Raw genomic sequence first — 56749 nt, 5'->3', positions numbered from 1 at the left:
TCGGCTTCCGCCCAAGCCCGGCGCCCTGGTTCGAGCAGTTCACCATCAGCACCGACAGCCAGGGCCGTGTCGTGGCCCCGGAACAGGCGCAGTACAAGCACCAGACCAGCAACCCGAAAATCTTCGCCGGTGGCGACATGGTGCGCGGCTCCGACCTGGTGGTGACCGCTATCTTCGAAGGCCGTAATGCGGCTGAAGGGATTCTGGATTACCTGGGCGTCTGAGCCTTGTGTTGCCAGAGCGCGCCGTTACCGAGGCGCGCTCTGACAACGGGTGTCTACCCATCGCGGGTAATTTACCGACTTTTCTGACATCCCTTATCCCCACTCCTTCCTAAGCTCGGTGTAACTCGCTCAAGACGAGCGTTTTATCAACCAGGGAAGGACGTCATGAACAATCAGTTTGGTTTCTGCCTTGCGCTCTCGATAGCGCCCTTTACATTTGCCAGCCAGGCGCACGCCGACTTCGATGGCCCCGTGTTCGGTTCGATCATCGAAAACAAGGCCGTTTACTTTGAATCCAGTGTCGAGCTCCAGCGACGCATGAGCGCGGGCAGCCTGACCTCTGCCGGGCTGGTGACAGACCTGCTCCAGCGCATCGAAGCGCTGAACAAAAATGGCCCGGCGCTTAACGCGGTCATTGAAATCAACCCCGACGCGCTGCAGCTAGCCGCGCAAATGGACGAGGAGCGTTCTCGCGGTGAGGAACGTGGGCCGCTGCACGGCATTCCCGTACTGGTGAAAGACAATCTCGATACGGGCGACCAGATGCAGACCACTGCGGGCTCTCTCTCGATGGTCGGCTTGCCTGCGCAACGCGATGCTTTTGTGGTGCAGCGGCTTCGCGAGGCCGGCGCGATCATTATCGGCAAGGCCAATCTCAGCGAATGGGCGTATTTCCGTGGATACGAGGTGCCGAGCGGGTGGAGTGGCCGCGGCGGGCAGACGCGTCATCCCTATGACCTGAGCGCTGATCCGCTCGGCTCCAGCTCCGGTTCGGCAGTAGGCCTTGCAGCTGGATTTTCACCCCTGGCGGTGGGCACCGAGACCAATGGGTCGATCATCCAGCCTGCCGCCACGAGTGGTGTGATAGGGCTGAGGCCTACGCTGGGTCTGCTCAGCCGTACCGGCATGATTCCGCTCTCCAGTCGTCAGGACACCCCCGGACCCATGGCGCGAACGGTCACGGATACCGCCATCCTGCTGACGGCGATGAGCGGCACCGACCCTCTCGACGACGCCACCGCCCAAGCCACCGCTAACACCGTGAACTATGTCGATCAGCTCAGAACGGACGCGTTGAATGGCAAGCGCCTGGGCTATTCGAGCCGCACCCATGACGGCATGCTGATGGACGACGATCCTGAATTCCAAAAGGTGAAGAGTCGTTTGAGTTCGGCCGGGGCGATACTGGTTCCAGTTGACGTTCCTTCGATTGACAGCACCCCGGAGTATCTAGTGCTGCTGCATGACTTCAAGCGTGAGCTTAACGCTTACTTGAGCACACGCACCGGGCTGGGTGTCAGCACGCTGGATGACATCATCGCATTCAATACCGCGGCGGATGGGGCGCAAGCCTATGACCAGGATTTAATGATCGACTCCTCGGGCGCGACTCTCGATCAGGAGGATTACCTGTCCATTGCAACCGGTTTGCGCACTGCCCATCGGCAATTGATCGATGGGCTTTTGCAACAACACGCGCTTGACGCGCTGATTGACTGGTCAGAGGTTTCGTTCAAAGCGGTTGGCGCAATCGCGGGATATCCGGGAATAACCGTGCCTGTCGGGCTCGAAGAGAATGGCCTGCCACGAGGGCTGTATTTTCTTTCCACGGCCTGGGACGAAGCTGATTTGCTGAGCTATGCCTACGCACTTGAACAGTCGCTTGCAGCGTCTGCAGCTTCGGGTATCAGCCAGGCTAATTGATTCCATATTCCATATTCCAGCCTGGCCAAGGCCAGGTCTGGATGGCCGGGACGGGGCTCGGAAAACGGTTTTGTGACGTTTTGAAATAACCCTGTCCTGGTATTACAACGCGCTTTTCATCGCGTTGCGCCGCCCTGCCAGGGGCGGTGTACCAAGCTTTCAACCCCTTCTGCGAATCCCGAGCAAAGCCTGTTGCGGCGTAAGCGACAGGTGATTGTTTACAGCTGTTTTCCGCCCCCTGTGCCTGCTTCTGAAAAAGATTACGCTCCTGACCCTCATCGGGAGCTCATCGCCTTCGATGCTCCCGCCATCCATGTCGCTATAAGGAAATAGCCATGTTGAAAGCAGCACCCATGGGCAAGCTTGCGCGCTCCACTGAACAGCAATCTCTCGGTCCGGACAGGTTCACGCCCAGTAGCGTTGCCGTCCGCGAACACCGCAACCGGGAACGGGCCGACCGCATCATCGACCAGTTCGTCGAGCGCTTCACAGAGAAAGATTTTTTTCCGGATGACGGCGATGACGCCTTGTTTGCCTTGCTGGTTCAGTTGCCTGAATGGCCAGCAGAGCTGTCGATCAGGATTCACAACGAAAACGACGAAGTGCTCGCGGTTTTTCTGAAGGGCAGCGATGACAGCGTCGTTCAGAACAGCATTGTCCTGATGCAAAACGGTGACGCTTATGTCGCGCCGGAGGATGTTCCGATCTCCGCTGAGGAGCCGCTGCTGCACTTGGTGTTCAGCCAGTTGCCTGCGGGTTCTGGCCTCGGGATGGGAGGTGACTTTCCGGGCAGCCACAGTGTCGCTGGACGAATAGTGACCCTGCGTGAGCAGATCGCCGGCTTGGCGAAAGACCAGAGACCGCTGTTGTTCGATGCCCTGGTGGCGGCGAATGAGGGCGTTTCGAAAAGCCAGCTGGATACTCGCACACGTAACCCTCTCCTGCCGTTGTGGGTTCGTCAGCAGATTTTGCTGACTCCGGCGCTGGGCGTGCTGTGTGCCTTATGCCCCGAGGTTCCGGTCGCACGTCTTGAGGAGTTGCTGGAGCAGATGCCGTTGACGGAGCAGGAGGAAGCCGACTTGCTGGAGAAAACGCTATTGCCGGATGCCCTTGGCGAAGCGCTGAACATTTCTCTGGATGAGTGGAGCAGCAGTCTGGCTATCGATGGTCTGGCGCGAACGCGCAGTTTCAATATCCATACGGATGAACTGGCCCGCGACCTTGCCAGTCAGGTGCTGGCTGACACGCTGGGGCGAGAGCTGGTGATCATCGACTACGGCATGACCCGGTATGTCACGCCAGGCCCTGACGATACACGCATCGTTTTGCTGCATGACAACTACGGCAATTACCGTGCACAGGACATCGGCAACGGTGAAATCACTTCATTCAAGGAGGGCACCGACAGCTTTTATCTGGCGATCAGTGCGCAGTTGAAGGCCGAAGAACGAGCACTGCTCGGCGTGCAGTTCGAACAGGACGTTAAGCGTTTTCGCGACTTCCTGACCCGTCTGGCCATCAAGGACAATCGCGGCTGGTTTGACCCCGGAAAGCCGACTGAAATCGAAAGCGGGTTTCTACCCGAATGGTTCGCGAATGCGGCCGATGTCGAAAAGCAACGCTGGAAAGCGGCAGTGCAGGATTACACTCAGGCACTGCTCGAAGCTCAGGCGCCGGACCTGCTCGATCCTTCCGGGTACGGAGAGCCTGATCTGTTGCGCAAATATGCGCGCGAGAAACTCCAGGAGCGAATCCTGCTCGACCACGGGGTGGCAGTGGACCCGGACGCTATCACTGTCCACACCGCGAGCATCAAGATTGACCCAGCCATTATCATTGATACGGATTACACCTACGTCGGTCCTTCAGAGGTCGAGCCGAATGTTGAAACGCAGCAGCGCAGCCTGACGGCGCTGTCGCTGGAAAACATTGCCGTTACCGATATCAACTTTCTGCTCACCGGTCGCGCGTTTGACGATCAGGAGCAACTGCTCAGCTTTTTGAGCGCCGGTTATCTGTTCAGTCTGATTCGTGATCTGAACGTCGGCGAAAACTATGTCCGATTCCTCAACACTGAATTATTGACCTCGACAGCCGGGCAATGGCACCGCGAACGTTTCGCGAGCGTCATGCGCGCACAGATGCGTCTGGACGCCCTCGAAGCAAAAATGGCCGGAGACTTTCTTGGCGATGGCGGGCTTCCTCCCGAGTTGGCGAACAGAGGTTACAAATGGCTCGCCGCCGTGCTGGATCACCCGGCTGAAGGTAATGATCGTGCGGCGGTGGAGGGGCACCGTATTCAGGTCAGTCAGTTGTCGATCAATGATGTGACATTGAGCGGCATACTGCTGGTCGGCGTGGAGTCTCTCTCCAGCGTGGCCAGCCTGGTGGTGTTCACCCCTCAGGCGCCCGACGGCAGATGCTTCCGGGAAGTGAGCGATGCGCAGGCTCTTCAGCAACACGTGCTGCTTGAACCTGAACTGCTGGACTATCTGGTGAGCAGGGCACCTCTGGCGTCCCAGGCCCATGTCAGGCACGCCCTGACCTCTGGCCGTGACACGCTGTTCATGGAGCTGCAGCCCTGCACCGGCAGTTTTCTCGATGCGGTTTACGCGTCTGAAGTCGCGCGGGTGATTTCTGCTGTCGATGAACAGACCAATACCACTTGGGAAACCAATTGGGAGAGCGCCTGGGAAATCACCAAACTCGTTGGCGACATCGTGCTCACCTTCGCACCTTTCAAGGTGAGGCTGCCGATTGCCGCGCTGCGCAGTTTTTATGCCATATGGCAGGGCGTCGCAACGACTGTTGATGACAAGGCAAGTGCTCCGCTGTATTTCGTTCAGGCGGCGCTGCTACTGGCCGATGGATTGGCGCTGCCCAAGGGGCGACGGGTCAAGACGCCCGCGGCGACGTCTATCGGCCGCTCTGTCCTCGATCCGAAAACAGCCGTGGCAAGAATCCCCGGCGGGTTGAAATTACGCGATGACGGCTTTTACAAAGGCGTTTTTGAAAAGACTCGGGAAGGCGCGCCAAGCCGTTTTTATGCCGTGCAACACGACAAGGCCCACGCCGTCAGGTACGACGCTGATTCCGCAGTCTGGCGGGTGATCGATCCGCGCCGGCCGGATGCGTATTACCAATTGCCGATTCAGCTCGACAGGCAAAATGTGTGGGTACACGCCTCGGCAGGATTGCGCGGTGGCAAGAAGCATTCAAAACCCAAGTCCTCCAGTGGCTCGGGCAGCGACAGCGGATCGCCGGACAACGGTCACCGCGTAAAGAGGTACAAGGTTGATCTGGAAGGGTTCTTTGAAAGTCGCAGCTTCAAGAACGCTCAGAAAGACATCGAGGATGACCTTGTCGTCGCGGTCAAGAAGGCAAAAGAGCGCTTCGAACTGGACGGCAATGGCAGTCTGCATAAACACGGCAAAACAGGTTTTTCGCTTGATCTTCCGGGTGTCGGCAGAAGTACCGGGAGAGGAGCCTGGCGCTTGATACTCGAACCCAGTGAAAAGGGCATCATCAGGGCTGTCGACGTCAAGGATCCCCACAAATAATTCAGACTGGCGGCCGCTGAATCAGCCTGACAAATCGCCTCGATAGACAAAAGGCACGGCTCTCGCCGTGCCTTTTGCGTCGAGCTCTGAGAAAATGCCGGCACTTTTATTGCGGATGCCGACATGACTGCCCTGAAGAACGACCGTTTCCTTCGCGCTTTGCTCAAGCAACCCGTAGACGTCACGCCGGTGTGGATGATGCGTCAGGCAGGCCGTTACCTGCCGGAATACCGCGCCAGCCGCGCCAGTGCCGGGGACTTCATGAGCCTGTGCAAGAACCCGCAGTTCGCCTGTGAAGTCACCTTGCAGCCGCTGGATCGCTACCCGCTGGATGCGGCAATTCTGTTCTCCGACATCCTGACCATTCCCGATGCGATGGGCCAGGGGCTGTACTTCGAAACCGGCGAAGGCCCGCGTTTCAAGAAAACCGTCAGCACGCTGGCCGACATCGAAGCGTTGCCGATCCCTGATGCACAGCAGGATCTGGGCTACGTGATGGATGCGGTCAGCACCATTCGCCGCGAACTCAACGGTCGTGTACCGCTGATCGGTTTCGCTGGCAGCCCGTGGACGCTGGCGACCTACATGGTCGAGGGCGGTTCGTCGAAAGACTTCCGCAAGTCCAAGGCCATGCTCTACGACAACCCGCAAGCCATGCACCTGCTGCTCGACAAGCTGGCGCAGTCAGTGACCTCCTACCTCAATGGCCAGATTCTGGCCGGTGCGCAGGCCGTGCAGATCTTCGACAGCTGGGGCGGTAGTCTTTCTTCGGCGGCGTATCAGGAGTTCTCGCTGGCCTACATGCGCAAGATCGTCAACGGCCTGATTCGCGAAAACGACGGGCGCAAGGTGCCGGTGATCGTGTTCACCAAAGGCGGCGGTCTGTGGCTGGAAAGCATTGCCGACATCGGTGCAGACACCCTCGGGCTGGACTGGACCTGCGACATCGGCGAAGCGCGTCAGCGCGTCGGCAGCAAGGTTTCGCTGCAAGGCAACATGGACCCGACCGTGCTGTACGCGCGCCCGGAAGCCATCCGCCAGGAAGTCGCACGCATCCTTGCCAGCTACGGCAGCGGCACCGGCCACGTCTTCAACCTCGGCCACGGCATCACCCCTGAAGTCGACCCGGCCAATGCCGGCGCGTTCATCAACGCGGTGCACGAGTTGTCGGCGCAGTATCACCAGTAGTTGCTGGGCCAACGAGGCATCGATACCTCAAGACGCACCGTTTGATTCAAGCGCCGACGACTACGTCGGCGCTTTCGCATCCGCAAAGCCCTCCCGCAGCGAACCGCTGCGTGGCAGGAATCTGCCCTGTCGCTCGCCTTGCGGTTTGCCGTTGGCATAGCTCAAGCGGCCGTTGACCCAGACACCGTCGATGCCCTGCGCCGCTCGCTGAGGGTCTTTGAAATCTGCAACATCGCGTACGGTTTGCGGGTTGAACAGCACCAGATCCGCCCAGTAACCCTCGCGAATAAGGCCGCGTTCGTGCAAGGCGAAGCGCGCGGCCGACAGCCCGGTCATTTTGTGTACGGCGGTGTGCAACGCAAACAGCCCCTTGTCGCGGCTGAAATGCCCGAGCACCCTCGGGAACGCGCCCCACAGGCGCGGATGGGGAAACGGGTCTTCCGGAAGGCCATCGGAGCCGATCATCGTCAGCGGGTGAGACATGATGCGCTCGACATCGCCCTCATCCATGCCGTAGTACACCGCGCCTGCAGGTTGCAACTTGCGTGCGGCGTCGAGCAATGACAGCCCCCAGTCGGCGGCAATCTCCTGCAGATCCCTGCCGCCCTGATCCGCGTGCGGCGTAGACCAGGTGATGGTGATGCGGAACGCGTCCGTGACCTGTTTGAGGTCCAGCGTCGAAGAGCTGGCCGCATAGGGATAGCAGTCGCAGCCTACCGGATGGTCCTGCGCGGCTTTTTCCAGGGCCGCCAGCAGTTGCGGGCTGCGTCCCCAGTTGCCTGCACCGGCGCATTTCATGTGCGAGATGATGACCGGTGAGCGCGCATGGCGACCTATATCGAATGCTTCCGCCATGGCCTCCAGCACTGGCTCGAATTCGCTGCGCAGGTGGGTGGTGTAAATCGCGCCGAATGCGCTGAGCTCTTCCGCCAGTTGCTTGACCTCGCTGGTTTCGGCCGAGAACGCCGAGGCGTAGGCAAGGCCGGTCGATAACCCCAGCGCGCCCGCTTCCAGGCTGTCACGCAACTGCACGCGCATGGCGGCAATTTCTTCCGGACTGGCGCTGCGTAACAAGTCATCCATGTGGTTGCTGCGCAAGGCGGTATGGCCGATCAGGGCCGCCACGTTGACGGCGGGGCGGGCGTTGTCGACGGCCGCGCGGTAGTCGGTAAAACGTGGATAGACGAACGCCGCAGCGTCGCCCAGCAGGTTCATCGGGTCGGGAGGATTGCCGCTCAGCGAGACCGGCGACGCGCTGATCCCGCAGTTGCCGACGATGACGGTCGTCACGCCCTGGCTGATTTTCGGCAGCATCTCGGGTTTGCGGATGACCACTGTATCGTCGTGGGTGTGCACATCGATAAACCCTGGCGCCAGCACGCGACCGGCTGCATCGATTTCTTCACGGGCACTGGCATCGCTCAGACTGCCGATGCGCTGGATGCGTCCCTCGCTGATCGCCACATCGGCGCGTATCCCCGGTGTGTCACTGCCGTCGATGACCAGTGCGTCGCGAATGATCAGGTCATAAAACATGGTTCAGTCTCCCAGCGGCAGGCCATCTTCGCCGCCACGGTATTCATCCAGCGCAAGCTTGATCCGGCGCAGCCGCTCCTGATTGTCTTCAGGGCTCGCCAACGCCAGTTCAGTGGCCAGCACGTCGATGGTCAGCAGCATGCCGTAACGCGCTGCGGTGGGTTTATAGATGAAATTGGTTTCAGCAATCTGTAGCGGCAGCACGACCTCGGCCAGCTGTGCCAGCGGTGAATCAGGCAGCGTGATGGCCAGCACGCGGGCACCGTAGCTGCGCGCCAGGGTCACGGCGTCGAGCAGTTCCGGTGTGCGTCCGCTGAGCGAGCAGACAATCAGGCTGTGTTGCGGGCCAAGCGTGGCGGCGACCATGCGCATCATCACCGGGTCGCGGCAGGCGGCCACCGGGTAACCCAGGCGCACCAGCCGGGTTTGCAGTTCCTCGCTGCACAGGCTGGAGCAACCGCCCATGCCGAATGTGTGAATCATGCGCGCATCGGCGACACAGGCGATGGCGGCGGCAAAGCGCGTTGCTTCAAAGCCGGCCAGGTGCTGGCGCAGGGTCGCTTCGATGTCGTCGACGATCCGGGTGAAAAAAACCGACTGCTCCGGCGCCGGTTCCGGATGCAGAAAGCGGCTGCCGACGCCGCTGGCCTGGGCCAGTTGCAGGCGTAAGTCGCGCAGATCCCGGCAACCGATACTGCGCGCGAAGCGTGACAGCGTCGCACTGCTGACCTCGGCGCGGCTGGCCAGCTCATCCAGACTGGCACTGGCCGCAAAGGCGATATCGCTGAGCAACAGCCTGGCGATTCGTCCTTCTCCTGCGCTGAAGGAATCCTGACGGGCACGTATCTGGTACAGAATGTCCACTCAAAGCACCTGCGCCAGGCCCAGCGTCAGGGCAAAAGCGACGACAGAAATCAGCGTCTCCAATACCGTCCAGGTCTTGAACGTTTGCGCGACGGTCATGTTGAAATACTCCTTGATAAGCCAGAAACCACCGTCGTTGACGTGGGAAAAGATCACCGAGCCTGCGCCCGTTGCCAGCACCAGCAATTCGGGGTGCGGGTAACCCAGCCCCAGCGCGACAGGTGCGACGATGCCCGATGCCGTGGTCATAGCCACCGTCGCCGAACCGGTCGCAACCCGCATCAGTGCCGCGAACAACCAGCCCATCAGCAGGGGCGACAGATGAAAGTCCTGCGCCAGACCCACGATCTCATTGGTCACGCCGCTGTCGATCAGAATGCGGTTCAAGCCGCCACCGGCACCTACCAGCAACGTGATGCTCGCGGTCGGTGCCAGGCACTCGTTGGTGAATTTCAGGATCGAGTCGCGGTTGAAGCCCTGCGCGATGCCCAGTGTCCAGAAACTCAGCAGGGTGGCCAGCAGCAGGGCAATCACCGAGTTGCCGATGAACAGCAGAAAGCTGTTGAACGCGCTGCCCGGTGTACTGATCAGGTTGGCCCAGCCACCCAGCAGCATCAGCACCACCGGCAGCAGAATCGTGGCCATGGTCAGGCCGAAGCTGGGCAGCTTCTGGCGTGGCTCGCGGTCGAGAAACTGCTTGGCCAGCGGGTTTTCAGCTGGCAAGTGGATGCGCGGCACAATGAATTTGGCATACACCGGACCGGCGATGATCGCCGTCGGGATGCCGATCAGGATGGCGTAGAACAGCGTTTGCCCTACCGACGCCTGATAAGCCTGCACCGCGAGCATCGCAGCAGGGTGCGGCGGCACCAGCGCATGCACCACCGACAGACCGGCGACCATCGGCAGGCCGACCATCAGAATCGACACCCCGACGCGTCGGGCCACAGTGAAGGCAATCGGTACCAGCAGAACGAACCCCACTTCGAAAAACAGTGGCAAGCCCACCAGAAACGCAATGCAGACCATGGCCCAGTGCGCGTTACGCTCGCCAAAGCGATCGATCAGGGTGCGCGCCACCTGCTCGGCACCGCCAGACTCGGCCATCATCTTGCCCAGCATGGTGCCCAGCGCCACGACCAGCGCGATATGTCCCAGCGTTTTGCCAACCCCCGCTTCATAAGAGGCGACCACGCCACTGGCCGGCATTCCCGCGACCAGGGCCAGACCGACCGAAACAAGCGTAATGACGATAAACGGATTGAGGCGGTAACGCGCGATCAACACGATCAAGGCGATGATGGCGACAGCGGCGTAGACCAATAGCGAAAGACCGGGTGACGGCGACATAGCGACGATTCCTTGCAAAGTGGGTAGGCGAGGGCGCAACACCAACAGCTGAAGCTGTCAGCCTGAAGGCGACTCGGGAGTACTCGGCAGGGACGACGCAATAAGATGGAGCAGGGGCGTTTCAGGGCGATCACAGGTATTCATTATTTTTATCTCTGTTTTCGTGATGAAAATAAATTACACGAAAATGAAATATAAACAAATATATGAAAATAAATTTCTTGTTTGGGTCGTGCGTCGCTTATGTGAGAGAGGTGCTGGCGCGGCCTACCCTTGCGTCAGCAATTGCTCCGCATAGCGTGCAACGACATGGCCGAAAGCAATAGAGGTATTAGCGGTGCCCGAGCGCAGGCTGTCTACGAGGTTAGCGAGCTCCGCATCACTGGCGCTGGATATGAATTGCTCATCGAACACACCCGTGATGGCCTCCTGGCGTCTTTTGGTCAAATACGCGATATCGAGTGCGAGCTTTTCGATCATCGTCGTGGCGGGAAGGTCGGTGTGGGACGTGCTCTGGATTTTCCCTGTCAGCAAGTAACGGAAGCGCTGTTCGCAATCGTCCTCTGTTGGAGAAATGTGCAGGTCTTCATCGAACCAGTTGCCTTTATAGTGGCCGCAGTGCAACACACCGCCTGCTTTCCTATCACGCAGACAGGACGCGTGGAGATTGCTGTATTCAAGTGCAAGTGGCAGGTAGTGCTCCTGCGGCCTGAAATGCTCTATATGGCTGCTACAAAGATCTATCGCTCCGCCGCAATAGCAGCATGAGAAGTTCTGCTCTCGCAACAGCTCGTCATGAAGATCGCATTTTTGCGGATTCGGCAAGGCTGGATAGGTGGGCGTCCAGTCTTCGTTTGCGCTGGCTTTCCATTCGGTGAATGACGCAGGCTCAGTTCCTTTGATGATGCGTCTCATCGTCCAATGATCTCCTTGCGTTTGAGTAGCGCCTCGGCACCCGCGAACTCTGGTAGATCGGGCGCCTTCTTCTTCAGTGCATCAAGCTGCGACCTGGCTTTTTCAAGCTCGTTGTTTTCCAGAGTGCTGAATAGCTGATCGAGCAACTCTTCAATTTCAGGCTCACGCTGAGGCACGCCCATGACTTCTTCCAGAATGCTGCTGGAGTCCAGGCCGTAGGTTGCTCTTGGGTGAGAGCCGTCATGGTTATTCAGCAGGATGACCTCGCCCGGCTGTAAGCTGCCGATGACCTGTGGCGAGTGGCTTGTGGCGATGAACTGGACGCTGGGAAATGCTTTTTTCAGCGCGGGTGCAATGGTGCGTTGCCAGCCGGGGTGCAGGTGGATGTCCAGTTCATCGATCACGATGATGCCGTTTGTCTTGCTTAGAACATCCTTCCCCATGTGCGGATTTAGCAGGCAGATACGGCGGGCAATATCGGCGAAGAGGGCGACCATTCCGCGTTGCCCGTCGCTCAGGTCGTTGAAGGGGATTTTTCGGTCATCAATGTCCACCATCAGCCCCCGCATTTCCATGTCGTACTCTATGCCCTTGGACTCCGGCAGTGCGCACTGGATAGCTGAATTGATCCGGGTGAGTTCGTCGGTGAGAACGCCAGAGAAACCCGTTCTGGACAGTCTTTGAAAGCGCTCCAGTGTCTTGCCGATGAGCCAGGTCTCAAAACTCTTTAAGTTGGAGGAGGCGTCGAACCAGTTGGCATAGGCGTCCAGTCTTGATGGTTTGCTCTGTGCAGCTTGCTCGGCGGCTACATTCATGGTCAGCCAGCCCCGATTGGCTCTGTAGACGGCGAATACAGGCATATCAATTTCGAGCGATTCCGAGAGGTGTGGGTTCTCTGGAGATGTAACGCTTTCAAAGTTGCTGGAATTACTGTTATTGCCATCCCGCTTAAGTGATACGTGCCAATCTTTGAACCCAAACGCATCACCTCGGGCAGCCAACCTGACGGGGAAGATACGTTCAAAGTGAACGCTGTTTTCAGATTTTACTAAGGTGAACCTGGCATCTGATTCAGTGATGAGTGAGTTACCCGATCCCATGTTCGCGAGGAATTTCCCGAAACAACAAGCCACCCCTTGCAACAACGACGTCTTCCCACTGCCATTAACCCCCACCACCAGATTGAATCCTGGCTGGAAGTCGAAATGAGCATCTTCGTAGCAACGAAAATTCTGCAGGTGGAGGTGGTCGAGGCGCATGTCGGTTTCCTTTACCAGAACTGGCGGATGCGTCAGTGTACCTTGGCTAACCCTATGCGCCATCGCCCTATGTGTGACTAAACCTGCGCCCCCAGCGGCTGCAACCTTGCCAGCCTCAACGCCACACCAAGGGCAATCAGCAGCAACACGCCGATAAACAGCCCGATACCGTTCCAGCCCGCGTAGTGCCAGAACACGCCGCCGCCGGTTCCGGCCACGCTCGAGCCTGCGTAGTAACAGAACAGGTACAGGGACGCGGCCTGGCCTCTGGCGGTGGTGGCCCTGCGTCCGACCCAGCTGCTGGCCACTGAATGTGCGCCAAAGAAGCCGAAGGTGAAGATCAGTAAGCCGACGATCACCAGCGGCAGTGGGGTGAACAGTGTCAGCAGCAGGCCGGCCAGCATCATCACGATCACCGCCCACAGCACCTGTCGGCGGCCGAGGCGGTCAGCCAGCGAGCCGATCTTTGCCGAGCTGTAGATGCCTGACAGGTACACCACAGAAAACACCCCGACCACGGCCTGGCTCAGGTTGTAGGGTGCGCTCAGAAAGCGGTAGGCGATGTAGTTGAACAGCGTGACGAATGCGCCCATCAGCAGGAAGCCGGTCAGAAACAGCAGCGGCAAGCCTGCATCGCGAAACTGCACCACAAACCCGTCGAGCAGACTGCGAGGGTGCAGCGAGCGCGGGCGGAAGTTGCGCGACGCCGGCAGGATCCTCCAGAACACCGCTGCGGCGATCAGCGCCAGCCCGCCGACCACCAGCATCGCCGCGTGCCAGCTGACGTAGTCGATCATCACCCCGACGATCAGCCTTCCGCTCATGCCACCGACGGCGTTGCCGCCGATATACAGCCCCATCGCCAGGCCCAGATGGGTGGGGTGGATCTCCTCGCTCAGGTAGGTCATCGCCACTGCCGCCAGGCCGCTCAGTGACAGGCCTACCAGGGCACGGGTAATCAGCACGCCCTCCCAGCTGGGCATCAAGGCGCTGGCGATGGTGAACAGCGAGGCACAGAACAGCGCCATGACCATCACCGGCTTGCGCCCCAGCCGATCGGATATCGGCCCGGTGATCAGCAGGCCGATGGCGAGCATTGCCGTGGCCACGGACAGGATCAGGCTGCTTTGTGCCGCCGTCAGGGAGAACTCGCTCGATAGCGTCGGCATCATCGGCTGTACGCAGTACAGCAGGGTAAAGGTCGAAAACCCGCCAGCGAACAGCGCCAGAGCCGTGCGTTTGAAAAGGGGCGTGTTCTTTTCGATGTAGGTATCGCCGGGCAGTGTCGACGACTGTACGGACGAGGTGTTCAAGTCGGGGGTGGGCGGGGCAACGGCAGGGTTCACAAAGACCTCAGGGCACGGTTGAGCAGGCAATGAAAAAATCATATAGCTCGCTAATCATTCCATCCAATATATTGTTCGACCTGTTTGATAGGTAAAACGACTTAATGGAGGCCACATGGAATTGCGTCATCTGCGTTATTTCATCGCGGTTGCCGAAGAGCTGCATTTTGGCCGCGCCGCGCAGGCGCTGGGGATTTCTCAGCCGCCGCTCAGCCAGCAGATTCAGACGCTGGAGCAGGAACTGGGCACGCGTCTTTTCGAGCGCACCAACCGGCGCGTCGAGTTGAGCGAATCCGGGCGGCTGTTTCTCGACGAGGCACGGCTGGTGCTGGCGCAGGTCGACAAAGCCACCGACGTGGCCCGGCGCGCGCAACTGGGCGAAATCGGCGAGCTGAAGATCGGCTTCACTTCGTCTGCGCCGTTTACGTCGAGTATCCCGCAGGCGATTTTCGCCTTCCGCCAGGCCTACCCGGACGTGCACCTGACCCTGACCGAGATCACCAGTCAGGAAGTGGCGGCAGGTCTTGAGGACAAAAGCATTCAGGTCGGCATCATGCGCCCGCTGGCATTGCCCGATTCACTGGTGGTGTTCGAATTGCTGAGTGAGCCGCTGGTGGCGATCATGCGGGCCGACCATCCGCTGGCGGCAGAAAGCGAGGAGGGAATCTACATGGCGGCGCTGGCCGCCGAGCCGTTCGTGTTCTTCCCGCGCACTTATGGCAGCGGCATCTACGCGCAAGTCCTGAGCCTGGCGCGCGCCGCAGGGTTCAGCCCGCTGATCACCCAGGAAGCGGGCGAAGTGATGACCATCATCGGCCTGGTTGCAGCAGGCTTGGGCGTCACTGTACTGCCTGCGTCCTACCGGCGAATGCGCATCGACGGCGTGGTCTACCGCAACGTCCTCGACCCCGGCGCAACCAGTGCGGTGTGGCTGGTGCAACGCAAGGACGAACAATCGCCCATGGCCAAGGCGTTCACCGAGCTGTTGACGCGTAACGTCGGGTGAATGCCTGGCGTATATCCGGTACTCACTATCACTTTTGACAGTAGGCAGATCAGTGTTTTTTGCGTTGAATCTCATGTGCACCTGATGCTCCAGGACGGAATGACAGGAACAGGGAGAGAAGCATGCGCAAACAAATATGGATGATGGCTTTATTGAGCCTGTCGCTGACAGTGGCGGCGGACGAGAAAATTATCGGTGGTACGCCCGCACCCTCAGGTGCTTATCCGTTTTTCACTTCATTGACCAAGGAGGATGGCCAGCACCTCTGCGGGGGCGCGTTGATCGCTGCGCAATGGGTGCTTACTGCGGCACACTGCATACGTGGTCAGTCGCCTGCGTTTGTCCAGGTTGCTATAGAGAAGTACGGGCCTCCGGTCGTCAGCCGTGACAAGATCAGGATCGCTGAAGCGTTTATTCCTGCGGATTTCAAAGGCTGGCAGGCTTACTCTAAAACAGGCGACGAAAAGGGATCGGGGCTTTACGACATTGCGCTATTGAAGCTTGAGCGTCCAACCGAAAGTAAAGACATCCTCAAGCTGGACGGCATTGATCAGGTGGTTGCGCACGAAGTCGGGATGCCCGTCACGCTGGCAGGCTTCGGAATGAGAGAAACCGGCACCATGCCGAACGAGCTTTATCATGTTGACGGCTCGATTCTGGAAGATCGCAAATGCATAGACGTGCCGCCGGGCTATCCACCTACCTACTTTGATCCTCTCTTGAATGTGTGTTCGAGCAAGATTTCTGGCGGCGGCGATTCAGGCGGGCCGTTGCTTTTCAAAACGCAGAGCGGCTACGTCGGCGTTGCGCTGGTAAGTCGTGGTTTGCTCGACGCTAGTCAGATGACTCGAATTTCGTTCTACAAGGACTGGATCACGGACATCATTGCAAATGACAAGTGCGGCCAGCAGGAGAAGCCTGAGGGTACTGTTTCTGTGCGTTCTGTCAGCTCGTCTGGCTGTTGACCACTGAGCGCCAGGACTCAGCCGTCACTGACGTCGCACTCTGCGTCGTCAGTGCCACTGTGAGAAAAAAGCGCTTTTATGTGCAGTGACTACAGGCAAAGCATGACTTTGCGCTGCTGCGTAGGCAACGATAGGTGCTCGGGAAGGCGCCGCTCAACCCCAGCGTCTGAAGATCAGCGAGGTGTTCACGCCGCCAAATGCGAAGTTGTTGTTCATCACGTATTCGTTGCTCATGTGCCTTGGTTCGCCGACGATGTAGTCCAGTTCGCCGCACTGTGGGTCGATGTCGACCAGGTTGAGCGTATGGATATAGCGGTCGCTGTTGAGCATTTCGATGCTGAACCATGACTCGAGCGCGCCGCACGCTCCCAGCGTGTGGCCGAGGAAGCTTTTCTGCGAGCTGAGCGGCATGCGCGGGCCGAACAGGCTGCTGGTGGCCAGGGTCTCGGCGATGTCGCCCTGTTCGGTGGCGGTGCCGTGACCGTTGACGTAACCGATGGCGTCAGGCGACAGGTTGGCGTCTTCGAGGGCCAGCTCCATCGCGCGGCGCATGGTGGCCTGCTCGGGACGAGTGCTGTGCGCGCCGTCGGCGTTGCTGCCGAAGCCGACGATTTCGGCGTAGATGTGCGCGCCACGTGCCTGGGCATGCTCAAGCTCTTCAAGCACCAGCATGCCGCCACCTTCACCGATCACCAGGCCATCGCGTCCGCTGTCGTAGGGGCGTGGCGTGGTGTGTGGCGCGTCATTCTTGAGGCTGGTGGCGTACAGCGCGTCGAAGACCATGGCCTCGGTCGGGCACAGCTCTTCGGCCCCGCCCGCCAGCATCAGCGGCAGACGACCGAACTTGATCGCCTCGTAGGCATAGCCGATGCCCTGACTGCCACTGGTGCAGGCGCTGGAGGTCGGAATCAGGCGTCCGGTCAGGCCGAAGAAGATGCTGATGTTGGCGGCGGTGGTATGCGGCATCATGCGCACGTAGGAGTTGGCGTTCAGGCCCACGGCCACCGAGTTGATCAGCATGTTGCCGAAGGCCTTGATCTCGTCGGTGCTGCCGGTGGACGAGCCGCAGGCCGTGCCCATGCGGCCATCGCGAATGATCGGGTCATTCAGCAGCCCGGCGTCGATCAGGGCCTGCTCCGCAGCCGCCACGGCCAGACGTGACACGCGGCCCATGCTGCGCAGTTGTTTGCGCGTCCAGTGCCCCGGCACGGCGAAATCGTCGATGGGGCCAGCGAGGCGGGTATTGAGCTCGGCAAACCGGTTCCACTCGTCCATTCGGCGAATGCCGCTGCGATTGGCCGTGAAGCGTGCATCGATAGTCGGCCAGTCGCTGCCCACCGAGGTGATGCCGGACATGCCGGTCACTACCACACGCTTCATCAGCACAGTCCCCCGTTGACGGCCAGAACCTGACGAGTGATGTAGCTCGCTTCGGGAGACATCAGAAAATTCACCGCACCCGCCACTTCCTCGGGCGTGCCCATGCGTTGGGCCGGGATCATTTTCATCAGTTCGTCCACGGGCACGTTCTCGTCCAGCATGGCCGTATCGATCAGCCCCGGCGCGACGCAGTTGACGGTGATCTTGCGCTTGCCCAGTTCGATGGCCAGCGCCTTGGCGGCACCGATCAGCCCTGCCTTGGAAGCGCTGTAATTGACCTGGCCGCGGTTGCCGATCAGCCCGGAAACCGAGGTGATGCAGACGATGCGCCCTGCTGCACGACGGCGAATCATCGGCATCGTCAACGGGTGCAGGACGTTATAGAAGCCGTCCAGGTTGGTGCGCAGCACCTGATCCCAGTCATCGTCGCTGAGTGCCGGAAACGCGCCGTCGCGGGTCAGCCCGGCGTTGAGTACCACGCCGTAATAGGCGCCGTGCGTCTCCACGTCCTCTTCCAGAATGGCCTTGCAGGCGGCCCGGTCCGAGACATCGAATTGCAGCACGCGTGCCTGGCGGCCCAGCGCAACGACTTCGGCCTGCACCGCTTCGGCTTCGCTGCGGCCGGTGCGGCAATGCAGGATCAGGTCGTATCCGGCCTGCGCCAGACGCAGGGCGATGGCGCGGCCGATGCCACGGCTGGAGCCGGTGACCAGTATCGATTCAGTCATGCCGGGGCTCCTTCAGCCAGGTAGTCAGCAGTGTTGGGCGGGCAATATACATTGAGTCGGGCAAAAGCCTCGATACCCGGGCCGGTGAGGGTGCATTCGAACATGCCCATGCCGTTGTCGTCCTGCAGGGAGCGCACAGCATGGATGTGCAGTTCACTGCCCAGCGGGAAGCGCGTCACGTTGCAGTCGAACTTGCGACTGCCAAGCAGAAAACCCAGCTTGACCGCTTCGCCCTTGTTGCGCGCCTTGCAACCGGCATAGGCCGCGACGCTCTGCGCCATCAGCTCTATGCCCAGCCATGCCGGCAGGCTGCCGTCGGCTTGATTGAACAGGCCGCCGGCGCGTACGGTCAGGCAGGTTCGAATCTGTTCTTCGTCAACGCTCAGCACCTGATCAATGAGAATCATGTCGCCGGCATGGGGGATGAGTTCGGCGAGCGGCCACTCGGTCATGGGGCATCTCCGATAATCAGGCTGATGTTGTTGCCACCGAAGGCAAACGAATTGCTCATCATGTAACGAGCGTTTTCAGGTGTCAGGCGCGAGCCTGCGTGTGTCCATTGCAGCGCAGGCAAGAGCGGATCGGCCTCGCCGTCCCACAGGTGCGGGGGCAGGGCCTGTTCGGTATTCTGCGGGGCCAGGCTCAGCCAGCAAAACGCCGCTTCCAGCGCGCCCGCCGCGCCCAGGGTGTGGCCGCTGAGCGGTTTGGTCGACGAGCAGGGCACGCCGTTCGGAAATACGCCCTGCACGGCCAGGCTCTCCATCGCATCGTTGTGCTGCGTGGCGGTGCCATGCAGGTTCAGATAACCGATCTGCTCCGCCTCGAGTCGGGCATTGCGCAACGCTTGCAGCATGGCATCGCGCGCGCCACGCCCGGTGGGTTCGGGGGCCGAGATGTGGTGAGCGTCGCAGCTGGCACCTGCGCCCAGCAGGGCAATCGAGTGCCTGCTGTCGGCTTCACGAGTCATCAGGAACAGTGCGGCCGCCTCGCCGATATTGATCCCGTTGCGGTTGCTGGAGAACGGGTTGCAGAGCTGCGGCGACATGGCCTCGAGTGCCGAGAACCCCTGCAGGGTCAGCTTGCACAGGCTGTCGACGCCGCCGCACAGCACGGCATCGCACAGGCCCATGTCCAGCGCCCGACGCGCACTGAGCAACGCCCGCGAGCTGGACGTGCAGGCTGTCGAGATGACGTAGGCCGGGCCGCTCAATTGCAGCCAGGCGGCGAGAAAATTCGCCGGTGCGCCCAGTTCCTGTTGCCGATAATCGTAATCGTCGGGGAAGGTCCGCTCACGCAGCCAGACGGCCATGCTCTCGCTCGCTTCATCGATGCCCGAGGTGCTGGTGCCGATGATCACGCCGATCCGCCCGGCGCCGAAGCGGGTGATGGCCTGGCTGATGTCCTCCTCGATCTGCAGGGCGGCGGCCAGCAGCAACTGGTTATTGCGGCTGCGATGCAAATGCACGGCAGGCGGAATGGGCGGCAGTGCGGATTTGACTGCACCGACCGGCAACGCGCGTTCCGGCACCCAGCCGCTTTCGAACACCATGCCCGAGCTGTCGCCTGCGAACAGCCTGCGCGACACCTCTTCACGGCTGTCGCCCAGCGAGCAGATCACGCCAAGCGCGTTGAGATAGGCGGTCATGGCAGGCTCTCGTTGTTCAGCGGTGTCACCTTGTAGCTCAGCCTGTCCTTGAGGCGGATGGTGAACGCGTTGGCCGACTGATATTCGACCAGCCAGCGGTCCTCCAGACGACGCTGCATGCCCTGGCGGTAAGCCGTCGGGTAGCGGCCATGCATTTCCAGGTCCGGGGTCATGGCGAACATCAGCGCAGCGAACAGCTCGCGAGCTTCCGGATTGGGCGGCAGCAAACCGTCGGCCTGCCATTTTCCGTCGATCAGCAACTGGCGCGCCTGGGGAATGCCCAGCGGGTCCATCATTGACCAGCGCAATCCGCCGTTTTCGCGCTGGATGATCAGCAGCCAGTCCTGATGCTGATCGGCCTGGCGACGCTCGATGTGCAGTTGCATCGGCAATTGCATGGTCGGTGCGCTGGTCGGCAGCGGGGCTTGTGCCGCACAGCCGCCGAGCAGCAGGAAGGCTAAAAACAGTACGCGAATCATGATGCTCCAACTTCCAGGGGTTTGCGGGCCACGACATTGACCAGCGTTTCCTCACGTTGCCCGAACGGCCTGGGCTTTTGCAGTTTCAAGACTTCGAGCAGGCCGAAGTCCCTGGCGCGGCTCCACCACAGGTAAGGGTACGAAACATTCTGTGCATCGAACTCGAAACCCTGGTCGCGGATCATCTGCAGATACTGCGCCGCGCTTTTCTGAACGTGCATCGGATGGCGGAACAGCCAGCGAATCACCCAAGTGTCGATGTACGCCTCGGTCGACTCGGCGAACAGCAGATAGCCGCCCGGCTTGAGCACGCGATAAAACTCGGCCAGCGCGCGTTCCTGATCGACCAGATGATGGAAAGTCTGGTGGCAGAACAGCAGATCGACGCTGGCGTCGGGTACTTGCAGGGCTGCGCAGTCGCTGCCGATCAGTTCGACCTCTACGCCTCTGGCCCGCGCCTCTTCACCACTCATGTCGAGGCTGTGCGGATCGGCGTCGACACCGATGAGCCTGGACGGCTGAAAAACCTTGTTCAACTGCTGAAACGAACGGCCTTGCCCGCAACCGGCGTCGAGCAATACCGGGGCAACCGGCGGCGGGCTGGTGAACAGGCTGCGCAAGTCGTCTATCGCCACGCGCAGCACGCGGTACTGCCAGATGTTGCTGCGCAGAAACCACAGGCCGAAGCGGGTTTCCTCGACATAACTGTCACTCAGGAACGGTCGATTCATGGGCCACTGTCCGCGCAGATTTCCGAGAGCGTGCGCAGGCGGCGCTTGGGCTCGCTGACAAATGGATTGCGTTCGTCCCAGGCATAGCCGGCCAGAATCGAGCTGATCATGCGGCGGATGTCCGGAGCGCTGCCGGGGTAGAAAATCACGTTCTGGAACGTCCCGTCGTACCAGCCCTCGACATAGGCCCTGAAGGTGTCGACGCCACGTTTCAACGGCACCGCGAACTCGCTTTCCCAATCCACGTTTTCGCCTTGCAACTGCCGGCTCAGCACGCCAGCCGCCATGCTCGCCGAACGCATGGCGATGGTCACGCCCGAAGAGAACACCGGGTCGAGGAATTCCGCCGCATTGCCCAGCAGCGCAAAGCCCTTGCCGTGCAGGGTCTTGACGTTGGCCGAGTAGCCGCCGATGGTTCTCGCTGGCGTATCCCAGACTGCGTTTTTCAGCACGCTGGCCAACTGCGGTGTTTCATCGATAAAGGCGCGCAGGCAGGCATCCAGATCCTCGGGCTTGTCCTTGAAGCGCTCGGCCGAGGCGACCACGCCTATCGAACAGCGGCCTTCGCTGAACGGAATCGACCAGAACCACACATCGCTGTGCTGCGGATGGATGCTGACCAGAATCTTGCGGCGGTCGAAGGGCGGGCTTTCGATGCGGTCTTCGATATGGGTGAACACCGCCTGGCGCACAGGGAAACCTGACGGCGCTTCCAGATCCAGCAAGCGCGGCAGCACGCGGCCATAGCCGCTGGCGTCGAGTACGAAGCTGGCCTGCACGCTGTATTCGCTGTCGTCCTCACGCCTCACACGCAAAACCGGCTGCGGGCCCTCGAAGTCGGCGCTGACGATCTCTTCCTGGTAGCGGATGTCCACGCCTTGCAGCGCGGCCTGATCGGCGAGCAGTTTGTCGAACTCGCTGCGCTGCACCTGAAAGGTCGTCGGCTTGCCGTTGCTGAACGTATCGCCGAAGTCGAAATCGCTGTATTGCTCGCCACGCGCGAAGGCTGCGCCATTCTTGGGTTGGAAACCGGCAGCCTGCACGGCCTCCAGCATCCCGGCTTCTTCGACGAAGTCCAGGCAATGACACAGCAGGCTCTCACCGATGGAGAAGCGCGGAAACAGCTGGCGCTCGATGATCAGCACGTCATGGCCCTGGCGTTTGAGCAGGGCAGCCGCTATTGAACCGGCCGGGCCGGCACCGATGACGACGACCTGACGAATTTCCCTATCAGTGATGGGCACAGGTATTCCTTTTCGGTTGGGCGGTGGCAGGGAGTAACGACAGCGCTGCAAGATTCATGCGTGTGGCCCTTCAGCATTGGCTGGCGAATGAAGCGCTTTACGCGGGCTGGCCCAGGGCGCCAGCAGGAAGCTGAACGCCAGCCCCAGGCTGACCGAAAGGCCGAAGTTGCTGATCGCCGGGGTGCTGGAAACGGCCAGCAGGCCGAACGACAGCCAGGTGGTGAGCGCTGCCAGCAGCGTGCCCAGCAGGCTGACCGCCGCGCCGCCTATCTGCTCGCGCATCAGGATGGCGTAATCGACGCTGATCGCCGTGACCAGCAACAGGCCGAACAGGCTGAACAGGGTCAGCGGCTGACCGAGCCAGCCCAGGCTGGCGAGGCTGCACAGCGCCGCCAGCAGGGGCAGGGCGACGATGCGCAACGCACCACCGAAGCCAAACGGCGCGATCAGCAGCAGGACAATCAGCACGCACGACGCCAGCTTCAATTGCGCTGCGCTGATCTGCGTGTGGGCAAACACCTCGTTGAGCTCACCCAGGCGGTCGACCAGTTGCACGCCCTCCAGCCCGATGGCCTGCACGCGCAGCAACGCCATGCTGTTCATGCCGCGCAGGCTGACAATGCTGGCGACACCTTGATCGCCGTCGTCATCGCGTGTCGGTCCCAGCCAGAGCGTGCGCCACGGTTCGCTCAGCGGGCCTTGAAGCGCGTGATCGATATCTTGCGTCGGCAGTGCCTGCAATTGGGCCAGTTCAGCCTTCAAGGCACTGGCCGGAACGCCAAGTTCTACCAGCGGCGCCCAGTATTGCGGCAATTTGCCCAGTGCATCGCGGGTGGCCTGTTGTTCGGCAGGCGAATCGAGCAACTGATTGAGCGCCATGTAGCCTTGCAGCTTGTCCATGCTGATCAGCTGGTCGAGCCGTTGGGTCAATTCGGACTGCCGATCCAGCAACTGCTGTTGGTCCTTGCCGCGCACCAGAAAGAACTGGCTGGTGGGCTGATAACCGGTGATCCGTGCGATGGCCTGTGCTTCATCGGTCAACGCTTGAGGTGCTGCTACCCATTGGCGGATATCGTTCTTGGTGGTCAGGTGCCAGAGTCCGCCGCCACAGAAGGCCAACAGCAGCACCAGCAGGATCGGTGTGCTGATGCGCAGCAGCAAGGCGGCGCGGCAATCGAGCATCAATTGCGCCAGTTTCAGCGGCCACTGGGCAGGGCTGATCTCGACTTTTGCGAGCAGCGCGGGCAGCAGGCACACCGCCGTCAGGTAGGCGCCGATCAGGCCGGCCGCCGAGAACACCGCAATTTGCGTGAGTGCCGGGAACGGCGTCCAGGCCAGCGCCAGGTAGCCGATGCAACTGGTGATCAGGCTCAGGCTCAGGCCCGGCAGGGTCAGGCGCAATGCGGGCCAGCTGCGCCAGGGCTTGAGGCTCCAGCTCTTGGACAGGTAGTGCAGCGGGTAATCCACCGCCACCCCGATCAGGCTCGAGCCCAGCACCAGCGTCATGACGTGCATGCTGCCGAATATCGCGACGCAGGCCACCGCGCCGAAGAGCATGCCGACCACCACCGGCACGAATGCCAGCAGCACGCTCCAGCGGCGGAAGGCGAGCAACAGCAACAACAGGATACCGACCGTTGCGCCACCGCCGACCCAGGTGATTTCCCGGCTGGCCTGCTTCTGCCCGTCGGCAGCGTAAAGCAGCCCGCTGGCCGCGAGCAATTGACCACCTGCCTGACTGGCCTGCACCCGCGCTTGCGCCAGCAGGTCGGCAACCTGGCCGGGCAGGTGCATATCGAAGGCATCGGTTCGGGTTCGTGAACGCAGCAGTACCCAGCTTTTACCCTCGGCGCTGGCCACCAGCGCGCCACTGGCCAGGTCCGCCTCGACCGAGCCCTGTTTCGGCAGGCCGTTCTGGATACGTCCGGTCAGCCCCAGCCAGTCATCCTGGCCAGGCACCAGGCTGAACCCGGCAAACGGGTCGAACAGCGTCTGCACGCGCTGTTCGATGAAGGTTTTCGGGTCATCGATCAGCAGTGTGCGATCCGCTGTCGGCAACATGGCGATGCGCCCTTGCAGCAACTGGGTGCGCAACGCGGGCAGGTCGGCCTGCAGCGACCACTGGACCTTCTCGAACAGGCCGGTCGACTGCCATTGTTCAGCCAGAGTGCGTGCCAGTTCGACGGCCTTCTGCCGATCGCTGTGGCCCACCAGCACCAGCATTTCGCGGTTGAGCGGTTCCTGCATGCGCTTTTCTGCGCTCACCACCAGTTCGTCGTTATCGGTGCCCGGCACCAGCTCCATCAGGTTGGCCGACAGCGGCGAGCGGTCGTGCCACTGCCAGCCAGCGAGCGCCAGTACGCCCGCAAGAATCAGCAGGAACAGTCGCGGCAACAGCCGCTCAGTCTTTGAAGTCATTACGCTGCGCATCGGTCAGGGTCGGAGCACTGCTGCTGTCGATCATTTTCAGGACCGTGCTGTCGCCCTGGGTTTCCAGCAGCTCGATACGCTGCACCAGTTCGCCACCGTCGATGTTGATCTGCTTGAACACTTGTTGCAGCAGCATCGAACGCGGCGTGAGGGTGAGGTGCCAGGCATTTGCCTCGCCCTTGAGCTGCAAGTCGAAATCCCGTTGCAGGCCGCTGCTGTCGCCTTGCAGGACCGCCAGGAACAGACGGTTCTGCTCGGCACCGGCGTTCTTGTTCGGCACCGGCTTCCAGGTGCTGACATTGCCAGCGGTTTCACGACGGGCAATGCCCTCGGCATTGATGCGGTAATCCTGCTTGAGCGGTGTTTCCAGCAGCCAGAGCAGCCCGAAATCCCTGGCGAGCACGAAGCGGCCCTTGCTGAGCAGCGGTTGCGGCAGGGCGCGCAGGTGTTTTTCCTGAACGAAACGACCCTGCACCACCGCAGGTTTGGCGAGCTGGTCGCTCAGTTGTTGCAGGTCGAACGCCTGCGCCAGGGAAGAAAGGCACAGCAGACCCAGCAGGATCAAGGTACGAAGCGGGCGGTTCATGGCGAGGCGCTCTCTATTGTGCTCTCAAGGGCATTTTTCACGGCATCGATGAACACCAGCGGCGAGGCCAGTTGCATTTCCCGGCTCTGGCTGTCGACGGCGACCTGCACAGTGCTGGCGCGGGTCAGGCGCTCACCGGTGTGTGCATCGGTGATCAGGTAATTGATCTTCAGACGGTTCTCCCACTCCACCAGACTGGCGCGCACGTTCAGTGTCTGACCGAACACGGCGCTGCGCACATAGCGCAACTGCAGATCGATCACCGGCCAACCATAACCGGATTCGAGCATCTGCATGTAGTTATGCCCGATATGATCGAGCAGCGCGCAACGCGCCACTTCGAGGTACTTCACGTAGTGCCCGTGCCAGACGATGTTCATCATGTCGACGTCGAAAAACGGCACGACGATTTCAGTGTCGATGTGCAGAAAACCCTTACTGCGCATGTAACCTCCTGTGACGACCTGCGCTGATTTTACAACGCGGCACATGATCGCCGAGCGCGATCAGCTCATGAGCCTGATTCATCGGCAGACTTCCAGAATGGGTAGAAATTGAACCACTGCTGCGGCGCTTCCAGGCAATAGTGCCCAAGACGCGCGGCATAACGCGTGGCCCACTGCTCGATGACCTGAGCGCGGTCGCTGCGCCGCCACTCGATGGCGTCGGCGAACGGTTCGAGAATCACCCGATAGCCTTTCGCACCTTTGAGGCAGAAGAACAGGTTGACCGGGCACTTGAGCAGCCCGGCCAGCAGCCAGGGGCCTTGCGGGAAGGTCGCCGGCTGGCCGAGAAAGTCGACCCGCACATTGCGCCCGCCATGCAGCGCGACGCGGTCACCGGCGATGGCCAGCCACTCGCCTTCGTCCAGACGCTGGCTTAATTGCAGCATGATGGCCGGGTCCAGCTCGCTGACCTGAATCAGGCGCAGATGGGTCGCGCCGGCTTCACCGAGCAGGCGATTGAAGCGTTCGGCGTGTTTGGTGTGCACCAGCACGTTCATGGTGACCTTTTCGCCGAGTTCGGCCAGCGCCCGGCACACTTCGAGGTTGCCCAGGTGCGCACCGACCAGCATCTGCCCGCGTTGGCCACGCAGGTTCTGGCGCAGCAGGGCCTGGTCGACGATCTCGATCTGATCAATACCCAGCCTGCCGTTCCACACGTCGAGCTTGTCGAGCAAGGAATCGGCGAATGCCATGAACTGGCCGAACACCCGGCGCTGGCTGGGCCGCAGTTCGGGCTTGCCGCTCCAGTCCGCCAGGTGCTGCTGGTACTGCCAGATGCTGTGCCGGGCACGTCGGCCGAAGACAAAGAAATACAGAACGATGCCATACAGCACCGGGCTGAGCAGGCGCCGACCGAGCACTCGCATGCCCCAGGCGGTGAGTTTCATGAGCATGAAACTGCCGCGCTCCTGATGACTGGCCCAATGCTCCTTGGGCGACTTGTCGATGCTCATGGCCGCCACCGTCGCCACAGGATCATTGGCAGGCGTAGCAGCATGCCGAAGAACAGCTTGGCGTGCATTTTCGAAATCAGCGCGTTGTCGTGAAACAGGCGGAAATGCGACAGGCCGTCCTGCGGGTAGTGCACGCGAGTCGGCAGCCAGCGCATCGGCTGGCCACGCCAGGACAGGCGCACGAGCATTTCCGAGTCGAAATCCATGCGCCTGCCGATCTTCACGCTGTCGATCAGCGCGAGGACCGGGGCCAGTGGATAGAGGCGAAAACCGCACATGGAATCGCGAATGTGCAACGACAGGGTATTAATCCACACCCAGACGTGGGTCAGGTAGCGTGCATACAGCCGGCCTTTGGGCACGCTCTCGTCGAATTGCGGATAGCCACAGATCAGCGCATCCGGGTGCTGGCGCGACTGCTCCAGAAACACCGGGATATCGCTCAGATCATGCTGGCCATCGGCATCGACCTGCAACGCATGGCTGAAACCCAGCCGGATCGCCTCGCGGAAGCCGGCCATCACCGCGCCGCCCTTGCCCTGATTGACCGGCAGGCGCAGCAGGTAGATAGCCTCACCCTGCGCCAACTGCTGTAACACAGCTTCGCAGGCCGGGCTGCTGGCATCGTCCACCAGGATGCACGGTAACCCGGCGTTACGCACGGCCTTGACCACGTTGGGCACGGCCCGCTCGTGGTCGAACACCGGAATGATCACGCAAGGCTTATGCATGGTCGTCCTCCAGGAGGATCCGGCCACTGGAGCAGGGTGCGTTGTCGGCGTTGCGAAAGGCGAAGTGCAGCTTGGAACGTGCCGCATCGAAGCGCAATGTCAGCGTGAGGCGGTCGCCGGGGCGCACCAGTTGCTGGAATTTGAGCACCTCCATGCCGGCGAATCCGCATGGCAGGTCAAGCAGGCGCTGGCCCAGGCTGATCGCCCAGTCGACCTGCACCACGCCCGGCAAAATCGGCGCCTTGGGAAAGTGGCCGCTGAAAAACGCCAGATCGGGCGGAACACTCAATTGCAGGTGTAACTCGCCCTCGATGTTCTGTTGCTCAAGCACTTCCGGCTGTTTCGAGCGTGGCGCCAGCAGCAGCGCCTCGACGTCTGCTTGCGGCAGCTTGCCCTGGGCGTTGAGCGGCATCTGCCGCAGCAGCCGCCAACGACGCGGCAGGGCGATGGTTTCGCAATGCGGCTGCAGGTAGTGTCGCAAGGCTTCGGTGAGCGCCCGACGGCCCTGATTGCGCAGGGCCAGCAAGCCCGTGTCGCTGAGCACCAGCAGCGCGCCCAGCGAGGCACGGTTTGTCTGCACCACGCCAAGGCGCGCTTCACTCACCCACGGGTGAGCCGCGAGGGCCTGCTCGATCAGCGGCAAGGACACGCGTTTCTCTTCGAGTTTGACGATGCGGTCGAGCCTGCCCAGCAGTTCGAAGCGCCCATCTGCACCGATCAGCGCCGCATCGGCGGTCTGCTCGACATGGCCGGGCGGCAGATAGGGCGAGCTGATGCGCAGCGCACCTTGCGCATCCTGACTCAGCTCCACGCCGTCGAAGGCCTGCCAGCGCTGCCCGCCCTGACGCCAGGCGATGCCGCCGGTTTCCGAGCTGCCGAGAATCTCCGTCGGCCACTGACCGAGGCGTTGCTGCAGGCTCTGTGCGGCTTCGGCCGGCAATGCACCACCGGAAGAGAATACCCGGCGCACGGCCGTAAGACCCGGCCAGTCGAGATTGTCGCCCATGCGCTTGAGCAGCGCGGGGCTGGCGACCCAGGCGAATGACGGGTATTCACGGCTGGCGCGTTGCAGGTCTTCGGCGAACGGCAACTGCCGGCGCACGAACGGGCGTGCCGCGCACAGCGGCCACAGCAAGCGAAACAGCAACCCGTAAATATGTTGCGTCGCCACGCTGCCGATCATGCATGCCGCGCCCAGCTCCGCGCCCCACAGTTGTTCCAGCCCGCAGACTTCGTTGGCCAGTTGCCGCAGGCGTTTTTCGATCAGTTTGGGTTCGCCGCTGGAGCCTGATGTGCACAGGCTCAGCCGGCACTGGTCCAGGTCCAGCGCTGCCGCAGGGAGGGGCGCGGCACGCAGATCGTTCAGGTGGGTGTCACCCGGCAGGTCGGTCAGCCACAGGTCGACCTGATTCGCCCAGCGCTCGCGGGTCTGGCCCTGCAAGTCGGCGGGCAGCAACACGTGCACACCTGCGCGCCAGGCCGCGAACAATGCAATGGCCAGGTCGGCGGCATCTTCGAGGTGCACTGCAAGGTGCGTGATGCCACGCGCCTGCAGTCCAGCGGCCACGCCGAGCGCCTGATCACGAAACTGCGCGTGGTCCAGGGTCGGGGCCAGCGTCAGCAGCCGGTCGGGCAGCGCATCGAGCAGCAGGTGTTCCAGGTTCAACCAGTTCATGCGATCCATTTCATTTGCCGCCCGCGGAGGGTGGGCGGACGATCCATTCGACAGCGAACAATATGCCCATCAGGCCGTAGGAAATCAGGCCGGTGTACAGCGTCCACCATGACAACGGTGCCCACAGCGTCAGGATGGCTGACGTGAGGCCGTTGACGAGGAAGAACAGGCACCATATCTGCGTGACTTTACGCGTATAGCGGATACCCGCCTCAGGCAGATCGGGGCGGTTCAGGCGCGCCATCTTTTCCACGATCGGCGGGCCGTAGACCAGGCTTGAACCGAACAGACCGAGCATGAAGGTGCTGACCAGTACCGGGTACCAGCGCAGCATCATGTGGCTGTCGAGGGCGCCGAGCACCACGCAAAAGATCAGCGCGACAATCGCCATCGCCAGGCTGCCTTGCTTGCGCTCTCCGGTCAGGGCGCGCGCCAGCCACAGGCTGCCGAGCAGCAGCGCGAACTGCCAGGGGGCGAAATGCTCGGTCCCCCAATAGACGGCGAATGGATAGAGCACGCCGGCCAGCACCAGAATCAGGCCAATCAGCCGCTTCATTCGGCGCTGTTGACCAGTTTGTAGACGGCCTCTACCACGTCGTTTACGGTTCTCACCGACTTGAATTCTTCAGCCGCAATCTTCTTGCCGGTCTTGCGTTTGATGTGATCGATCAGGTCCACGGCATCGATACTGTCGATTTCCAGGTCCTGATACAGGTTGGCTTCAAGCGTGACTCGCTCAGGCTCCAGTTCGAACAGTTCCACCATTGCGGTGCGCAGGATTTCGAAGATGTCTTCACGGGTTTGCATGTTCAATTCTCAGGCCGGTTGTCTGGCGCTGACGAAGGCCGCAAGGCTGTCGACGCTGGCGAAATGGTTACGGGTGTCCTTTGCATCGGCATCGATCCTGATGCCATAACGCTTCTGGATGGCCAGGCCCAATTCGAGTGCATCCACCGAGTCCAGTCCCAGTCCTTCGCCAAACAGCGTCATATCGTTGCCGATATCTTCCGGGGTGATGTCTTCGAGGCCCAGGGCATCGATGATCAACAATTTAATGTCCTGGTGCAGATCGCTCATCTGAGGCGAGCTCCTTGGTGAAATAGTCATGCAGGTAATCGTTGAGCTTGCGGGACGCCAGGGGCGGTGGGCCTAGCGCACTGAAGGCGGTTGGGTCTATATCGGCACCGACGCGCAAAGTGAAGTGCACGCGGCGTTGCGGAATGCGATACCAGGGCTCGGCCTTGGTCAGGGTGGTCGGCTGGACCTTGATCGTCACCGGGGTGATGACGCTTGCGCCACGCAGCGCAATGGCGGCCGCGCCGCGGTGAAAGACCGGCGGCTGACCTGGCTGGGTGCGCGTGCCTTCCGGGAAGATGATCAGTGTCTGGCCGGTTTGCAGGCGCTCTACGGCGGCGTCGAGCATGTCCATGCTGCCATCGTTGCTGATGTAACCGGTGGAGCGCACAGGGCCGCGGGTGAACGGGTTCTCCCACAGGCTGCGTTTGACGACGCAGTTGGCGTCACGCACCAGCCCGATCAGGAACACCACATCGATCAGTGACGGGTGGTTGGCGATGATCATCTGCCCGGGACGGCCAAGCTTTTCGGCGCCTTGGACGTCGTAGGTCAGCACACGCATGCGCGCCATGATGCGGATGAACAGCCAGAACAGGCGGCTGATGGTCCGCCGCGCGCGGCGCTGATGGCTGGCCACACTGCCAGGCAGGCAACCCAATACTGGAAAAACGAACAACCGCAGGCATAAACCGCTCAACCCGAACAGGGCAAAGCTGATGCCTGTCGCCAGCAGACGCCAGTAATAGGCGTCCCGACCTTTCTTCAGTGACTGCGTTGCCAGTTCCATAACCGGTTATTCCAGGGGTGCAGGCAGACGGATTGATCAGTGTGCAAGGCCCGCAGCATGTTCAGGGCGTGAGGCCACTGAGTGCGCTTTGTGCCTTGCGTATCGGTATTCAGAGACAGTTGCCACTCATTCCCCGGCGTCAGCAGCAAGCCGACCGCGTAGGGAAAGGGCACGTCATCAATCCATTGGGCATAGGCTTGCGGCGGCTGTTCTTCAGTCACCACAAGCAATACTGCTTCTGCTCCCTCGGCCAGCAACGCTGCGGCCTCGAATGCTCCATACTCCAGCCCGTCGCCTGTGGCGGCCAGGGCTGTCATCTCACTTGTTTCACCGCGCATGATCGACCACAGACCAATGACGGCGTTATGCACTGAAAGGCTGAACTGGGTCGGTGAAAGCGGCTCGCTGGCGGCCAGATCACGCAGGATTTCAAAGGTCCTCGGGGTCTCTCCGTGGCGCGAGACAAACACCAGCGGGACGCGCTCCAGCCCTTCAGTCAACGGCCAGCCGACGGCAAACGCCATTCTTGCCATACGGCCCAGGCGGCGGCGTTGCATCGCAGGAAGAAAAGACACGTCTGGCGCTGCGTCACTGGTTTCCAGCAACGTCGGATCGAGGCTCCATCTCTGCCAGTCTTCCGCGCTCGCCAGGCCCGGCGCCCAGGCTTGCCATCGTGCAATGTTGAAGGTGATCAAGGCTTCTCTTCCCGCCCCTGCGGGCTTGTTTCTCGCTACATCGATATCAGGTCGATATCAGCCTGGGTGCGGTAATTGACCGAGTGCGCGCATTATCCTGATGGGGCTCATTACTAGCAAATTTGTTACATAAAAACCGTTTACAGGCGTGTATTTTAAGGTTGAAGTCGTTTTTCTGTATGACAACCGGCTGGCAACTGTTTTGCGTTAAGCTCACCGTTGTCATATGTGCTGTCTAGAATCGACCTCCTCTTACGGTCGTTATCGGCCACTGCTGCTGTTTCTTCATCTTTCAAGGAATCCAAAGCATGCGTCGCGTGGTATTCAATCAGAAAGGCGGTGTCGGCAAATCGAGCATCGCCTGCAATCTGGCTGCAGTCAGCGCTCACGAAGGCTATCGGACGTTATTGATCGATCTCGATGCCCAGGCCAATTCGACCCAGTACCTCACCGGCCTCACCGGCCAGGACATCCCGATGGGGATCGCCGAGTTCTTCAAGAACACGCTGTCCGGCTCACCGGTCGCCAAGAAGAACCATGTCGATATCTACGAAACACCGTTCGACAACCTGCATGTGGTCACGGCGACCGCAGAGCTTGCTGACCTGCAGCCCAAGCTTGAGGCCAAGCACAAGATCAACAAGCTGCGCAAACTGCTCGACGAGTTGAGCGAAGATTACGAGCGTATCTACCTGGATACGCCTCCCGCGCTGAATTTTTATGCGGTTTCGGCGTTGATCGCGTCCGATCGGGTGCTGATCCCTTTCGACTGCGACAGTTTCTCGCGACAGGCGCTGTACGGGCTGATGCGCGAGATCGAGGAGTTGAAAGAGGACCACAACGAAGGTCTTCAGGTGGAAGGCATCATCGTCAACCAGTTCCAGCCCAGGGCCAGCCTGCCGCAGCAAATGCTCGACGAACTGATTGCCGAAGGCTTGCCGGTGCTGCCGGTGTACCTCAACGCCTCGGTAAAAATGCGCGAGTCGCATCAGGCCAACCTGCCGCTGATCCACCTCGACCCACGGCACAAACTGACGCAGCAGTTCGTGGAACTGCATCACTTGCTCGAGACCAACGCCCATCCGTGATGGGCCACGGTGAGAGCACTCGTCATACGCAAGTCCGCTCTTGATTCTGGCCGAAGGCCGTAGGAGCGACCGGGGCGGCGATCCGCCTTGTTCGCGAAGGCTCGTCATGCAGAAGTCCGCTCTTGATTCTGGCCGAAGGCCGTAGGAGCGAACTTGTTCGCGAAGGCTATATTCCTGACGCAGAAAATCCACCGACTGTGACGCCCTCTTCGCGGACAAGTCCGCTCCTACAGGACACCGCAAACACCCGTAGGAGCGACCGGGGCGGCGATCCGCCTTGTTCGCGAAGGCTATATTCCTGACGCAGAAAATCCATCGACTATGACGCCCTCTTCGCGGACAAGTTCGCTCCTACAGGACACCGCAAACACCCGCAGGAGCGACCGTGGCGGCGATCCGCCTTGTTCGCGAAGGCTATATTCCTGACGCAGAAAATCCATCGACTATGACGCCCTCTTCGCGGACAAGTCCGCTCCTACAGGACACCGCAAACACCCGCAGGAGCGATCGGGTCAGCGATCCGCCTTGTTCGCGAAGGCTATATTCCTGACGCAGAAAATCCATCGACTATGACGCCCTCTTCGCGGACAAGTCCGCTCCTGCAGGGCACCGCAAACTCCCGGTTCGCCCCTAAGCCCTTTGACGGGCGTTCTACCGCGCAACTCTCGCTACGTCAGCGGCCTCAATACATCAGGCGTGAAGCTGCCGTCCTTCATCGAACGGGCCAGGTGTTCGGCATTCTGGCGGGCAGTGTTGGCCAGTTCTTCGGGGATGGTGATGGTCGCGTCCATGTCGGCCCGGACATGCTCCTGCGAGGTGGTCAGCGTATTGCTGCCGGGTTCGCAGCCACACTGCACCTCATGACCCTGCGTGGCGACCGCCACGAGTTCGTCGATGTAGGTGGGGTTGCCCTGGGCGATGAAGCCAATCTGCTTGCAGGCCGGGCACCACACCGGGTCTCCCATGCGCGCCACACGGCGCCGCTCGATGACTTCGCTTGCCGATGCGGCCAGCACGAAGCCGCGTGTGGTGGTGAGATCGCCTTCCCTGACTATAAATGACATCGCGCTACTGCCTCTGGGTTACGGAAAACCTCAAGGCTAGGCGCAAACACAGATTCCGATAGCACCCCAGGTCCTTTAAGGACCGGTCCTACGCAATTACCAGCCGGGCGTTTCGAGCATGTTGCACGCGCAACGACGCGACCGGCGAAATGTCCGTTCCCCTATCGTTACTCCAGCCGTAATGATTCGACGCGCTGCTTGATTGATGCTCGACCGCTATCGCTCCTAAGGTGGCCGACGACAGCAAAATCGTGGAGCGATCATGACAACAACAACTTCCCCCGACGCACGCTGGACACGTCGTCGCAGCGAGAAGCAGCGGCGTCTGGAGCAAGTGCGGGCGTTGGCCGATGGTGTGGTGTTGCCGACCGACAACATCGTCGCGGCGCTGGAGGCCCTGCTGGTTTCCGGCGACCGCGTGGTACTTGAAGGCAACAACCAGAAGCAGGCTGACTTCCTCTCCCGCGCGCTGGCCAAAGTCGATCCGGGCAAGGTGCATGACCTGCACATGATCATGCCGAGCGTCGGCCGCGCCGAGCACCTGGACCTGTTCGAGCAGGGCATTGCGCGCAAGCTGGACTTTTCGTTCGCCGGTACGCAAAGCCTGCGCATCAGTCAGTTGCTGGAAGACGGCCTGCTGGAAATCGGTGCGATCCACACCTACATCGAACTCTATTCACGGCTGGTGGTGGACCTCATCCCCAACGTGGTGCTGGCGGCGGGCTTCATGGCCGACCGAGCCGGCAACATCTACACCGGGCCCAGTACCGAAGACACCCCCGCACTCATCGAACCGGCGGCGTTCAGCGACGGCATCGTCATCGTCCAGGTCAATCAGTTGGTCGATGACGTCAGCGAGCTGCCACGCGTGGACATCCCGGCCTCATGGGTCGACTTCGTGGTGGTCGCCGACAAGCCGTTCTATATAGAACCGCTGTTCACCCGCGACCCGCGCCATATCAAGCCGGTGCATGTGCTGATGGCGATGATGGCGATTCGCGGCATCTATGAGAAACACAACGTTCAGTCGTTGAACCACGGCATTGGTTTCAACACTGCCGCCATTGAGCTGATTCTGCCGACCTACGGCGAGTCGCTGGGCCTGAAGGGCAAGATTTGTCGCAACTGGACGCTTAATCCGCATCCGACGTTGATCCCGGCCATCGAAAGCGGCTGGGTCGAGAGCGTGCATTGTTTCGGCACCGAGCTGGGCATGGAGAACTACATCGCCGCGCGCCCGGATGTGTTCTTCACCGGACGTGACGGCTCGCTACGCTCCAACCGCCAGCTCTGCCAGCTGGCCGGGCAGTACGCGGTGGACCTGTTCATCGGCGCAACCTTGCAGGTCGATGGCGACGGGCATTCCTCGACGGTCACCCGTGGTCGTCTGGCCGGTTTTGGTGGCGCGCCGAACATGGGCCACGACCCACGCGGCCGGCGTCATGCCACGCCCGCCTGGCTCGACATGCGTCAGCAGCACGATGACGGCCCGGCGGCCTACCTGGAGCGCGGCAAGAAACTGGTGGTGCAGATGGTCGAGACGTTCCAGGAGGGCGGCAAGCCGACCTTCGTCGAAACCCTGGACGCCGTCGAGGTGGCGAAGAAAAGCGGCATGCCGCTGGCACCGATCATGATCTACGGCGACGACGTGACCCACCTGCTGACGGAAGAAGGCATCGCCTACCTCTACAAGGCGCGCAGCCTTGAGGAACGCCAGGCGATGATTGCGGCAGTGGCAGGCGTGACCGTGATCGGTTTGCGCCATAACCCCAAGGACACCGCGCGCATGCGCCGTGAAGGGCTGATCGCGCTGCCCGAAGACCTCGGCATCCGGCGCACCGACGCCAGCCGTGAACTGCTGGCCGCCAAGAGCATTGCCGACCTGGTTCAGTGGTCCGGCGGCCTTTACAACCCGCCCGCCAAATTCAGGAGCTGGTAATGAGCGCACTTCAATGGACACCGCAATCGGCCTCGCTGGCCGAGCGACTGGCCGATCTGGCGGTCGACGCCTTGATCGACGAAGCCGATCTGTCGCCCAAACCGGCTCTGGTGGACCGGCGTGGCAGCGGCGCGCACAGCGACCTGCACCTGGGGTTGATGCATTCTTCGGCGCTGTCGTTGTGGCCGACTTTCAAGTGGATGGCCGACGCCGCCACGCAGTTCGGTGTCGTGGGCCAGCCATTGCGTGAGGCATTGGGCAGGCTTGGCCGTGAAGGCGAAGCCACGATGCTGCGCACCACCAGCGGGGTGAATACGCATCGCGGCGCGATCTGGGCGCTGGGCCTACTGGTAACCGCTGCCGCGCTGGATCCCCAGGAGTGTGCGCCCGAGGCCATCTGCGCACGCGCTGCCGCTTTGGCCCAGATCAAGGACCGCCAGGTGCTCAGGCAAAACAGCCACGGTGATCAGGTGGTTCGTCGTTACGGCGTCATGGGCGCCAGAGAGCAGGCACAGCAGGGGTTTCCGGCGGTCAGGCTGTTCGCCTTGCCACAACTGCAACGCAGCCGTGCGGCAGGCAGCGGCGAGCAGAACGCCCGGCTGGACGCGCTGCTGGCAATCATGACTACGCTGGACGACACCTGTGTGCTGCATCGCGCCGGCATCGAAGGGCTGAACGCCATGCAGCAAGGCGCGCAGCGCGTGCTGGACGCCGGAGGCAGCGCCAGTCTGGCGGGCCGCCGCGCACTGAACGCGCTGGATCAGCACCTGCTGGCCCTTAATGCTTCGCCCGGTGGCGCGGCGGATCTGCTGGCTGCCTGCCTGTTCATCGATGGCCTTGAGCCTGCGCTCGGCCCTGTTTCGAGGAGTGCCTGAAATGGAAACCCTGTCTTTTGAATTTCCTGCCGGACAGCCGCCCAAGGGCCGTGCGCTGGTGGGTGTGGTGGGCTCCGGTGATCTGGAGGTGCTGCTGGAACCCGGTAAACCGGGCACCTTGTCGATTCAGGTGGTGACGTCGGTCAACGGCGCCTCGTTGCGCTGGCAACACCTGTTCGAGCGCATGTTCGAGGGTCAGACCCCGCCAGCGCTGAGCATCGATATTCATGACTTCGGCGCGACGCCCGGCGTCGTGCGTTTGCGCCTGGAGCAAGGCTTCGAGGAGATCGGTCATGACTGATAACGCACGTTTGCTGAATCAGCACAGTTTCATCGAACTGGGTGCCCGACAGCGTGCCCGCGCCTTGCTGGATGCCGGCAGCTTCCGCGAATTGCTCGGTCCGTTCGATCGGGTCATGTCGCCGTGGCTGGCCATGCAGGGCGTGGTGCCCCAGGCGGATGATGGCGTGGTGGTCGCTAAAGGCACTGTCGATGGTCGGCCAGTGGTCATCGCCGCCATCGAAGGCTCGTTTCAGGGCGGCAGTATGGGCGAAGTCGGCGGTGCGAAAATGGCCGGCGCGCTGGAACTGGCTGCCGAAGACAACCGCAATGGCATTCCTACCGCCGCGATCGTGCTGCTGGAAACCGGTGGTGTGCGTCTGCAGGAAGCCAATCTGGGCCTGGCCGCGATTGCCGAGATTCATGCCGCGATAGTCGACCTGCGTCAGTACCAGCCAGTGATTGGCGTGGTCGCCGGCAGCGTCGGCTGCTTTGGCGGGATGTCCATCGCCGCCGGGCTGTGCAGTTACCTGCTGGTGACTCAGGAAGCGCGTCTGGGCCTGAACGGTCCGCAGGTGATCGAGCAGGAAGCCGGCATCGAAGAATACGACTCACGCGATCGCCCGTTCATCTGGAGCCTGACCGGTGGCGAGCAACGCTTTGCCAGCGCTCTGGTGGATGGTTTTGCTGCCGACGATGTTGCCGATATCCGCCAGCAGGTCAGCGGCTGGCTCAAGCAGGGCGTGCCCGACACGCATCGCAGCAGTCAGTACCCACTGTTCCTGCAACGCCTGGCCAGCCTCGACACTGAGCCGCAAATCGATCCGCAAAGCGTGCGCACCCTCTATCAAGGAGCCCGGTCATGAGTCATTCACAACGGGGTTTGAACTGGTTCAACGCCTTGAGCGCAGGCGCCCGTGAAGTCACTGGCCTGCCTGCCTCACTCAAGGTGGCCGATGGCGTGCTGGGCGAACAGCCGGTGCGCTTTCTGGCCGTGATTGCCGATACCGACAACCGCTTTCCCCGGGCGCGTCAGGGCGAAGTCGGCCTGCTGGAAGGCTGGGGCCTGGCCAAGGCGGTGGACGAGGCCATCGAGCAGGATCGTGACCGCGCCGCAAAGCGCGCGCTGATTGCCATCGTTGACGTACCGAGCCAGGCCTACGGGCGTCGCGAGGAAGCGCTCGGTATCCATCAGGCATTGGCCGGGGCCGTGGACAGTTACGCGCGAGCACGTCTGGCCGGGCACCCGGTGATCGGCCTGCTGGTCGGCAAAGCGATGTCCGGCGCATTCCTGGCCCACGGCTATCAGGCCAATCGATTGATCGCGCTGCGTGATCCCGGTGTGATGGTGCATGCGATGGGCAAAGCCTCGGCAGCCCGCGTAACCCTGCGCAGCGTCGAGGATCTGGAAAAGCTCGCCGCCAGCATCCCGCCGATGGCTTACGACATCGACAGCTACGCCAGTCTTGGTCTGCTCTGGGAAACCCTGGCGGTCAGCCAGATCGAACAGCCCGCCGCCGATGATCTCACCCAGGTGCGCCATGTGCTGAGCAGTGCGATCAAGGACGTACAGGCCCGCGGCGTCGATCTGAGCAGCCGACTGGGCGCCAGCAACCGTGCGGCGTCGGCCAATGTGCGCCAGTTGCTGCGGGCGCAATGGTGATCAGCAACACTGGCGCAGTGCTGCCCCATGATTTGTTGTGGGGCATGCCGCTGACTGCGTTGGCGGACGATGCGCCCAAATGGGCGGTCGACGCCGTGCTGGCCGGGCAACCGGTGGTGGTCCGGCGTCAGGTAATGCCCGCCGACCAGGTGGCCGTGGGCTTGCGCGGTCGCGGTCGCGAGCAGCGCTATGCCGCGAGCATGCCGTTGGCCGACGCCTGCCGAAGGGTCATGCCCGAGCAGTTGATCGACGTCCCGACCGAGCGCCATCAGCAATGGCCGGCGTTGCATGCGTTGCGCCAGATCCGTCCGGTCATGGAGGCGCTGGAGCTGGACTGGGGCGTCGGCGGCAGTGCCGGATTCGAGCTGGCCAGCGGTATTGCGGCGTTGCATCAGGACAGCGATCTGGACCTGATTCTGCGCACCCCGGGACGCCTGAGTCGCCGTTGTGCCGCCGAGCTGGTCGAGGCGTTGGAAACCTCGGTCTGCCGGGTCGACGTCCAGCTGCAACTCGAGCAGGGTGCCGTGGCGCTGCGTGAGTGGGCGCGGCCAACGGGGCGGGTGCTGCTCAAGACCGCCAGCGGCGCGCGGCTGGTTGCAGACCCATGGCACTTGGGTCAGGTGTGCGCATGAGCAGCCTGTGGGTATTTCCCGGCCAGGGCGCGCAGCAAGCCGGCATGCTGCATCAGTTGCCGGACGATGCTGCGGTGCGCGACTGCCTGCAGGAAGCCGCCGATGCGCTGGGCGAAGACGTGCTTGCGCTGGACACCGCCGAGGCACTGCAAGCCACCCGTGCCGTTCAGCTTTGCCTGCTGATCGCTGGCGTCGCATGCGCGCGCGTGCTGCGGGCGCGTGATTGCGTGCCGGACTACCTGGCAGGGCTGTCCATCGGCGCTTATCCGGCAGCAGTGATTTCGGGTGCGCTGGCCTTTGACGACGCCGTGCGCCTGGTCGCGCTGCGTGGCGAGCTGATGCAAAGCGCCTGGCCGCAGGGTTACGGCATGACCGCGCTCATCGGTCTGGAGCAGACGCAGGTAGAAGCGCTGATCGCGCAGGTACACAGCGCGAAGACACCGGTATTTCTCGCCAATATCAACGCCGACAACCAGATGGTGATCTCCGGCAGTGCCGAGGCGATGCAGCAGGTCGGTCAGTTGGCCAAGGCTGCCGGAGCAGCGGCGGTCAAGCATCTTGCGGTCAGCGTGCCGTCGCATTGCGCCTTGCTGGACGCTCCCGCGCAGCAACTGGCCGAGGCGTTTTCGAGCGTTGCGCTGCGGGCACCCGCGATACGTTACCTGAGCGGCAGCACGGCGCGACCTGTGTTGAATGCCGAGAAGCTGCGTGACGACCTGGCGTTCAACATGTGTCGGGTCATCGACTGGCGCAGCACCGTGGAAACCGCCTGGGAGCGGGGCGTGCGCCTGCACATCGAATTGCCGCCCGGCAGCGTGCTGACCGGGCTGGCGCGCAAGGTATTCCAGCAGGGCACGGCGCTGGCTTTTCAGGCTGCGCGTCTGGACAGCCTGGTCGCGCTGTCGCGCGAGGAGGGTCGCCGCACCCCATAGAGCCGCCGTGCAGCTGCTACGAAGGACAAAAACAACAACTTCAGCAATGCAAACAGAGGAATAACAACAATGATTATCTACGGTGTTGCACTACTGGCCATCTGCACGCTTGCGGGCGTGATTCTCGGCGATATGCTCGGCATTCTGCTGGGCGTGAAATCCAACGTGGGCGGGGTCGGGATCGCCATGATCCTGTTGATCTGCGCGCGCCTGTGGATGGAAAAACACGGCGGCATGAGCAAGGACTGCGAAATGGGTGTCGGCTTCTGGGGTGCGTTGTACATCCCGGTGGTGGTGGCGATGGCCGCACAACAAAACGTGGTAACCGCACTCAAGGGCGGGCCGGTGGCGGTGTTGGCTGCTGTGGGTTCGGTGGTGCTGTGTGCCTGCACCATCGCAGTGATCAGCCGCACTAATCGCGGTGAGCCGTTACCCAAGGAAGAGCCGCTGCTGACGCCTGAAATCGCCCCGGCCGGAGGTCGCTGATATGTGGGATCTCATCGAGAAGGGGCTTGAACACAACGGCCTGATCACCGCTTTCGCTTTCGTCGGCATCATCATGTGGGTTTCTGTGGTGCTGTCCAAGCGCCTGACGTTTGGCCGGGTGCATGGTTCGGCCATTGCGATCGTCATCGGGCTGATTCTGGCCTGGGTCGGCGGCACCTTGACCGGCGGCCAGAAAGGGTTGGCGGATATCACGCTTTTTTCCGGTATTGGCCTGATGGGCGGAGCGATGCTGCGTGACTTCGCTATCGTGGCGACGGCTTTTGAAGTGCAGGCCACCGAAGCGCGCAAGGCCGGACTGATCGGTGTGATTGCCTTGCTGTTGGGCACGATTCTGCCGTTTATCGTCGGTGCGAGCATTGCCTGGGTATTCGGTTATCGGGACGCGATCAGCATGACCACCATCGGTGCCGGGGCAGTAACCTACATTGTCGGCCCGGTGACCGGTGCTGCGCTGGGCGCCACCTCCGATGTGATGGCGCTGTCGATTGCCACCGGCCTGATCAAGGCGATTCTGGTGATGGTCGGCACGCCCATGGCGGCGCGCTGGATGGGGCTGGACAATCCGCGCTCGGCGATGGTTTTCGGTGGTCTGGCGGGTACTGTCAGTGGCGTCACCGCAGGGCTGGCGGCAACCGACCGGCGTCTGGTGCCCTATGGCGCGCTGACCGCTACGTTCCACACCGGTCTGGGCTGCCTGCTCGGGCCATCGGTGCTGTATTTCATCGTGCGCGCCATCGTCGGCTAGGCTCTGTACTAAAAGTGGCTGCGCTCGGTGATGCTTCGTTAAAAACAGGCTCGGAATGCTCATTTACAACACGTAGACTCCGCTTCCTCGCCTGTTTTTGCCTCGCCTGACCTTCGCTCGCCGACTTTTCGTACAGAGCCTAGGTCAGGTCGTCTGTTCCAGCAGCCGGTTGGTGTACATCCGGCACTCGGCCAACAGGGCGAGCAGGTTGGGATCGCGCTGTTTGGATTTGAGAAAAACAATGCCGATGTGTTGCTGCATCCGGTAGCGGCTCTGCAACGGGATCAGGCGCACGCGGTTTTCATAGACCGCGGCGATTCTTCCCGGCAACAGTGCGTAGCCAACGCCGGAGCTGACCATGCTCAGCAGGGTGAAGATGTCATTGACCTGCATCGCCACCTTGGGCTCGAAACCGGCCTGCTGAAACACCCGGATTCCGTCACGGTGCGTGGCGAAGCCTTGGGTCAGGGTGATGAACGTCGCTTCGCGCAGGTCGCCCAGGTCCACTTCAGAGTGTTCGGCGAACGGTGAGTCGGTGGGGACGGCGAGAAAGATGTCGTCGGAGAACAGCGCCAGATGTTCGCAGTCCGGGTCATGGGTGCTTTCATCCAGCGACACCAGCATCGCATCGACTTCCATGTTCTTGAGCTTGTAGAGCAGGTCCATGTTCGAGCCCAGAATCAGGTCGATATTCAGCTCGCTGCGGCGGATCTTCAGGCCCATGATCAACTGCGGCACGGTCTTGACCGTCAGCGAATACAACGCCCCCAGGCGAAACCGCGCCGCTGAAAAACCTGCTGCCTGACGGGTCAGCTCTACCGTGGCGAGCACATCCTGGACCAGTTTCTGCGCACGCTCTTCCAGCACATACGCGCTTTCCAGCGGCGTCAGGTTGCGTCCCTCGTGCTTGAACAACGGGCACCGCAGCGCGCTTTCCAGCGAATGAATGGCGCGGTGCACGCTGACGTTACTGGTCTGCAGCTCCTCCGCCGCCCGCGCCAGATTGCCGGTGCGCATGAAGGCCAGGAATATTTCCAGTTTCTTGAGCGTCAGTTCGTCATCGATCTGCATGTCGTGGCGCTTATGGTTGAGGTGCGCTGATTGTGCACAACTCATGCGTCGATAGCTGCTTAAAATATCCGTCACTGACACGGGTGTTGCGGTTTGTTTCAATAACCCGGAGTCTCTGTTTCCAGTGTTTTCGCCATTGAGAGAGGTATTGAGCGGATGTACTACGGAGAAAAATTCAACGCCTGGTCGCACCTGGTTGGCGCCGTGCTGGCGGCCGTCGGTGCGATCTGGTTATTGGTCATGGCGTGTCTGCATGGTGATGTCTGGAAAGTGGTCAGCATGGCCATTTATGGTGTGTGTCTGGTGACGCTGTACAGCGTCTCGACGGTCTACCACAGCGTCAAGGGACGCTCGAAATCGATCATGCAGAAGGTCGATCATTTTTCGATCTATCTGATGATTGCCGGCAGCTACACCCCGTTCTGTCTGGTGACATTACGCGGTGCGTGGGGCTGGACCCTGTTCGGAATTGTCTGGGGGCTGGCGCTGATCGGCATCCTGCAAGAGATAAAACCGCGCTCCGAAGCGCGAATCATGTCCATCGTGATCTATGCGGTGATGGGCTGGATCGTGCTGGTGGCCGTCAAGCCACTGCTGGCTGCGCTCGGTGTATCGGGTTTCATCTGGCTGGCCGGAGGCGGCGTGCTGTACACCGTCGGCATCCTGTTCTTCGCCTACGACCAGATCCGCCACTTTCACGGCATCTGGCACCTGTTCGTCATCGGCGGCAGTTTGATGCACTTCGTGGCGATTTGTTTTTATGTGCTGTGAAAGTGGCCAGGTTCAGGCCTCAATGGCTGTGTAAATGCAAATCCTTGTGGGAGCGAGCCGGTGTCTGACTCTGAGCGTGCAGCGCGTTTGAGGACGCATCAAATGATTAGAAATCGCCCCACAACTGCTGCGCCACGCTGAGCGCGACCACGGGAGCGGTTTCAGTGCGCAGCACGCGTGGGCCGAGGCGCGCGGCGTGGAAGCCGGCGTCTTGCGCCTGAGCGACTTCCGCATCGTTCAGACCGCCTTCCGGACCAATCAGAAAGGCCAGGCTGACAGGTTTGTCATGGCTGGTCAGGGGTTCGGCCACCGGGTGCAGGACCAGTTTCAGGTCGGCCTCGGTGTGCTTGATCCACTCGGCCAGCGGCATCGGCGCATGAATCACCGGCACCACGGAGCGACCACATTGCTCACAGGCGCTGATCGCGATCTGCTGCCAGTGCGCCTGACGCTTCTCGGCACGTTCGTCTTTCAGGCGCACCTCGCAGCGTTCGCTGATAATCGGCGTGATTTCGCTGACGCCCAGTTCGGTGGCCTTTTGAATGGCCCAGTCCATCCGCTCGCCCCGCGACAGGCCTTGACCGAGATGAATGCGCAGGCCTGACTCTACCTGGCCCGCGAAGCTTTCAGTGAGCTGCACATGCACGCGCTTCTTGCCGACTTCCAGCAAGGTGCCGCGAAACTCCTGACCCGACCCGTCGAACAGTTGCAGCGCGTCACCTTCGGTCATGCGCAGCACGCGGCTGATGTAATGCGCCTGGGCCTCAGGCAGTTCATGCTCGCCCAGACTCAGCGGCGTTTCAGTAAAAAAGCGGGACAGTCTCATGGTGTGTCTCGGTTCCAGTGTTCGTTTTGGGATGACGCCGTCACCCGGCTCGCTCCCGCATGTGCAGCCAGGCCCCTGTAGGAGCGGACTTGTCCGCGAAGGCGTCAGTCATGACGCCGCAATTTCCAGCCTTAACCCGGATCCCTGAAATCCGGATGAAAGTTCTCACGCACGGCAACGCTGACGCTGCTACGTGTCGCGATATCAATACCTTCGCTGGCCACCTCGGCGAGGAAGTCGATCTGCTCCGGCGTGATCACGTACGGCGGCAGGAAATACACCACACTGCCCAGCGGCCGCAGCAGTGCGCCACGCTCCAGTGCGTGCTGGAAGACTTTCATGCCGCGGCGTTCCTGCCACGGGTAGGCGGTCTTGGTGGCCTTGTCCTGAACCATTTCGATGGCGATGGCCATGCCGGTCTGACGCACTTCCGCGACGTGCGGGTGATCGACCAGATGCGCAGTGGCCGTCGCCATACGTTGTGCCAGGGCCTTGTTGTTCTCGATGACGTTGTCCTGCTCGAAGATATCCAGGGTCGCCAGCGCCGCCGCACAGGCCAGCGGGTTGCCGGTGTAGCTGTGCGAGTGCAGAAACGCACGCAGGGTCGGGTAGTCGTCGTAGAACGCGTCGTACACATCATCGGTGGTCAGGCAGGCGGCCAGCGGCAGGTAGCCACCGGTCAGCGCCTTGGACAGGCACAGGAAGTCCGGACGAATACCTGCCTGTTCACAGGCGAACATGGTCCCGGTACGGCCGAAACCGACAGCGATTTCATCGTGGATCAGGTGCACGCCATAGCGGTCGCAGGCATCGCGCAGCAGCTTGAGGTAGATCGGGTGATACATGCGCATGCCGCCCGCGCCCTGGATCAGCGGTTCGACGATCACTGCCGCGACGCTGGCGTGGTGCTCGGCGAGGGTCTGCTCCATGGCGGCGAACATATTGCGCGAATGCTCTTCCCAGCTCATGCCGTCCGGGCGGTGGTAGCAATCGGGGCTCGGCACCTTGATGGTGTCGAGCAGCAGCGCCTTGTAGGTTTCGGTGAACAGCGGCACGTCACCAACCGACATCGCCGCCATGGTCTCGCCGTGGTAGCTGTTGGTCAGGGTGACGAAGCGTTTCTTGTCCGGCTGGCCGCGATTGAGCCAGTAGTGAAAGCTCATTTTCAGCGCGACTTCGATGCACGATGAGCCGTTATCGGCGTAGAAGCAGCGGGTCAGGCCGTCAGGCGTGAGTTTGACCAGCCGTTCGGACAGCTCGATCACCGGCTGATGGCTGAAACCGGCGAGGATCACGTGCTCCAGCTGATCGACCTGGTCCTTGATGCGCTGATTGATGCGCGGGTTGGCGTGTCCGAAAACGTTGACCCACCAGGAGCTGACAGCGTCCAGATAACGCTTGCCCTCGAAGTCTTCAAGCCATACGCCTTCACCACGCTTGATCGGTATCAACGGCAGATTTTCGTGGTCTTTCATCTGGGTGCAGGGGTGCCACAGGACCTTCAGGTCACGCTGCATCCACTGGTCATTGAGGCCCATTTGCAATCTCCGGGTAGCGACTCGCCTGATGCGAGGACGAACAATCGCGCAAGCCTATGCAATGCCCGGCTGCGGAACAACCTTTGATGCAGTTTTAACGGCCGATGGACATTGCTGGCGGCTATTTGATGGCTCGCGTATCCTGCGCAGCGAGTCGATGTGTCGGGCTGACTTGCCCTATCTTCCCTATGTTTTCTGGAGTTCGCCGAATGCTTTCTGGTTGGCTGCGCGCGTGTGCGCTGATAGTGGCAGGGTTGGTCAGCGTTTCGACGCTCGCCGATGAAAAACAACGAACCGCCATTGTCGTCGGTGGTGGTCTGGCAGGTTTGACTGCTGCCTACGAACTGCAGGCCAAAGGCTGGCAGGTGACGGTGCTGGAAGCCAAGCCGAGTCTGGGTGGCCGCTCCGGTCTGGCGACCAGCGAGTGGATCGGCAACACCAAGGCTCAGCCTGTGCTGAACCGCTACCTGGACAGCTTCAAGCTGCCTACCGTGCCTGCGCCTGAATTCGTGCGCACGCCCAGCTACCTGATCGACGGCGTGTACTTCACCCAGGCTGACCTGGCCGTCAAACAGCCGGCGACCGCCGAAGCCATCAAGCGCTACAACGATACGCTGGATAACCTCGCGCGTTCGGTTGATGACCCGGAAAACCCGGCGTCCAACAGCACGCTGTTTGCGCTCGACCAGATCAACGTCGCCAACTGGCTGGACCGCCTGAACCTGCCTGTCACGGCGCGTCAGTTGATCAATCAGCAGATCCGTACCCGCTACGACGAGCCTTCGCGCCTGTCGCTGCTGTACCTCGCCCAGCAATCGCGGGTGTATCGTTCGGTAGACGAGCGTGACCTGCGTGCTGCACGCCTGCCCGGTGGCAGTGCGGTGCTGACCCAGGCGTTCGTCAAGCAACTCAAGACCGTCAAGACCAACTCGCCGGTGACGGCAGTCATTCAAGAGAAGGACAAGGTCACGGTCAAGGCTGGCGCCACCAGCTATACAGCAGACTATGCAGTGATGGCCGTGCCGTTGCGTTCGCTGGGCAAGATCCAGATGACGCCTGCACTGGACGCGCAGCACATGGGCGCGATCAAGAGTACCAACTACGGCTGGCGCGACCAGATCATGCTCAAGTTCAAGACTCCGGTCTGGGACAGCAAGGCGCGCATGTCCGGTGAAGTGTTCAGTAACACCGGTCTGGGCATGTTGTGGGTAGAGCCGGCGCTTAAAGGTGGCGCCAACGTGGTGATCAACCTGTCTGGCGACAACGCACGCATCATGCAGGCCTTCGGCGACAAGCAGATGGTCGACCAGGTGCTGATCCGTCTGCATGCGTTCTACCCTGAGGCACGCGGCGCCTACACCGGCTATGAAATCCGCCGTTACAGCGTCGATCCTTCCACCGGCGGTTCTTACCTGGCGTTCGGTCCCGGCCAGATCAGCAAATACTGGCGCTTGTGGGAACGGCCGATTCTGCGCGTAGCCTTTGCTGGCGAGCACACCGACACCTTGTACCCTGGCACTCTGGAAGGCGCCCTGCGCAGTGGTCAGCGTGCAGCCGGACAGGTGCAGGATCTGGCCGCTGGCAAGTCGTTCGAACCGGTCAAGGTTGCACCGCCGAAAGCACCGGCCCCGGCTGCGCAGAAGTCCGAAGGCAATTTCTTCAGCAACCTGTTCGGCGGCTCCTCCGACAAGCCGGCTGAACCTGCCAAGCCGCAGGCTGACAAACCAGGCTTCTTCTCGCGCCTGTTCGGTGGCGGTGAACAACCGGCTCCGGCACCTGCTCCGGTAGAGAAAGCTGTAGAGCCTGCTCCAGCGCCTGTACCGGCTGCCGCTCCGGCACCCGTGGTTGCGCCGGCTGTCCAGCCTGCCAAGCCACCGGTAAAAGCCGAGCCAGCGAAGAAGCCGGCGACCAAGGCTGAGCCTGCGAAGAAAGTGCAGAGCAAGGAAGCGGCCAGGAAAGAAGCAGCCAAAAAAGAGGCTGCGAAGAAGGAAGCGGCGAAAAAAGAGGCCGCGAAAAAGGCTCAGAGCAAACCGGCTCCAGCCAAGACCCCCGCGGAAGCAGCGCCTGCAGACGCCAATAACTGACCGTCCGATGGCTGACTGAAAGGGATGCGGTTCATACCGCATCCCTTTTTTTATGCGCGCTCCATTCGTTCTATCCCTGTAGATAGCCCTTGTCGGGCCTGATCGTGCCGTTCATCGGTATCGAAAGGCCGATGGTCATTGCAACGTGTTACTGACGGCAAATTATCGGGATGCTGCTGCAGCGCGGACAGCCTGACACCGCTGAACAGAGGTTCAGGTGTTGAAGGAAGCAACAGAATCGAGGTACGAACTGCCCACCAGACCTATCGTATTGTTCGATACGTCCGAGCGAAATTTTGCGCTTTCATTCGATAGATAAAAAGCTAGTCTGGTAACACTTCTGACAAGGTACTGGTAATGCAGCTACGTAATTCATCCTCTCGCTACGGTCTGGTCAGCATGGTGCTGCACTGGGGTGTGGCTGCTGTCGTGTTTGGAATGTTTGCGCTGGGGCTGTGGATGGTCGGGCTGGATTACTACGATACGTGGCGCAAGGCGGGCCCTGATCTGCACAAGAGCATCGGCATCACGCTGTTTGCGGTCATGTTGATCCGCGTGGTCTGGCGTCTGCTCAGTCCGCCACCGCCGCCGTTGACCAGCTACAGTAAGTTGACGCGCATCGGTGCTGCATTCGGCCATCTGTTTTTGTACGTCGCACTGTTTGCCGTCATGTTCGCCGGGTATCTCATTTCCACCGCCGACGGCGTGGGGATTCCGATATTCGGCCTGTTCGATGTGCCCGCGCTGGTCTCGGGCCTTCCTGATCAGGCAGAAACGGCTGGCTGGATTCACCTGTATCTGGCCTGGGTCATCGTGATATTCGCGGGGCTCCATGGTCTTGCTGCATTGAAACACCACTTCATCGATCGCGATGTGACCCTCAAGCGTATGCTGGGTCGTAATTGATTGTTCAACCAAAACGGGAATAAACGCATGTTGAAGAAGTCTCTCGCCGCTCTGGCTCTGGGTACCGCATTGTTGTCTGCTGGCCAGGCCATGGCTGCCGACTACGTTATCGACAAGGAAGGTCAACACGCATTCGTTGACTTCAAGATCAGCCACCTGGGTTACAGCTTCATCCACGGTACCTTCAAGGACTGGGAAGGCACGTTCAGCTTCGATGCTGCCAAGCCTGAAGCCAGTAAAATCAATGTCGATCTGAAAACCGCCAGCCTGTTCACCAACCACGCTGAGCGCGACAAACACATCTCCAGCAAAGACTTCCTGGACGTTGCCAAATACCCTGAGGCCAAATTCGTTTCCACCGCAGTCAAATCGACTGGCGAGAAAACGGCTGACGTCACTGGCGACCTGACCCTGCACGGCGTGACCAAGCCAATCGTCATCAAGGCAACCTTCAACGGCGAAGGCAAGGATCCATGGGGCGGCTACCGTGCCGGCTTCAACGGTACTTCGACGCTGAACCTGAACGACTTCGGCATCAAAGGCCCAGGCCCAACGTCGCAGACGCTGGATCTGGACATCAGCTTCGAAGGCGTACAGAAGAAGTAATTGCACGCTTGATCGACAGAACGCCGACCCTTGGGTCGGCGTTTTTGTTGGTGCTGCCCAGGATCGAACGCGGAGCGTCCAAGGCTGCGCTACTACGCGGAGCGCTTATCTTCATATACAAGCCCTGAAAAGCTCGGAGGACGGCGCTTTCAGGTTTCTGCCCGCAGGGCGTGGGAGCGGACCGGGCGACGCTTCGCTTGTTCGCGAAAGGGCCTGTATATTCACCGAAAATGCATCGTCTGAGCTGAAGCCTTCGCGAACAAGTTCGCTCCTACGGCCTTCGGCCAGAATCAAAAACAGATTTACGTATACGCAGAGTGCGGGAGCGATCATCTCGCACGACGATCATCGATACAACAAACAAAAACGCCCCGAACAGGTCGGGGCGTTTTTAGTGTTGCGTGGCTATCAGCTGTCGCGATTGCGGGTCAGCAGGGCCGGTTTTTCACCGCGTGGACGGCTTGGCAACTGGTCCAGTTGCTCGGCAGAAGGGAAGCGGTCGATCTTGGATTCCTTGTGCACGATCTTCGGCTGAGGCTGGCCGTCGCGGGGGGCGCGTGCGACTGGCTCCTGACCTTCACGTGGCAAGGGTTGCTCTTCACGTGCCGGGCGACGGCCACGTGGCTGACCATCACGCGAGCGGGGTGCCGATGAACCCGAGCCGTTGCGCTTTGGCGCGCCACTGCCCGAGCCGTTGCGCGCACCACCTGCAGGGCGACCCGGATTGGCCGGGCGAGCAGCGCCGCCAGCGGCCGGTGCGGCTGCGCCAGGCGCGGCAGCAGGGCGACGACCACGGTTCTGGCCTTTGCCCTGATAAGGACTGACGTAGTCAGCGCGGTTGCCGAAGTTGTCTACTTCATCGTCACGGAACTCGTCAGGGGCGCGATCGGCTGCCGGACGCGGTGTGGCGGGTTGCGATGCACGCTGTTCGCTGCGAGGCGTGCCCTCACGAGGTTTTTTTTCGCGTGGCTGCCTTGCAGGGCGTTCGCCAGTGGCGGAGGCAGCAGCAGGTTTTTCCTTGCCTTTATCCTTGCCCTTGTCGCGACGACCACCGTTGTTCTTGTCGCCATCGCCACGTGCAGGACGTGCGCCACGCGAGTTGCGAACATCCGGACGCTCACGCACTTCAGGCTTCTCAGCCTCGACTGCAGTGATGTCGAAGCCCATCAGGTCACCGTCGGCGATCTTCTGCTTGGTCATGCGCTCGATGCTTTTGAGCAGCTTCTCTTCGTCCGGCGCAACCAGCGAAATGGCTTCGCCGGAGCGACCGGCACGGCCGGTACGACCGATACGGTGAACGTAGTCTTCGTCGACGTTGGGCAGCTCGAAGTTGACGACATGCGGCAACTGATCGATATCCAGGCCGCGTGCGGCGATATCGGTCGCGACCATGATGCGTACATCACCTGCCTTGAAGTCGGCCAGTGCCTTGGTACGGGCGTTCTGGCTCTTGTTGCCGTGGATCGCGACAGCCGCAAGGCCGTGCTTGTCCAGGTACTCAGCCAGACGGTTGGCACCGTGCTTGGTGCGGGTGAAGACCAGCACCTGTTCCCAGGCACCGACGGTAATCAGGTGCGCCAGCAGTGAACGCTTGTGGTTGGCTGCCAGGCGGAAAACCCGTTGCTCGATACGCTCGACCGTGGTGTTCGGCGGCGTGACTTCGATGCGCTCTGGGTTGTGCAGCAGCTTGCCGGCCAACGACGTGATGTCATTGGAGAAGGTAGCCGAGAACAGCAGGTTCTGGCGCTTGGCCGGCAGCCGCGCGAGGACCTTCTTGACGTCATGCACGAAGCCCATGTCGAGCATCCGGTCTGCTTCATCGAGCACCAGGATTTCGACGTGGGAGAGGTCGACACTGCCTTGACCGGCCAGGTCGAGCAGGCGGCCAGGGCAGGCCACCAGGACGTCCACACCACGGGACATGGCCTGAACCTGAGGGTTCATGCCGACGCCGCCGAAGATGCAGGCGCTGACGAACTTCAGGTCGCGGGCATAGAGCTTGAAGCTCTCGTGTACCTGTGCGGCCAGTTCGCGGGTCGGGGTCAGGACCAGAACGCGTGGTTGACGCGGGCCGTGACGCTGGGATTTGTCCGGAACACCATTGGGAAACAGCCGCTCCAGAATAGGGAGGGCGAAACCACCGGTTTTACCAGTACCGGTCTGTGCCGCAACCATCAGGTCGCGACCTTGCAACACGGCGGGAATGGCCCGCTGTTGCACGGGGGTAGGCTGGGTATAGCCCGCTGCCTCGATGGCGCGGACTAAAGCCTCGGAGAGACCGAGGGAAGCAAAGGACATGAGTAATCCTGTTCTGTTGGAGCTTAAGCTCAAGGGATGTCTTGCCTGGCGCGAATGGCGTGTAAAGACAACGCGATCCCGTCCGGTCCTGCCGGGTCTTCAGTGCATTCCGTGACGTCTGCGCTTGATGAAAATTGCGCTGTTGGCGTGAACGGATGACGATTGCAAGACCGGGCGTCCGGGCGTAAGCCTGGCGGGAAGGCTGGAGTATAACAGAGCGAGCGCAATACGCCGCTTTCCTGCTGCCCAACGGTGTATGAGGCCGCGATCCCCCGGAAACTGCCGGGTGGATCGCGGTGCCGCAGCCGTTTTCAGCGCGGCAGTTGCAGGTTGTTCCACACCGCCAGGCTCGGTTCTGCCTGGTTCAGCGTGTAGAAGTGCAGACCGGGGGCGCCGCCTTGCAGCAGTCGTTCGCACATCTGCGTGATGACTTCTTCGCCGAACGCCTGGATGCTTTGCACATCATCGCCGTAGGCTTCCAGCTGTTTACGGATCCAGCGCGGGATTTCCGCACCGCAGGCATCCGAGAAGCGCGCCAGCTTGCTGTAATTGGTGATCGGCATGATGCCCGGCACGATCGGAATGCTGACGCCCATCTTCTCGACACGCTCGACGAAGTTGAAGTAGCTGTCGGCGTTGAAGAAGTACTGAGTGATCGCACTGTCGGCGCCGGCATTGGCTTTGTTGACGAAGTGCTTGAGGTCGTCTTCGAAATTGCGCGCCTGCGGGTGCATTTCCGGGTAGGCGGCAACTTCGATGTGGAAGTGGCTGCCGCTTTCCTGGCGAATGAAGCTCACCAGGTCATTGGCGTGACGCAGCTCACCGCTGGCCATGCCCATGCCCGAAGGCAGGTCGCCGCGCAGTGCCACGATGCGTTTGATGCCCGCATCCTTGTATTGCGCCAGCAGGTTGCGCAGGTCGTCCTTGCTGTCGCCCACGCAGGACAAATGCGGCGCAGCAGGTACTTTGATCTCGTTTTCCAGCTGTAGCACGGTATTGAGCGTGCGGTCGCGGGTCGAGCCACCGGCACCATAGGTGCAGGAGAAAAAATCAGGGTTGTACGTGGCTAACTGACGAGCGACGGTCAGCAGCTTTTCGTGTCCAGCGTCGGTTTTGGTAGGAAAGAACTCGAAGCTGAAGCGGCGTTCTTGAGACATGGGGGAGGAGACCTCCAGCTTTTAGCTGCAAGCTACAAGCTGCAAGAGGGCTGTATGCCTGGCTCCGCAGCCTCATGCTTACCGCTCACGGCTGTGTAATAACGATAAAGAAACGAGCGTCAAGCTCAAGCTGCAAACAAGAGAAATGCACTTGCTTGCAGCTTGAAGCTTATCGCTTGCAGCTATCTATCAATAGCGATAAGCGTCTGGCTTGAACGGGCCTTCGACGGTCACGCCGATGTAATCGGCCTGGGTCTTGGTCAGCTTGGTCACAACGCCACCGAAGCCGCGGACCATTTCCAGGGCCACTTCTTCGTCGAGTTTCTTCGGCAGTACTTCAACGGTCAGACGCTCGGCTTTCTTGGCCGGGGCCAAGTCGGCGTACTTCTGCTCGAAGAGGAAGATCTGCGCCAGAACCTGGTTGGCGAACGAGCCATCCATGATGCGGCTTGGGTGGCCAGTGGCGTTACCCAGGTTTACCAGACGGCCTTCGGCCAGCAGGATCAGGTAGTCGTCGTTCTGTGCGTCGAACGAGCCTGGGCCGGTACGATGGATCTTGTGAACCTGTGGCTTCACTTCTTCCCATGCCCAGTTCTTGCGCATGAAAGCGGTATCGATTTCGTTGTCGAAGTGACCGATGTTGCACACCACAGCACGCTTTTTCAGCGCCTTGAGCATGTTGGAGTCGCAAACGTTGACGTTACCGGTGGTGGTCACGATCAGGTCGATCTTGCCCAGCAGCGCTTTGTCGATGCTCGCTTCGGTGCCGTCGTTTTCTCCGTCGATGAATGGCGAAACCAGCTCGAAACCGTCCATGCAGGCCTGCATGGCGCAGATCGGGTCGACTTCGGTCACTTTGACGATCATGCCTTCCTGACGCAGCGACTGGGCCGAGCCCTTGCCCACGTCACCGTAGCCGATCACCAACGCCTGCTTGCCGGACAGCAAGTGGTCGGTGCCGCGCTTGATGGCGTCGTTCAGGCTGTGACGGCAGCCGTACTTGTTGTCGTTCTTGCTCTTGGTCACCGAGTCGTTGACGTTGATGGCCGGGATTTTCAGCTCGCCCTTGGCCAGCATGTCCAGCAGGCGGTGCACGCCAGTGGTGGTTTCTTCGGTGACGCCGTGGATCTTGTCCAGCATCGCCGGGTATTTCTTGTGGATGATCTCGGTCAGGTCGCCGCCGTCGTCGAGGATCATGTTGGCGTCCCATGGCTGGCCATCCTTGAGGATGGTCTGCTCGATGCACCACTCGTATTCTTCTTCGGTTTCGCCTTTCCAGGCGAACACAGGAATGCCGGCAGCAGCGATGGCCGCAGCAGCCTGGTCCTGAGTGGAGAAAATGTTGCACGACGACCAGCGAACTTCGGCACCCAGGGCAACCAGGGTTTCGATCAGTACGGCGGTCTGAATGGTCATGTGGATGCAGCCGAGAATCTTCGCGCCTTTCAGCGGCTGATCACCAGCGTATTTGCGACGCAGACCCATCAGGGCAGGCATTTCGGATTCGGCGATGATGGTTTCGCGGCGGCCCCAGGCGGCCAGGGAAATATCGGCAACCTTGTAGTCATTGAATTCTGCGGGCGTCATTACAGCACTCATTGAGAGTCTCCATTCCATAAAAATGCGAATGGGCGCCGTTGTGCGTTTAAGGTTTGCCGGTCGAGGATCGTCCTGGCAAACAACGCCCCATCCGAGCCTGACAGGGAAAACCTGCTGCAGCGCCCCTCGGACAGGTGGCGGGAACGGTATCAAGCGTAGATGACCGTTTTGAAACGTTTGGCAGTATAGCGGTGCTCGCGATTCTTCCCAAGGCTTTCTGTCGGTTTAAAGGCCATCCAATTGCCATCTGTCTGTAATAGGGTCGATGCACAGTCGCTATGACGCAGGCATGGGCGCGGGTCGCCGGCTCTGCCATCATGCAGCTATCCATCGGCCAGACGCTCAGGAGTGACCATGAATTTCCACACCCGCAAGTGGGTAAAGCCCGAAGACCTCAACCCCAACGGCACGTTGTTCGGCGGCAGCCTGCTGCGCTGGATCGATGAAGAGGCGGCGATCTACGCGATCGTTCAACTGGGTAATCAGCGGGTGGTCACCAAGTACATCTCTGAAATCAACTTCGTCAGTGCCTCGCGTCAGGGCGACATCATCGAGCTGGGCATCACCGCCACAGAATTCGGTCGCACCTCGATCACGCTCAAATGCCAGGTGCGCAACAAGATCACCCGCAAAAGCATTTTGACCGTCGACAAGATCGTCTTCGTCAACCTCGACGAAGACGGCCAGCCTGCGCCGCATGGCCGGACTGAAATCCGCTACATCAAGGACCAGTTCGACGAAGAGGACTGACGCTCAGGTCGCTGAACATCGGACGCGGAGCGTCCAGAACAGCATGCCCACGCGGAGCATGGGCACGATAGTGTTCTTGCGTAAACCTGCCGTGCATGGACACGACAGTTACAGAATGATCGTTCCTCACGCTCCGCGTCATCCATAAAAGCAGGTTCAGCCCCTGGCTTGTAACGCGCGCAACCACGCCAGACCCGCGCTGGTATCGCCTTTCGGGCGATATTCGCAGCCGATCCAACCGCTGTAGCCCAGTTCGTCGATGACGTTGAACAGGTGCTCGTAGTTCAGTTCGCCCAGGCCCGGCTCATGGCGATCCGGTACCCCGGCGATCTGAATGTGGCCGATGCCTGCAAAGTCACGACGCAGTTTGCTGGTCAGGTCGCCTTCGACGATCTGGCAGTGGTAGCAGTCGAACTGCACTTTCAGGTTGTCGGCGCCCACCAGCTTACAGATGTCCTGCGCCTGATCCTGACGATTGAGGAAGAAGCCCGGCATGTCGCGGGTGTTGATCGGTTCGATCAGAATCGTGACGCCTGCGCCCTTGGCGTGCTCAGCCGCGAACGCCAGGTTTTCCAGGTAGACCGCCTGATGACGCTCACGCAACCCTTCATTGGGCAGCAGGCCGGCCATGACGTGCACACGGTCATTGCCCAGCACCTGCGCATATTCCAGCGCCCGCTCGATACCGCTGCGAAATTCCGCTTCACGGCCCGGCAGCGTGGCAATGCCTCGCTCGCCTGCCTCCCAGTCGCCCGGCGGAGCGTTGAAAAGCGCCTGCACCAGACCGTTGTCGCTCAGGCGCTGCTTGAGTTCCTGAGTGCTGTAGGCGTAAGGGAACAGGTACTCGACCGCGCCGAAACCATCGGCAGCGGCTGCGGCAAAGCGCTCAAGAAAATCATGCTGCGGGTACAGCATGCTGAGGTTGGCGGCAAAACGAGGCATGTTAACTCCAGTCTTCAAAAGGTCAGACGAATGGCCAAAGCAGCAGGGTGATCACGAAGCCCAGTGTGCCCAGCAGCGTGACCAGTACGGTCCAGGTGCGCAAGCCGTCGGCGACGTTGAGGCCCGCCAGCTTGGTGAACATCCAGTAACCGGCATCGTTGATGTGCGACATGGCCAGACCGCCACCGCCCATGGCCAGACACAGCAGGGCCAGGTGGTTGGCGCTCAGGTCCAGTGTGGCGATCAGCGGGCTGAGAATGCCTGCGGTGGTGACCAGTGCAACGGTGGTCGATCCTTGAACGGCGCGCAGCAGCAGGGTCAGCAGGAAGCCCAGCGCGAGTACCGGCAGACCGGTGTTGCGCAGCGCCTCGGAGACCACGGCACCAATGCCGGTGTCGACCAGCACCTTGCCGAATACGCCACCGGCGCCGGCAATCAGGATCACCATCGCCACACCTGGCAAGGCCGAGCCGATCACATCTGACACCTGGGTACGGCTCCAGCCGCGACGTGAGCCCAGCAGCCAGGCGCACAGCAGGGTATCGATCAGCAGCGCAACCAGAGGCGCGCCCAGCACGGTCAGCACCGCGCGCAGCGTGGACGTTGCTGGCAGCATGGTGGTGGCCAGCGTGCCCATCAGAATCAGCACGATCGGCAGCAGGATCAGCGCGATGATCAGTCCGAAACCCGGTGCGGGCGCGGGCGGCAGCTTGTTTGCCAGGCTGCTGGCGCTCTCTTCGACGCCCATTGTTCGGGTTTCGGTCGCTTCGCGCACAGCGGAGTAATCGTTGCGCGCCCAGGCTTCCAGGTCTTCGTTGGTGACATGCGGGCCATAGACTTCGGCGCGGATGTCATCGGTCATCGGGTAAGTCTTGCGGGTCATACGCCCCGCGACGAAGTAGCCGATCATGCA

54 protein-coding genes and 1 riboswitch (2 of these 55 cut by a window edge) are annotated in these 56749 nt (G+C 61.1%); of the genes, 21 read left to right on the top strand and 33 right to left on the bottom strand.

Annotation, left to right across the window (positions count from 1 at the left end; all coding sequences use genetic code 11):
* The 4 genes from LIX91_RS11515 to hemE all read left to right on the top strand — a co-directional run.
* Positions 1 to 224, top strand: the 3' portion of a protein-coding gene (locus LIX91_RS11515) for an FAD-dependent oxidoreductase (protein ID WP_003414250.1). Its footprint begins 1195 nt before the window's first position; 224 of the gene's 1419 nt are visible here — the last part of the coding sequence; its start codon lies off the left edge, out of view; the stop codon is at positions 222 to 224.
* Positions 225 to 389: 165 nt separating this feature from the next.
* Positions 390 to 1928: an amidase family protein gene (locus LIX91_RS11510; protein ID WP_226488508.1), complete on the top strand. Its 1539-nt coding sequence runs from the start codon at positions 390 to 392 to the stop codon at positions 1926 to 1928.
* A 335-nt stretch (positions 1929 to 2263) separates the two neighbouring features.
* Positions 2264 to 5488: a dermonecrotic toxin domain-containing protein gene (locus tag LIX91_RS11505; RefSeq protein WP_226488507.1), complete on the top strand. Its 3225-nt coding sequence runs from the start codon at positions 2264 to 2266 to the stop codon at positions 5486 to 5488.
* Positions 5489 to 5611: 123 nt separating this feature from the next.
* Complete coding sequence (gene hemE / locus LIX91_RS11500) at positions 5612 to 6676, top strand: uroporphyrinogen decarboxylase (protein WP_003414256.1); 1065 nt, start codon at positions 5612 to 5614, stop codon at positions 6674 to 6676.
* Between the two features lie 60 nt (positions 6677 to 6736).
* Here hemE and LIX91_RS11495 read toward each other — a convergent pair whose 3' ends face one another.
* The 6 genes from LIX91_RS11495 to LIX91_RS11470 form a co-directional block, all read right to left on the bottom strand.
* Positions 6737 to 8212: an N-acyl-D-amino-acid deacylase family protein gene (locus LIX91_RS11495; protein ID WP_226488506.1), complete on the bottom strand. Its 1476-nt coding sequence runs from the start codon at positions 8210 to 8212 to the stop codon at positions 6737 to 6739.
* A 3-nt stretch (positions 8213 to 8215) separates the two neighbouring features.
* Positions 8216 to 9076 (bottom strand): MurR/RpiR family transcriptional regulator, encoded by an 861-nt coding sequence (locus LIX91_RS11490; protein WP_226488505.1) that lies wholly within the window; start codon positions 9074 to 9076, stop codon positions 8216 to 8218.
* Positions 9077 to 10426, bottom strand: a complete 1350-nt coding sequence (locus LIX91_RS11485) for a GntP family permease (RefSeq protein ID WP_004409270.1) — start codon at positions 10424 to 10426, stop codon at positions 9077 to 9079.
* Between the two features lie 267 nt (positions 10427 to 10693).
* Entirely contained in the window at positions 10694 to 11341 is a 648-nt protein-coding gene (locus tag LIX91_RS11480; protein WP_226488504.1) for a retron system putative HNH endonuclease, read from the bottom strand.
* A complete protein-coding gene (locus tag LIX91_RS11475; RefSeq protein ID WP_226488503.1) occupies positions 11338 to 12600 on the bottom strand; it encodes an AAA family ATPase in 1263 nt (420 codons plus the stop codon). The genes LIX91_RS11480 and LIX91_RS11475 overlap by 4 nt, the downstream gene beginning before the upstream one ends.
* Positions 12601 to 12677: 77 nt before the next feature.
* Positions 12678 to 13946, bottom strand: a complete 1269-nt coding sequence (locus LIX91_RS11470) for an MFS transporter (RefSeq protein WP_226488502.1) — start codon at positions 13944 to 13946, stop codon at positions 12678 to 12680.
* A gap of 115 nt (positions 13947 to 14061) precedes the next feature.
* On the opposite strand from LIX91_RS11470, the gene LIX91_RS11465 reads away from it, so the two are divergent.
* Positions 14062 to 14952, top strand: a complete 891-nt coding sequence (locus LIX91_RS11465) for a LysR family transcriptional regulator (RefSeq protein WP_046269395.1) — start codon at positions 14062 to 14064, stop codon at positions 14950 to 14952.
* Between the two features lie 122 nt (positions 14953 to 15074).
* Complete coding sequence (locus tag LIX91_RS11460; protein ID WP_226488501.1) at positions 15075 to 15917, top strand: S1 family peptidase; 843 nt, start codon at positions 15075 to 15077, stop codon at positions 15915 to 15917.
* Between the two features lie 153 nt (positions 15918 to 16070).
* Here LIX91_RS11460 and LIX91_RS11455 read toward each other — a convergent pair whose 3' ends face one another.
* The 18 genes from LIX91_RS11455 to LIX91_RS11370 all read right to left on the bottom strand — a co-directional run bounded on the left by LIX91_RS11455 (position 16071) and on the right by LIX91_RS11370 (position 31564).
* Complete coding sequence (locus LIX91_RS11455; RefSeq protein WP_004409284.1) at positions 16071 to 17297, bottom strand: beta-ketoacyl-ACP synthase; 1227 nt, start codon at positions 17295 to 17297, stop codon at positions 16071 to 16073.
* Positions 17297 to 18025 (bottom strand): 3-oxoacyl-ACP reductase FabG, encoded by a 729-nt coding sequence (gene fabG / locus LIX91_RS11450; protein ID WP_226488500.1) that lies wholly within the window; start codon positions 18023 to 18025, stop codon positions 17297 to 17299. The genes LIX91_RS11455 and fabG overlap by 1 nt, the downstream gene beginning before the upstream one ends.
* Positions 18022 to 18477: a hotdog family protein gene (locus LIX91_RS11445; protein WP_226488499.1), complete on the bottom strand. Its 456-nt coding sequence runs from the start codon at positions 18475 to 18477 to the stop codon at positions 18022 to 18024. The genes fabG and LIX91_RS11445 overlap by 4 nt, the downstream gene beginning before the upstream one ends.
* Positions 18474 to 19670, bottom strand: coding sequence for a beta-ketoacyl-[acyl-carrier-protein] synthase family protein (locus tag LIX91_RS11440; RefSeq protein ID WP_100072845.1), 1197 nt, complete (start codon positions 19668 to 19670; stop codon positions 18474 to 18476). The genes LIX91_RS11445 and LIX91_RS11440 overlap by 4 nt, the downstream gene beginning before the upstream one ends.
* The gene (locus LIX91_RS11435; protein WP_100072844.1) at positions 19667 to 20149 is read right to left on the bottom strand and encodes a hypothetical protein; all 483 of its coding nucleotides are present in this window, start codon (positions 20147 to 20149) and stop codon (positions 19667 to 19669) included. The genes LIX91_RS11440 and LIX91_RS11435 overlap by 4 nt, the downstream gene beginning before the upstream one ends.
* Complete coding sequence (locus LIX91_RS11430) at positions 20146 to 20880, bottom strand: class I SAM-dependent methyltransferase (RefSeq protein ID WP_103689049.1); 735 nt, start codon at positions 20878 to 20880, stop codon at positions 20146 to 20148. The genes LIX91_RS11435 and LIX91_RS11430 overlap by 4 nt, the downstream gene beginning before the upstream one ends.
* Positions 20877 to 22124 (bottom strand): NAD(P)/FAD-dependent oxidoreductase, encoded by a 1248-nt coding sequence (locus LIX91_RS11425; RefSeq protein ID WP_003414282.1) that lies wholly within the window; start codon positions 22122 to 22124, stop codon positions 20877 to 20879. The genes LIX91_RS11430 and LIX91_RS11425 overlap by 4 nt, the downstream gene beginning before the upstream one ends.
* 54 nt (positions 22125 to 22178) lie before the next feature.
* A complete protein-coding gene (locus LIX91_RS11420) occupies positions 22179 to 24542 on the bottom strand; it encodes an MMPL family transporter (protein ID WP_226488498.1) in 2364 nt (787 codons plus the stop codon).
* A complete protein-coding gene (locus tag LIX91_RS11415; protein WP_003414287.1) occupies positions 24526 to 25140 on the bottom strand; it encodes an outer membrane lipoprotein carrier protein LolA in 615 nt (204 codons plus the stop codon). Before LIX91_RS11415 ends, LIX91_RS11420 begins: the two co-directional genes overlap by 17 nt.
* Entirely contained in the window at positions 25137 to 25586 is a 450-nt protein-coding gene (locus tag LIX91_RS11410; RefSeq protein WP_003414289.1) for an acyl-CoA thioesterase, read from the bottom strand. Before LIX91_RS11410 ends, LIX91_RS11415 begins: the two co-directional genes overlap by 4 nt.
* 65 nt (positions 25587 to 25651) lie before the next feature.
* Positions 25652 to 26599: a glycosyl transferase gene (locus LIX91_RS11405; protein ID WP_003414291.1), complete on the bottom strand. Its 948-nt coding sequence runs from the start codon at positions 26597 to 26599 to the stop codon at positions 25652 to 25654.
* The gene (locus tag LIX91_RS11400; protein ID WP_046237741.1) at positions 26596 to 27330 is read right to left on the bottom strand and encodes a glycosyltransferase family 2 protein; all 735 of its coding nucleotides are present in this window, start codon (positions 27328 to 27330) and stop codon (positions 26596 to 26598) included. The genes LIX91_RS11405 and LIX91_RS11400 overlap by 4 nt, the downstream gene beginning before the upstream one ends.
* Entirely contained in the window at positions 27323 to 29005 is a 1683-nt protein-coding gene (locus LIX91_RS11395; protein ID WP_226488497.1) for an acyl-CoA synthetase family protein, read from the bottom strand. The genes LIX91_RS11400 and LIX91_RS11395 overlap by 8 nt, the downstream gene beginning before the upstream one ends.
* Before the next feature lie 10 nt (positions 29006 to 29015).
* Positions 29016 to 29561 carry a membrane protein gene (locus LIX91_RS11390; RefSeq protein WP_004409305.1) on the bottom strand — a complete coding sequence of 182 codons (546 nt, stop codon included), beginning with the start codon at positions 29559 to 29561 and terminating at the stop codon, positions 29016 to 29018.
* Positions 29558 to 29812, bottom strand: a complete 255-nt coding sequence (locus LIX91_RS11385; protein WP_003316687.1) for an acyl carrier protein — start codon at positions 29810 to 29812, stop codon at positions 29558 to 29560. Before LIX91_RS11385 ends, LIX91_RS11390 begins: the two co-directional genes overlap by 4 nt.
* Before the next feature lie 9 nt (positions 29813 to 29821).
* A complete protein-coding gene (locus tag LIX91_RS11380; RefSeq protein ID WP_003316688.1) occupies positions 29822 to 30082 on the bottom strand; it encodes a phosphopantetheine-binding protein in 261 nt (86 codons plus the stop codon).
* Positions 30057 to 30869: a lysophospholipid acyltransferase family protein gene (locus tag LIX91_RS11375; protein ID WP_226488496.1), complete on the bottom strand. Its 813-nt coding sequence runs from the start codon at positions 30867 to 30869 to the stop codon at positions 30057 to 30059. Before LIX91_RS11375 ends, LIX91_RS11380 begins: the two co-directional genes overlap by 26 nt.
* Positions 30845 to 31564 (bottom strand): beta-ketoacyl synthase chain length factor, encoded by a 720-nt coding sequence (locus LIX91_RS11370; RefSeq protein WP_226488495.1) that lies wholly within the window; start codon positions 31562 to 31564, stop codon positions 30845 to 30847. The genes LIX91_RS11375 and LIX91_RS11370 overlap by 25 nt, the downstream gene beginning before the upstream one ends.
* Positions 31565 to 31872: 308 nt before the next feature.
* Here LIX91_RS11370 and LIX91_RS11365 point away from each other — a divergent pair, with 308 nt between their 5' ends.
* On the top strand, positions 31873 to 32652 hold the full coding sequence (locus LIX91_RS11365) for a ParA family protein (RefSeq protein WP_003304810.1): 780 nt from the start codon (positions 31873 to 31875) through the stop codon (positions 32650 to 32652).
* A 668-nt stretch (positions 32653 to 33320) separates the two neighbouring features.
* Here the strand turns inward: LIX91_RS11365 and LIX91_RS11355 are convergent.
* Positions 33321 to 33716, bottom strand: coding sequence for a PAAR domain-containing protein (locus LIX91_RS11355; protein WP_004409311.1), 396 nt, complete (start codon positions 33714 to 33716; stop codon positions 33321 to 33323).
* Between the two features lie 262 nt (positions 33717 to 33978).
* Between LIX91_RS11355 and mdcA the strand changes: the two genes are divergently transcribed.
* The 9 genes from mdcA (at position 33979) to madM (ending at position 41288) form a co-directional block, all read left to right on the top strand.
* Positions 33979 to 35655, top strand: coding sequence for a malonate decarboxylase subunit alpha (gene mdcA, locus LIX91_RS11350; RefSeq protein WP_003402963.1), 1677 nt, complete (start codon positions 33979 to 33981; stop codon positions 35653 to 35655).
* The gene (locus LIX91_RS11345; RefSeq protein ID WP_226488494.1) at positions 35655 to 36530 is read left to right on the top strand and encodes a triphosphoribosyl-dephospho-CoA synthase; all 876 of its coding nucleotides are present in this window, start codon (positions 35655 to 35657) and stop codon (positions 36528 to 36530) included. The genes mdcA and LIX91_RS11345 overlap by 1 nt, the downstream gene beginning before the upstream one ends.
* Position 36531: 1 nt before the next feature.
* Entirely contained in the window at positions 36532 to 36831 is a 300-nt protein-coding gene (locus LIX91_RS11340) for a malonate decarboxylase subunit delta (protein ID WP_003414308.1), read from the top strand.
* The gene (locus LIX91_RS11335) at positions 36824 to 37675 is read left to right on the top strand and encodes a biotin-independent malonate decarboxylase subunit beta (RefSeq protein WP_003414310.1); all 852 of its coding nucleotides are present in this window, start codon (positions 36824 to 36826) and stop codon (positions 37673 to 37675) included. The genes LIX91_RS11340 and LIX91_RS11335 overlap by 8 nt, the downstream gene beginning before the upstream one ends.
* On the top strand, positions 37672 to 38472 hold the full coding sequence (mdcE, locus tag LIX91_RS11330; protein ID WP_100072838.1) for a biotin-independent malonate decarboxylase subunit gamma: 801 nt from the start codon (positions 37672 to 37674) through the stop codon (positions 38470 to 38472). Before LIX91_RS11335 ends, mdcE begins: the two co-directional genes overlap by 4 nt.
* Entirely contained in the window at positions 38466 to 39104 is a 639-nt protein-coding gene (locus tag LIX91_RS11325; RefSeq protein ID WP_226488493.1) for a malonate decarboxylase holo-ACP synthase, read from the top strand. The genes mdcE and LIX91_RS11325 overlap by 7 nt, the downstream gene beginning before the upstream one ends.
* Positions 39101 to 40036: a malonate decarboxylase subunit epsilon gene (gene mdcH / locus LIX91_RS11320; RefSeq protein ID WP_226488492.1), complete on the top strand. Its 936-nt coding sequence runs from the start codon at positions 39101 to 39103 to the stop codon at positions 40034 to 40036. Before LIX91_RS11325 ends, mdcH begins: the two co-directional genes overlap by 4 nt.
* A gap of 69 nt (positions 40037 to 40105) precedes the next feature.
* Positions 40106 to 40522: a malonate transporter subunit MadL gene (gene madL / locus LIX91_RS11315; RefSeq protein ID WP_226488491.1), complete on the top strand. Its 417-nt coding sequence runs from the start codon at positions 40106 to 40108 to the stop codon at positions 40520 to 40522.
* Position 40523: 1 nt separating this feature from the next.
* Positions 40524 to 41288: a malonate transporter subunit MadM gene (gene madM, locus LIX91_RS11310; RefSeq protein WP_024677058.1), complete on the top strand. Its 765-nt coding sequence runs from the start codon at positions 40524 to 40526 to the stop codon at positions 41286 to 41288.
* 144 nt (positions 41289 to 41432) lie between these two features.
* Here madM and LIX91_RS11305 read toward each other — a convergent pair whose 3' ends face one another.
* Complete coding sequence (locus tag LIX91_RS11305; RefSeq protein ID WP_003414316.1) at positions 41433 to 42359, bottom strand: LysR substrate-binding domain-containing protein; 927 nt, start codon at positions 42357 to 42359, stop codon at positions 41433 to 41435.
* A 156-nt stretch (positions 42360 to 42515) separates the two neighbouring features.
* On the opposite strand from LIX91_RS11305, the gene trhA reads away from it, so the two are divergent.
* Positions 42516 to 43130: a PAQR family membrane homeostasis protein TrhA gene (gene trhA / locus LIX91_RS11300; protein ID WP_003414317.1), complete on the top strand. Its 615-nt coding sequence runs from the start codon at positions 42516 to 42518 to the stop codon at positions 43128 to 43130.
* Positions 43131 to 43236: 106 nt separating this feature from the next.
* Here trhA and LIX91_RS11295 read toward each other — a convergent pair whose 3' ends face one another.
* Together LIX91_RS11295 and LIX91_RS11290 are read right to left on the bottom strand one after the other, a co-directional pair.
* Positions 43237 to 43956, bottom strand: coding sequence for a 16S rRNA (uracil(1498)-N(3))-methyltransferase (locus LIX91_RS11295; protein ID WP_100072834.1), 720 nt, complete (start codon positions 43954 to 43956; stop codon positions 43237 to 43239).
* A 131-nt stretch (positions 43957 to 44087) separates the two neighbouring features.
* The gene (locus LIX91_RS11290) at positions 44088 to 45494 is read right to left on the bottom strand and encodes an adenosylmethionine--8-amino-7-oxononanoate transaminase (RefSeq protein WP_003402943.1); all 1407 of its coding nucleotides are present in this window, start codon (positions 45492 to 45494) and stop codon (positions 44088 to 44090) included.
* A gap of 209 nt (positions 45495 to 45703) precedes the next feature.
* Between LIX91_RS11290 and LIX91_RS11285 the strand changes: the two genes are divergently transcribed.
* From LIX91_RS11285 to LIX91_RS11275, 3 genes are all read left to right on the top strand, one after another.
* The gene (locus LIX91_RS11285; RefSeq protein WP_226488490.1) at positions 45704 to 47578 is read left to right on the top strand and encodes a flavin monoamine oxidase family protein; all 1875 of its coding nucleotides are present in this window, start codon (positions 45704 to 45706) and stop codon (positions 47576 to 47578) included.
* Between the two features lie 357 nt (positions 47579 to 47935).
* Positions 47936 to 48484 carry a cytochrome b gene (locus LIX91_RS11280; RefSeq protein ID WP_011266415.1) on the top strand — a complete coding sequence of 183 codons (549 nt, stop codon included), beginning with the start codon at positions 47936 to 47938 and terminating at the stop codon, positions 48482 to 48484.
* 27 nt (positions 48485 to 48511) lie between these two features.
* Positions 48512 to 49090 (top strand): YceI family protein, encoded by a 579-nt coding sequence (locus LIX91_RS11275; RefSeq protein WP_003414323.1) that lies wholly within the window; start codon positions 48512 to 48514, stop codon positions 49088 to 49090.
* Positions 49091 to 49498: 408 nt separating this feature from the next.
* Here LIX91_RS11275 and LIX91_RS11270 read toward each other — a convergent pair whose 3' ends face one another.
* The 3 genes from LIX91_RS11270 to ahcY all read right to left on the bottom strand — a co-directional run bounded on the left by LIX91_RS11270 (position 49499) and on the right by ahcY (position 54144).
* A complete protein-coding gene (locus tag LIX91_RS11270; protein ID WP_003316710.1) occupies positions 49499 to 51388 on the bottom strand; it encodes a DEAD/DEAH box helicase in 1890 nt (629 codons plus the stop codon).
* 311 nt (positions 51389 to 51699) lie between these two features.
* Complete coding sequence (gene metF, locus LIX91_RS11265) at positions 51700 to 52545, bottom strand: methylenetetrahydrofolate reductase [NAD(P)H] (protein ID WP_003346344.1); 846 nt, start codon at positions 52543 to 52545, stop codon at positions 51700 to 51702.
* A 189-nt stretch (positions 52546 to 52734) separates the two neighbouring features.
* Entirely contained in the window at positions 52735 to 54144 is a 1410-nt protein-coding gene (ahcY, locus tag LIX91_RS11260) for an adenosylhomocysteinase (RefSeq protein WP_003392259.1), read from the bottom strand.
* 23 nt (positions 54145 to 54167) lie between these two features.
* Positions 54168 to 54278, bottom strand: a riboswitch (S-adenosyl-L-homocysteine riboswitch).
* A gap of 220 nt (positions 54279 to 54498) precedes the next feature.
* On the opposite strand from ahcY, the gene LIX91_RS11255 reads away from it, so the two are divergent.
* Complete coding sequence (locus tag LIX91_RS11255; protein ID WP_003414326.1) at positions 54499 to 54894, top strand: acyl-CoA thioesterase; 396 nt, start codon at positions 54499 to 54501, stop codon at positions 54892 to 54894.
* A 156-nt stretch (positions 54895 to 55050) separates the two neighbouring features.
* On the opposite strand, the gene otnI is transcribed toward LIX91_RS11255, so the two are convergent.
* Together otnI and LIX91_RS11245 are read right to left on the bottom strand one after the other, a co-directional pair.
* Complete coding sequence (otnI, locus tag LIX91_RS11250; RefSeq protein WP_103696649.1) at positions 55051 to 55836, bottom strand: 2-oxo-tetronate isomerase; 786 nt, start codon at positions 55834 to 55836, stop codon at positions 55051 to 55053.
* A gap of 22 nt (positions 55837 to 55858) precedes the next feature.
* Positions 55859 to 56749, bottom strand: the 3' portion of a protein-coding gene (locus tag LIX91_RS11245; RefSeq protein WP_226488489.1) for an SLC13 family permease. The gene runs 567 nt beyond the window's last position; only the last 891 of its 1458 coding nucleotides appear in the window; the start codon falls outside the window, past its right edge — the gene reads right to left on this strand; its stop codon occupies positions 55859 to 55861.

Origin of the sequence: Pseudomonas sp. B20 (genome assembly GCF_020515755.1) — a bacterium.
Lineage (GTDB): Bacteria > Pseudomonadota > Gammaproteobacteria > Pseudomonadales > Pseudomonadaceae > Aquipseudomonas > Aquipseudomonas syringae.
This window is presented reverse-complemented; position numbering and strand designations above follow the sequence as displayed.

Coding starts and splice junctions, on each gene's coding strand:
- LIX91_RS11510 (WP_226488508.1), top strand. CDS start 390: ATGAACAATCAGTTTGGTTTCTGCCTTGCGCTCTCGATAGCGCCCTTT.
- LIX91_RS11505 (WP_226488507.1), top strand. CDS start 2,264: ATGTTGAAAGCAGCACCCATGGGCAAGCTTGCGCGCTCCACTGAACAG.
- hemE (WP_003414256.1), top strand. CDS start 5,612: ATGACTGCCCTGAAGAACGACCGTTTCCTTCGCGCTTTGCTCAAGCAA.
- LIX91_RS11495 (WP_226488506.1), bottom strand. CDS start 8,212: ATGTTTTATGACCTGATCATTCGCGACGCACTGGTCATCGACGGCAGT.
- LIX91_RS11485 (WP_004409270.1), bottom strand. CDS start 10,426: ATGTCGCCGTCACCCGGTCTTTCGCTATTGGTCTACGCCGCTGTCGCC.
- LIX91_RS11480 (WP_226488504.1), bottom strand. CDS start 11,341: ATGAGACGCATCATCAAAGGAACTGAGCCTGCGTCATTCACCGAATGG.
- LIX91_RS11475 (WP_226488503.1), bottom strand. CDS start 12,600: ATGCGCCTCGACCACCTCCACCTGCAGAATTTTCGTTGCTACGAAGAT.
- LIX91_RS11465 (WP_046269395.1), top strand. CDS start 14,062: ATGGAATTGCGTCATCTGCGTTATTTCATCGCGGTTGCCGAAGAGCTG.
- LIX91_RS11460 (WP_226488501.1), top strand. CDS start 15,075: ATGCGCAAACAAATATGGATGATGGCTTTATTGAGCCTGTCGCTGACA.
- LIX91_RS11455 (WP_004409284.1), bottom strand. CDS start 17,297: ATGAAGCGTGTGGTAGTGACCGGCATGTCCGGCATCACCTCGGTGGGC.
- fabG (WP_226488500.1), bottom strand. CDS start 18,025: ATGACTGAATCGATACTGGTCACCGGCTCCAGCCGTGGCATCGGCCGC.
- LIX91_RS11445 (WP_226488499.1), bottom strand. CDS start 18,477: ATGACCGAGTGGCCGCTCGCCGAACTCATCCCCCATGCCGGCGACATG.
- LIX91_RS11440 (WP_100072845.1), bottom strand. CDS start 19,670: ATGACCGCCTATCTCAACGCGCTTGGCGTGATCTGCTCGCTGGGCGAC.
- LIX91_RS11435 (WP_100072844.1), bottom strand. CDS start 20,149: ATGATTCGCGTACTGTTTTTAGCCTTCCTGCTGCTCGGCGGCTGTGCG.
- LIX91_RS11430 (WP_103689049.1), bottom strand. CDS start 20,880: ATGAATCGACCGTTCCTGAGTGACAGTTATGTCGAGGAAACCCGCTTC.
- LIX91_RS11420 (WP_226488498.1), bottom strand. CDS start 24,542: ATGACTTCAAAGACTGAGCGGCTGTTGCCGCGACTGTTCCTGCTGATT.
- LIX91_RS11415 (WP_003414287.1), bottom strand. CDS start 25,140: ATGAACCGCCCGCTTCGTACCTTGATCCTGCTGGGTCTGCTGTGCCTT.
- LIX91_RS11410 (WP_003414289.1), bottom strand. CDS start 25,586: ATGCGCAGTAAGGGTTTTCTGCACATCGACACTGAAATCGTCGTGCCG.
- LIX91_RS11405 (WP_003414291.1), bottom strand. CDS start 26,599: ATGAGCATCGACAAGTCGCCCAAGGAGCATTGGGCCAGTCATCAGGAG.
- LIX91_RS11400 (WP_046237741.1), bottom strand. CDS start 27,330: ATGCATAAGCCTTGCGTGATCATTCCGGTGTTCGACCACGAGCGGGCC.
- LIX91_RS11395 (WP_226488497.1), bottom strand. CDS start 29,005: ATGAACTGGTTGAACCTGGAACACCTGCTGCTCGATGCGCTGCCCGAC.
- LIX91_RS11390 (WP_004409305.1), bottom strand. CDS start 29,561: ATGAAGCGGCTGATTGGCCTGATTCTGGTGCTGGCCGGCGTGCTCTAT.
- LIX91_RS11385 (WP_003316687.1), bottom strand. CDS start 29,812: ATGCAAACCCGTGAAGACATCTTCGAAATCCTGCGCACCGCAATGGTG.
- LIX91_RS11380 (WP_003316688.1), bottom strand. CDS start 30,082: ATGAGCGATCTGCACCAGGACATTAAATTGTTGATCATCGATGCCCTG.
- LIX91_RS11375 (WP_226488496.1), bottom strand. CDS start 30,869: ATGGAACTGGCAACGCAGTCACTGAAGAAAGGTCGGGACGCCTATTAC.
- LIX91_RS11365 (WP_003304810.1), top strand. CDS start 31,873: ATGCGTCGCGTGGTATTCAATCAGAAAGGCGGTGTCGGCAAATCGAGC.
- LIX91_RS11355 (WP_004409311.1), bottom strand. CDS start 33,716: ATGTCATTTATAGTCAGGGAAGGCGATCTCACCACCACACGCGGCTTC.
- mdcA (WP_003402963.1), top strand. CDS start 33,979: ATGACAACAACAACTTCCCCCGACGCACGCTGGACACGTCGTCGCAGC.
- LIX91_RS11345 (WP_226488494.1), top strand. CDS start 35,655: ATGAGCGCACTTCAATGGACACCGCAATCGGCCTCGCTGGCCGAGCGA.
- LIX91_RS11340 (WP_003414308.1), top strand. CDS start 36,532: ATGGAAACCCTGTCTTTTGAATTTCCTGCCGGACAGCCGCCCAAGGGC.
- LIX91_RS11335 (WP_003414310.1), top strand. CDS start 36,824: ATGACTGATAACGCACGTTTGCTGAATCAGCACAGTTTCATCGAACTG.
- mdcE (WP_100072838.1), top strand. CDS start 37,672: ATGAGTCATTCACAACGGGGTTTGAACTGGTTCAACGCCTTGAGCGCA.
- LIX91_RS11325 (WP_226488493.1), top strand. CDS start 38,466: ATGGTGATCAGCAACACTGGCGCAGTGCTGCCCCATGATTTGTTGTGG.
- mdcH (WP_226488492.1), top strand. CDS start 39,101: ATGAGCAGCCTGTGGGTATTTCCCGGCCAGGGCGCGCAGCAAGCCGGC.
- madL (WP_226488491.1), top strand. CDS start 40,106: ATGATTATCTACGGTGTTGCACTACTGGCCATCTGCACGCTTGCGGGC.
- madM (WP_024677058.1), top strand. CDS start 40,524: ATGTGGGATCTCATCGAGAAGGGGCTTGAACACAACGGCCTGATCACC.
- LIX91_RS11305 (WP_003414316.1), bottom strand. CDS start 42,359: ATGCAGATCGATGACGAACTGACGCTCAAGAAACTGGAAATATTCCTG.
- trhA (WP_003414317.1), top strand. CDS start 42,516: ATGTACTACGGAGAAAAATTCAACGCCTGGTCGCACCTGGTTGGCGCC.
- LIX91_RS11295 (WP_100072834.1), bottom strand. CDS start 43,956: ATGAGACTGTCCCGCTTTTTTACTGAAACGCCGCTGAGTCTGGGCGAG.
- LIX91_RS11290 (WP_003402943.1), bottom strand. CDS start 45,494: ATGGGCCTCAATGACCAGTGGATGCAGCGTGACCTGAAGGTCCTGTGG.
- LIX91_RS11285 (WP_226488490.1), top strand. CDS start 45,704: ATGCTTTCTGGTTGGCTGCGCGCGTGTGCGCTGATAGTGGCAGGGTTG.
- LIX91_RS11280 (WP_011266415.1), top strand. CDS start 47,936: ATGCAGCTACGTAATTCATCCTCTCGCTACGGTCTGGTCAGCATGGTG.
- LIX91_RS11275 (WP_003414323.1), top strand. CDS start 48,512: ATGTTGAAGAAGTCTCTCGCCGCTCTGGCTCTGGGTACCGCATTGTTG.
- LIX91_RS11270 (WP_003316710.1), bottom strand. CDS start 51,388: ATGTCCTTTGCTTCCCTCGGTCTCTCCGAGGCTTTAGTCCGCGCCATC.
- metF (WP_003346344.1), bottom strand. CDS start 52,545: ATGTCTCAAGAACGCCGCTTCAGCTTCGAGTTCTTTCCTACCAAAACC.
- ahcY (WP_003392259.1), bottom strand. CDS start 54,144: ATGAGTGCTGTAATGACGCCCGCAGAATTCAATGACTACAAGGTTGCC.
- LIX91_RS11255 (WP_003414326.1), top strand. CDS start 54,499: ATGAATTTCCACACCCGCAAGTGGGTAAAGCCCGAAGACCTCAACCCC.
- otnI (WP_103696649.1), bottom strand. CDS start 55,836: ATGCCTCGTTTTGCCGCCAACCTCAGCATGCTGTACCCGCAGCATGAT.